Below are 56,240 nucleotides of genomic sequence, written 5' to 3' on the forward strand. Positions count from 1 at the left end.
CCCCTGGGCGGCATGGACGTGCACGGACACGCCATCCCGCTGGCCTACCAGGGCGCCCCGGTGCCCAAGCGGATGAACCAGCTCGGCTCGGCGGGCCACTCGGTGGCCGGCTCGCTGCTCACCCCGGACCCGGTCGAGGAGACCGTGGCCCTGCAGACGGCGTGGACCGAGAACCACCAGACCGAGGTCGACCGGATGAACGAGCGTCGTGGCGAACCGACCCTGGCCGGCCGCCCCGACGCACGCCGTCCCGCCAGCGGAGCCGACGCTTGATGGTCTGACCGTGTTGGTGACGCGGGCAAAGTCGGCGCTGGTCCACGGTGATTGACGCGCAGCTCTCCGGCACGACCAACGCGGTCAGCGTGTCCCTCTCGCGGAGGTTCCTGATCCGGATCAGACTATGACCGGGACTCCAGCGGCAGCATGCGGCCAGGTGAGGATCACGCTGGTGGCCGCGACGATCACCGGTGGCGCGGGCGCGGCGGCGGTGAGGTCATTTCGCCAACGGACGTCACTCTGCGGGCTAGTGCAACGTTGTGCACTTCGAGGCATGATGTAGCAGAACTGTGCACTCATTGACGAAGTTGTACAGAACTGAGCTGTAGTTGTCGGAGAAGGGGGTGACCATGACCGCGGCGGTGCGAGCGCAGATGAAGGTCGCCGAGGCCGCCGAGGAGCTCTTCCACGACGACCAGCTCGTTGATCTGAAGACCCCACACCCTGAGCGCGGCCTGTCCTTCGACGACGCGATGGCCGAGATCGAGAAGCGATACTCGGTCGCCATCGACCTCCTCGGGAAGCTGTGATCCTGGACGACGGCTGGCTCTACCTCGAGCTGGACGACGTCAAGAAGATCATCGCCCAGTGGGGCCTGAAACCGATCCAGAGCACCCACAAGGTCGACTCTGCCCTGAGTCGTCCTCGCACAGCGCCCTTCGGGCACAACCCGTTCCCTGACGCCGCATCGAAGGCTGCTGCGCTCGGCTGGGTGTCGTCCGTAACCATGGCCTCGTCGACGGCAACAAGCGACTGGCCGCGATCGCGACGTTGGCCTTCCTGTACGTCAACGGCTTCGACGCTGCAATCACTCAAGGCGAGTTGGTAGCGCTCTTCATCCAGATGGCGAGGGGCCTGATGGATCAAGAGGAGCTGTGCGCGTTCCTGCGCACTCGCACCGAGCCGCGCCCCTAAGCCAGGCGCGTTTCGGCAGGTCAACGGGGCGACTCCTGCGCTGAATGCCTGCCCTCACATCCCGCGTTCTGACCGTCGAGCTAGGTGGTTCGACACCGTGGGTTCGGCTCAACTCGCACCAGGCTGCGCGGGCTCACCGCGACGAGCAGCCCGCGGCGCGAGTCGACGGTGACCGTGCGAGCCGCGATACCGGACGTTCTCGCACCGGTCGAACAGGAGGTGCGGCGGAAGCTCTGTCGTCACGCGCCCGAGGGTCCGCCGACGCAGGGGGGTCAGGGCGAGAACCGGCCGGCGAGCTGCACCCGCCGGGCGGTGTCGGTCGGGTTGCCGGAGCGGTCCTCGACGGTGATGGGCCGCATGGCACCGGCCGCCGCGGTGTTGCGCTCGAGGAGCGGAGCGAGCGCGCGCAGGTCGGCGCGCATCCCTGCCACTTGCGAGGCCAGGGCGGCGAGCCCCGTCGACGATCCGCCCCCGCCGAGCGGCGTCGCGACCGAGTCGATCCCGCGACCGGCCGCGCCGGCGAGCTCGTCACGAGTGACGCCCGCCCGACCCGAGGGGCCGGCGAAGCCAGCGGCCAGGTACCGGCGGAAGGCCCCGCGGGGGGCGAGGTCGTAGCCGAGCGCGCGAGCGGTCTGGCTGAGGATGTCGCGGGAGCGACGCGACCGGTCGTGCGGGATGAACGACTCCTTGCCCCGCAGCCGGTCTCCGATGACGCGCCAGGTGTTCGGCTCGACGACCTGGGCGATGCCGCCCCGCATCGGGCGCAGGTGGCGGATGGTGGCGCCGTTGGCCATGCCGAGGATGCCGCCCTTGGCCACCGGTGCCATTGGCGATGCTCCCGGCGCCGCCGACGTACTTGACGCCGACCGTGGTGTCCGCGCGCATCCCGGCGATGTTGCGTCGGATGGCGTCGGCGATCGGCGTGGCCGCATCCTTGGCCCCGACGGTGACGTCGGAGCGGCTCTTCGCGATCGTCCCGAGTAGTGCGTTGAGGATGTCCTGCGCGCCGGCGTGCCGTTGGCGGTCGCGTCGAAGATGCTTCGGCACTCACAGGTGGCGATCACCGCCGACCTCTACGGGCACCTGACGCGAGAAGCCTCACACGCCGCCGACGGCCCGCCGCCGTCCCCGACGCTGCCGCGGCCGAGAGGGCCGCGGAGCGTGCGATGAGCGATGCGACCACTGTGCGACCACATCAGCCGCTGCCGCACCTTCTGAGGAGGTGAATGATGACCGTTCCTGCTGGTCACCGTGGTGCGCCCGAAGGGATTCGAACCCCTAACCTTCTGATCCGTAGTCAGATGCTCTATCCGTTGAGCTACGGGCGCGTGCTCTTCAATTGTAGCCGCAGCCGACCCGGGAGTCGGACCACGCCTGCGCGGAGGCTCCGGGATTTGAACCCGGGATGGGGGGTGACCCCAAACCGCATTAGCAGTGCGGCGCCATAGACCAGACTAGGCGAAGCCTCCCGGGGCCTCTCGGCCTCAGCGAGTAGAACCTTACACGCCCCTCCGACGGCCCTCGCACACCCCCCACCCCCCGGACGATCACCCGATGTCGATCATCCGGAGGCGGCCATCTCCAGGAAGGGCGCCAACGAGTCGGGGTTCTGCAGGGCGCCGCGGCTGACGGCCTTGTCGGGGGCGACTCCGGCCAGGATCTTCTTGACCGGGACCTCGCACTTCTTGCCGTTCAGGGTGCGTGGGACGGCGTCGATGACGATGAAGCGGTCGGGCACGTGCCGGGGTGAGAGCTCGGTTCGCAGGGTCTTCCTCAGGCCGGCTTCGACGTCGTCCAGCGACGTGCCGTCGGCGAGGACGAGGAAGCAGAGGAGGGCGCCCTCGCTGCGCGCCCCGAGCTCTGTGGTGTCGATCACGAGGGAGTCGGCGACGCCGTCGACGGCTTCGACGACGGCGTAGAAGTCGGCGGTGCCCATGCGGACGCCGCCGCGGTTGAGGGTGGAGTCGGAACGGCCGTAGATGACGTAGGAGCCGCGCGGGGTGAGGCGGACCCAGTCGCCGTGGCGCCAGACGCCGGGGTAGTCGTCGAAGTAGGCCTCGCGCAGGCGGGTGCCGTCGGGGTCGTTCCAGAACATGACGGGCATGGACGGCATGGGGCGGGTGACGACGAGCTCGCCGACCTCGTCGAGGAGCTCCTGGCCCTTCTCGTCGTAGGCGACGACAGCCGCACCCAGTGCGGCGCAGGAGATCTCGCCGCGCCACACGGGGACGGTGGGCGCCCCGCCGACGAAGGCGGCGCACAGGTCGGTGCCGCCGGAGACGGACGCGATCTGCAGGTCGTCACCGACGGCGTCGCCGACCCATTCGAATCCCTCGGGCGAGAGCGGGGCACCGGTGGAGCCGACGGTGCGCAGGGCGGAGAGGTCGGCCTCGTCGCGGGGGCGCAGGCCGGCCTTGAGGCAGGACTGGATGAAGGGGGCGGACGTCCCGAAGTATTTGACGCGGTGGCGTTCGGCGAGCCGCCAGAGGGCGCCGAGGTCGGGGTGGGCGGGGCTGCCGTCGAACAGGACGATCGTCGCCCCGGCGAGCAGGCCGCCGATGAGGTAGTTCCACATCATCCAGCCGGTGGTGGTGAACCAGAAGAAGCGGTCGCCGGGGCCGAGGTCGGACTGCAGGCGCAGGGCCTTGAGGTGTTCGAGCAGGATGCCGCCGTGGCCGTGGACGATGCCCTTGGGCAGCCCCGTCGTCCCGGACGAGTAGAGGACCCACAGGGGGTGGCCGAACGGGACGGGCTCGAACGCGAGCGGCGCGGCGTCGGCGGTGAACTCGGCCCAGCCGGTGGTGCCGTCGAGGGTCGCGGCGTCGTCGAGGTAGGGGACGAGGACGGTCTCGCGGACGGTCGGCAGCTGGGAGCGCAGGGCGGTGACGGTGGGTCGGATGTCGAACGTCCGGCCGTTGTAGACGTAGCCGTCGACGACGACGAGGACGGCGGGTTCGATCTGGGCGAAGCGGTCGTGGACGGCGCGGGCGCCGAAGTCCGGGGAGCACGACGACCAGATCGCGCCGAGGCTCGCGGTGGCGAGGAAGGCGACGAGCGTTTCGACGCTGTTGGGCGCCAACGCGACGACGCGGTCGCCCTTGCCGACTCCGGCCCGGACGAGGCCCGCCCGGAACCGGCCGACGAGGTCGCGCAGCTCGGCGTGGGTGACGACGCGTTCGATGCCGTCCTCGCGCGCGAACACGAGGGCGTCGTCGGTGTCGGCGCGGCCGGGTCCGTCGGTGAGGGCGTGTTCGGCGTAGTTCAGCGTGGCGCCGGGGAACCAGTCGGCGCCGGGCATGGCGTCGGCCCCGAGGGGCGCGGTGGGGGCGTCGTGGAAGCGGACGCCGAAGAAGTCGGCGGCGGCGGCCCAGAATGCGCCGACGTCGCCCACCGACCAGGCGTGCAGGGCCGCGTAGTCGGTGTCGTCGGGGAGGTCGACGCCGCGTTCGGCACGCAGGAAGCGGGCGAATCTCGCGATCTCGCTCGACGCCGCTGCGTCAGGCGAGGGGGACCACACGACGTCGGGGGCTCCGGTTGCCATGACCCGGAGTTTTCCCTGCCGCAGAGGCGGAAACCAGTTATCGCAGGTGTGAACCGAACCAGTTGAGCATCCGCTGCCAGGCCTCGGCGGCGGCGTCGGGGTCGGCGTCGAAGCGGTGGCCGGTCAGTGGGAACGTCACGAGGTCGGTGGCGACGCGGGCGCTGTCGGTGGCGTCGCGCAGCTGTCCGATCCCGGGGTGTTCGCCGCCCTCGGCCGGGGTGCCGTAGATGCCGAGCCAGGGGCAGGTCAGCGACGACGCGGCGTCGAGCAGCTCGGGCAGGCCGTCGGACGTGGGGGTGGTGACCCCGCCGCCGCCGACGGTGACGGCTGCGCCGAGGGTGCGTCTGGCCGCGACGAGGAGGGCGACGGAACCACCGAGGTCGAACCCGACGACGCCCATGCGGTCGGCCTGGACGTCGTGCTCGGCGAGCCAGCCGAACGCGGTGTCGGTGTCGGCCATGACCTCTTCGCGGTCGAGCTTGTCGACCTGCTCCTGTACGCGCTCGTCGGAGTGCGCGGCGTCGATCTCGTCGGCACCGTCGCGGTGGTACAGATGGGGCGCCACGGCCAGCCACCCGTCACCGGCGATGCCGGAGACGAGGTTGCGGACGCTCTCGGTGACACCCCGCGCTTCGTGGAGCACGACGATCCCCCCGCGCACCGAGCCGTCGGGCTCGGCAACGGTCAGCCGCAGCCGGCTGCCGTCGAGGAGCGGGACGGTCTCCGTCCGGATCTCGGTCATGGGCGCAAGCCTGTCACGTCGATCGACGAGTCACCGGGCCGGTCTACGGTGACTCCCATGACGTTGATCCGCGCGGACCTCGACGCGCTACCGGCCTACGTGCCCGGTCGCGCCGTTCCCGGGGCCGTGAAGCTCGCCAGCAACGAGGTCCCTCTCCCCCCGCCCGCCTCGGTCCTCGCCGCCGTCGCGGAGGCCGCGGCCGGGGGCAACCGCTACCCGGATCTCGCGGTGACGACGTTGACCGAGCGGCTCGCCCGGGAGCTGGACCTGCCTCCGGAGCGGGTCGCGGTGGGGTGCGGCTCGGTGAGCCTGTGCCAGCAGCTCGTCAACATCACCTGTCTCGGGCCGGCCGACGAGGTGGTCTACGCGTGGCGGTCGTTCGAGGCGTACCCGATCGTGACGCAGGTGGGTGGCGCGACGTCGCGGCCGATCCCGTTGACCGACGACTTCCGCCACGACCTCGACGCGATGGCCGCCGCGGTGGGTCCGGCGACGCGGCTGATCATGGTGTGTTCGCCGAACAACCCGACGGGCACGGTCGTCACGCGGGCGGAGCTGGAGCGGTTCCTGGCCGCGGTGGGGCCGGACGTCGTCGTCGCGCTCGACGAGGCCTACTACGAGTACGTGACGGCCGACGACGCCGTCGACGGGCGGGACCTGGTCGACGCGTACCCGAACCTGGTGGTGCTGCGCACGTTCTCGAAGGCGTACCGGCTGGCGGGGCTGCGGGTGGGTTACGCGTTCGGCGCGCCGGAGGTCGTCGCGGCGCTGCGCAAGGTGGGGTCGCCGTTCGCGGTCAGCGTCGTGGCGCAGGCGGGGGCGATGGCGGCGCTCGAGGTGAAGGAGGAGCTGCTGGCGTCGGTGCCGGGGGTGGTGTCGGAGCGCGACCGGGTGCGCGACGCGCTGCTGGGGTTGGGGTACGTGGTGCCGCCGACGCAGTCGAACTTCGTGTGGCTGGCGCTCGGCGAGCGCACGGCGGCCTTTGCGGCGCACCACATGGATCACAAGGTGATCGTGCGGCCGTTCGCCGCGGACGGGGTGCGGGTGACGGTGAGCAGCCCGGAGGAGAACGACCTGCTGCTCGCCGCGGCGGCCTCGTTCGTCGCGAACTGAGCCGCGCAGCGCGCAGACGAACGGCCCGGGGACCGAGGTCCCCGGGCCGTTCTGTTCAGCGAAGCGGCGTTCAGGTGCGCCGCCCGTCGGTCAGCTGCGCAGCGATCAGCTGCGGACGCCGCGCCGCGCCCAGATGCCCGCGACGAGCGCGATGCCGATGATCGCGACGATGAGCTGGATGATGTGCTCGAGCCAGTCGATACCGTTGGTGTCGGCCACACCGAAGGCGCGGGCGATCCAGGTACCGATGTAGGCCGCGACGATGCCGACCACGATCGTCAGCCACACGGGGATGTTCTGCTTGCCCGGGAGGATGACCCGGGCCAGAACTCCGAGGACGATACCGATGATGATTGCGCCGATGATGCTACCGAGCATGTGATCCCCCGATCCGTCGTCGAGGCGCCGCCACCACGGCCGCGCAATTTCTCGTGGCACGAGACTGACAGCGTTCGCGTTTTCTTGCTCGCTGGACGCCACGAACAACACCGAAGTGTTATCTGTCCGTTCGAATGCCGACATACAGGACGGGGGGATCCGTCCGATCGACACGTGGGCGTCCACCGTTCGCCCTGATCATGTGGCTCCGGATGGCCCGTCGGTGTTTCCGGGGGCAACGCGCTCGGACCACTCTGCGCCGAACGTGCACGTCCCACACCGACCCGAACGGGTGGTCAGCCTCCGAGAACGTATCCGGCGCCGCGCACGGTACGAATTCTTTCGGCCCCGATCTTGCGTCTCAGGTAGGAGATGTAGACCTGCACGAGATTCGCCGACGCCGGTTCCGTCCACACGCGTTGGGCGATCCGGTCGTGCGAGACCGTCTCCCCCGCCTCGGACACGAGCGCCATGAGGAGGGAGAACTCGGTCGGCGACAGCGCGACGGGTCGCCCGTCGACCTGGACCTCGCCGAGGTCGGGGTCGACGGCGAGGTCGCCGACACGTACGACCTTCTCCTCGATCAGGCCGCCCTGGCGCAGCCGCAGCCGGATGCGCGCGACGAGCTCGTCGACGGCGAACGGGCGCAGGACGTAGTCGTCGCGGTCGGCACGCAGCAGCCCGAGCAGCGACGATCGCCGCTCGCGTGGGGTCACGCCGACGATCGGCGCGGAGGAGACCTCGGCCTGCAGGGCGCCGACGACGGTCGAGACGTCGGGGCCCGGCAGTTCGACGTCGAGGACGACCAGGGCGGGGACGCCGGCCCGGGCGGCGTCGAGCACGCCGATGCCGTCGTGGGCAGGGGCGACGTCGAGGCCGTCGGCGCGCAGGCTGCGCAGCACCGACGCGGTGGCCGCGGTCGCGGGCAGCGCCAGCAGAACGGTGTCCGGCAGCGGTCCTGGATCCGACGACCGCTGGCTCGGGACGTACGCCGACGCGCCCTCTGGGGGAGCAACAGGGAGCATCGACGAAGACCCTCCCCCGTCAGCGGTAGGTAACGATCGGCTAACGGGCCGAGCGGTCGTCCTGACCTGACCAGCGGTCACTCCTGAGACACCCCTTGCTCCGATCGGAGCAAGGGGTACGGAGGACGTGCGGCGTGGGGGGCTCTCCGGCGCGTCCCGCGGACCTGTCGGCGCGCACGCGCAACCTCGGCTCTCAGGATCGTTCCTCGACGCGGCGCGGCTTCATAGGTTCTCGGTCCATGCGACGGAACAACCGCGCAGGCGACCGGCACGCTCCCCAACCGGCCGGTCGCGAGGATCGACCGCGGCCAACGGCTCCCATCCTCGGCCGCGCGACGTCCGTACGGATCGATGTCCCCGGGTCCGGCGCCCCAAGCGGGGCCCGGGGACTCGTCCCATCCGGCACCCACCGCGGGGTCGGCGCCCCTCCGAAGCTCCCCATCGGACGGTCGTCGGCGAGGCGGTCGCCCCGGGCGGGGACGGGCGGAAACGACCTCGTCCCCGCCCGCCGGCCGGCATCGGCGCCTTTCAGAGTCCTCGGCGGGCCAGCAGCGGCGCGATCTCGGGGTCGCGGCCGCGGAAGGCCCGGTAGGCCTCCATCGGTTCGACGGCCCCGCCGCGCGACAGCAGTGCCGTGCGGAACGCCTCGCCGTTCTCGCGGCGCAGGCCGCCGTTCTCGGTGAACCACTCCACGGTGTCGGCGTCGAGGACCTCCGACCAGATGTAGGAGTAGTAGCCCGCGCTGTAGCCGCCCGCGAAGACGTGGTTGAAGTAGGTGCTGCGGTACCGGGGCGGGACCGTGTCGAGCGTGATGCCGGCGTCGGCCAGGGCGCGCGCCTCGAAGTCCTGCACCTCGTCGGCGGTGGGGACGTCGTCGGTGAGGGTGTGCCACGCCTGGTCGAGGACGGCCGCGGCGAGGTACTCGGTCGTCGCGAAGCCCTCGCCGTAGGCCCGGCCCGCGACCAGCTTCTCGACGAGCTCGGCCGGCATCGGCTCGCCCGTCTCGTGGTGGCGGGCGTACCGGGCGAGGACCTCCGGCCACAGCGACCACATCTCGTTGACCTGCGACGGGAACTCGACGAAGTCGCGCGGCACGCTCGTCCCGGAGAACCGCGGGTGGGTGACGTCGGAGAGCAGCCCGTGCAGGGCGTGGCCGAACTCGTGGAACAGCGTCGTGACCTCGTCGAAGGTCATGAGGGTGGGCTCGCCGTCGGTGGGCCGGGGGATGTTGAGGGTGTTCATCACGACGGGCCGCTGCCCGAGCAGCCGCGACTGCGACACGAGCGCGTTCATCCAGGCGCCGCCACGCTTGGAGTCGCGGGCGTAGGCGTCGAGGCCGTAGAGGCCGAGCGGCCCGGAGTCGTCGGAGACCTCCCAGACGCGGACGTCGTCGTGGTACATCGTGAGATCGTCGCGTTCGGCGAACCGCAGCCCGTAGAGGGCGCCCGCGGCGTGGAACACGCCGTCGTGCAGCACACGGTCGAGCTCCAGGTAGGGGCGCAGGGCGGCGGTGTCGACGGAGAAGCGTTCCCTGCGGACGCGTTCGGCGTGGAACGACCAGTCCCACGGCTGCAGCGGCTCGTCGCCTGCCGCCTCCTGCAGCTCCGCGGCCTCGGCCTTCGCGTTGGCGACGGCTGGTGGGACGAGGTCGGCGAGCAGCCCGCGGACGGCGTCGACGGAGCCGGCGGTGCTGTCGGCGGCGACGTAGGAGGCGTGGTCGCGGAACCCGAGCAGCCGCGCCCGTTCGGCGCGCAGCGCGGCGAGCTCGGCGAGGATCGCGCGGGTGTCGTGGTCGCCGCCGCGGGCCCCGCGCTCGACCGAGGCCCGGAACAGCTCCTCGCGCAGCGGGCGGTCGGTGAGCGATGCCAGCGCGGGCTGGCTGGTCGGCAGGACGAGCGTGAGCAGGTAGCCGTCCCGGCCCCTGGCGGCGGCCGCCCCCGCAGCGGCTGAGACCGCGCCGGACGACAGGCCGTCGAGCCGGGCCGGGTCGTCGACGGCGACGGCCGAGGCGTTCGTGTCGGCGAGCAGGTGGCTGCCGAAGGCCGTCGACAGTGTGGAGATGCGCGCGTTGAGCTCTCGCAGCCGGGACTTGCCGGCCTCGTCGACCTCGGCGCCGTCGCGGACGGCCTCGTCGACGAGCTTCTCCAGCAGCCGGTGCGCCTCCGGGTCCAGCCCCAGCGCGTCGCGGCGTTCGTGCAGGTCACGGAGGCGGGCGAACAGCCGCGGGTCGAGCGCGATGGCGTCGCGGTGCGCGGCGAGCTTCGGCGCGATCTCGGCCTGCAGCGCCTCGATGGCCGCGTTGGTGTGGGCGCTCGCGCGGCTGAAGAACACCGTCGACACCCGGTCGAGGATGCGCCCGGACCGCTCCAGCGCGGCGACGGTGTTCTCGAACGTCGCCGGCTCCGGGTTCGTGACGATGGCCTCGACCTCGGCGCGCTGCTCGGCCATGCCGGCGTCGAACGCGGGGGCGTAGTGCTCGTCGGCGATGCGCCGGTAGTCGGGCAGCTGGTAGGGCAGGTCGCTCGCGCGCAGGAACGGGTTGTCGCTCACACGTCCCAACGTAGCGCCGCGGCGCGTTCCCCCAGCATGATCGCGCTGGCAGCGGGCCCCCTTCGGGGGACGGCGGGGAACACCGAGGTGTCGACGACGCGCAGCCCCTTCGTCCCGCGGACCCGCAGCTCGGGGTCGCACACCGGGCCGATGGCCGCGGTCCCGGACAGGTGCGACGACGACGTGAGGTGGTCGCGGATCCATCCGTCGAGCCGGGTGTCGTTGCCCAGGACGAAACCCTCGGGTTCGACGCGGGTGCCGAGACCCGCCCGCAGCAGGTCGGCGGCGATCCGGACGGCCGCACGCAGCCGTCGCCGGTCGGCCTCGGTGCGCAGGTAGCGGTGTTCGGTGCGGCCGGGGGTGAGCAGCCCGCTGCGTTCGGGGCGTTGCAGCGCGCACATCACGTGCAGTGGCCCGCCGGGGGTGAACGGCCGTGTGAACAGCAGCAGCTCCAGGTCGCCTGCGGGGTCGGCGCCGGAGTCGAGGTGCAGGGCGACCTGCGCGGTGACGGCGTGCGGGTGCGGCTGCGCGGTCTCGTGGGGGCGGAAGGGCAGGAAGACGGCCGGGTGGTCGGAGAACCCGATGCCGACGGGCAGGTCGTGGCGGACGCGGATGCCGGCGTCCCGCAGTGTGTCGCCGGGCCCGATGCCGGCCCGCATCAGCAGCCGCGGCGTCGCGAGGGCCCCGGCGGCGAGGACGACCTCCCCGGCCTCGACCGTGCCGGACGCGGTCCGCACCCCGACCGCCCGCAACCGGTCCAGCTCGATGCTGGTCACCGGCGTGTCGGTGCGGACGGTGAGCCCACCCCCGAGATGCACCCGAGCGTCGTCGGCCGGCCGGAGCACCGCGCTGGTGCGCATCTCGGCGGGCTGCGCGCGCAGGTAGGCGTCGGCGGCGCTCACCCGCGCCCCGTCGACGACGTTCGACGGGACCAGGCCCGCCCCGGGCGGGCCGCCGGCGTTCTTGTCGGGTTCGTCCGGGAAGCCGAGGGCGGCAGCGGCGGCGAGGAAGGGCTCGGTGGTGGGCGCTTCCAGGGCCCCCGACGGTCTGCGGACCGGTATCGGCCCCGCGTCGCCGTGATCCTCGGAGACGAAGTCGAGGTCGCGTTCACTGTGCACGTAGAACGGCAGTGCCTCGTCGTAGGAGAGGCCGGGGACCGCCCAATCGTCGAGGTCGGCTCGGGTGGCACGGACGAAGTAGGCGCCGTTGATCGCGCTCGACCCGCCGAGTACCCGGCCCCGGGGCAGGATCGCGTCGACACCTCGCGCCAGCTCTGCGGGGTAGGCCCAGTTGAGCGGATGGCCCGGCACGGTGGCGGACAGGTCAGAGGCTCGTGAGCGGTAATAGTCGCTATAGCGACTATTACCGCTCACAGGGTCGGGGCCGGCCTCCAGCAGCAGCACACTCCGGGACCGCTTCTCCGCCAGCCGCGCCGCCAGCACACAGCCCGCGCTCCCACCCCCGACGACGACCACGTCGAACCGTTCACCGACCACGAGGGCAGGATGCATGACGTGGCCGACCTCGCGCTGGACCTCGCCGACTTCATCTCCGCGAGCCCGACCCCGTACCACGCGGTGGCCGAGGCCGTGGCCCGGCTGACCGCCGCCGGGTTCACCGAACAGGTGGAGACCGCCGAGTGGGACACCACTCCGGGCGGGCGCTACCTGGTCCGGGACGGGACGGTGCTGGCGTGGTGGCAGCGCGGCGACGTGTCACCGCTGCGGATCTTCGCCGCCCACACCGACTCCCCCACGCTCAAGGTCAAGCCACTGCCCGACACCGGCGCCGGCGGCTGGCGACAGGTCGCCGTCGAGGTCTACGGCGGCGCGCTGTGGAACTCCTGGCTCGACCGCGACCTCGGCCTCGCCGGCCGACTCTCCCTCTACGACGGCACGTCGGTGCTGGTCGACGTGGCACGGCCGCTGCTGCGCGTCCCGCAGCTGGCCATCCACCTCGACCGATCGGTCAACCAGGGCCTGACGCTCGACGCCCAACAGCACCTGCTGCCGATCTGGGGCCTCGGCTCCCACTCCGAGGGTGACCTGCTCGCATTCCTCGCCGACGTCGCGACAGTCGATGCCGGTGAGATCGCCGCGCACGACCTCGTCGTCCACGACCTCACCCCGCCCGCCCGCCTCGGCGAGCACGGCGAGCTGCTGGCCGCGCCCCGGCTCGACAACCTGTCGTCGGTGCACGCCGGGATCACGTCGCTGATCGCGGCCGCCGAGCGCGACCCGTCGACGACACCCGTCTTCGTCGGCTTCGACCACGAGGAGATCGGCAGTGCCACCGCCACCGGCGCCGCCGGCCCACTGCTCGAGACGCTGCTGACCCACCTCGCCGGCGGATTCGACGCCCGCTCCCGCGTCTTCGCCGCCTCCCGGGCGCTGTCGTGCGACGTCACCCACGCCGCCCACCCCAACTATCTGCACCTGCACGACCCCGGCCACCGCGCCCTGCCCAACCAGGGCCCGTCGCTGAAGGTCAACGCCAACCAGCGCTACGCCACCGACGCCCCCGGCGCCGCCGCCTGGCAGCGCGCCTGCCGGACCGCCGGCGTCGGATCGCAGTTCTTCGTCGGGAAGAACACCGTGCCGTGCGGGTCGACCGTCGGCCCGATCATCGCGACACGGCTCGGGATCCGGACCGTCGACGTCGGCATCCCCGTGCTGTCGATGCACTCCGCGCGTGAACTCTGCGGTGTGGACGACCCCGCCCATCTCGTCGCCGCCGCCACCGAATTCCTCACCGACGCGACCTGAGCCGAAATTCATTCACATCGACGAATACCCGGAGAATTACCGGCGACGTCACGGTGGAATCCGCCGACCCGGCGCGCGGCCCGCACGGCGTGCACTCAGGCGTGCACTCAATCGAGCGAATGCACCGTTTCCCCGGCAGGTCCGCGTCGTTGATCCACACGGTGGTGGCGAGACCGGAGGGGAGCCCCTCGCTGCCGCCCCTGAACGTTGCAGCACAGCACACCCGAGCGGCATGATCCCGCCGTGGAATTCCGGACGACGATCGCCACCGCGGGCAAGAACAACACCGGCATCGTCGTGCCCGACGAGGTCGTGGAACAGCTCGGCGCCGGCAAGCGCCCCAAGGTCACCGTCACCGCGGGCGGGCACACCTGGCGCAGCAGCATCGCGTCGATGGGTGGGCGGTTCCTCATCGGCGTCAGCGCCGAGATCCGCACGATCACCGGGATCGCGGGTGGCGACGAGGTCGACGTGACCGTCGAGCTCGACACCGAGCCCCGCGAGGTCACCGTCCCCGACGACCTCGCCGCGGCCCTCGACGCCGCCCCGGCCGCCCGCGCCGCGTTCGACGCGCTGTCCTACAGCCACAAACGTCGCCACGTCATGGCGATCGACGACGCCAAGACCCCCGAGACCCGCGCTCGCCGCATCGACAAGACCGTCGCGACACTGCTCACTCCCTGACGAGCTCCCCGCACGCCCGCCGCCTCCGCCCCGGCCGCGACGACAGCGGTACCCGTGATCGGCCGAGCGGAGCAATTTGAGACACCACGACCACCCGGCGTCGTGCAGGGTGAACTCTCTGATCACCGGGAACGCCGGCGTCGACGAGGAGGTCGCATGATCCGCGAGGCTGAACTCTTCGTGACGGCGGAACAGGTCGCGGTATGGGTCCTGGGCCGGGTCGGCCGCGAACACCGATCAACCACCGTGCCACCGCCCTTCGGCCTCCCGGACGGCACACCCGTCCCCATCTCGTCCGTGATCCGCGAGCACGCCCGGGACGACGCCACCGTCCCCGACCTGCTCGCGGGTGGTGAACCCGGCACCGAGGACCCCCTCGCCGGCGGCGACAACGACCGCGAGGCCGTCCTCACCCGGCTCGCCGAGGAGTCCGTGGCCGCCGCGTCGAAGGCCGCCGACCCCGAGGCGATCGTCCACTCCCGCCACGGCGACGTCACCGTCGCCGACTACCTGCTGCGCCAGACCGTCCTGCGCGCCGTCACCGCACACGAGGTCGCGGTGTTCAGCGGGTCCGTCTGCCCGCTCACCGAGGTCTTCGCCCGCACCATGTGGGAGATCACCGAGCCGCGGGCCGACCACTGGCGCGCCGTCGGCCTCTTCGGGCCCGCTCTCACCCCCGTGCCGTCCGACGTGTCCTGGCGCGACCGCTTCCTGATGTCCGCCGGGCGGGACCCGCATCCGCTGTGGGACCGCTGACCTCCGGTTTCACGAAAGGCACCCGGGCCAGCTCCTCCCACGGCCCGTCGAGGTAGCGACACAACCCCAACCCTGTCGCCGACACGTCCGACGGGACGAACTCGGCACGCAACGCGTCGTGCAGCGCCCGGGCCCGCTCCGGGTCCACCTTGTTCTGGACGGTGACGTGCAGGTCCGCGCCCTTCGCCCGGTCCTGCGCCGACAGCCACGGCTCCCACCGCTGCGCCAGCCCCGACCGCGCCTGCGCGAGCGCCGGCGACCGCAGTACGAACGCGACGCCCCGCCCCATGAACCGCAGACCCGCCACACGCACCGGGACCACGGCGCCCACGCGGCCCGCCACCACGACGAGGTCGTCCTCCACCTCGCGCCGGTGCTCCCCCGGCAACTCGTGGAACAACGTCACGTGCGCGGCCAGGTGGTTGCGCTCGGGCGGGAAGTGCGTGCGCCGCAACGCGTCGAACCGCTCCTGGGCCGCGTCGTCGAGAATCGCCGTGACGATCAGCGCGTCGGCCATGGGCCGAACGGTAGCCCTCGACACCGCTGGTGCGTGCCGAGCCGGCGCCGACGAGCCCAGCTCGTCACGGGGAGACGTCGACGATCGACGCGACGTCCTGGGCCCCTGGGCGATGCAACCGCATCTTCCCGTCGCGTGTCACGCGCACCATGCTGCTGGCGCGGGGGACGCGGCGCGGATCCCGCAGCGCGTCGCCGTCGATCACCGGCACGTCGGTGCCGAGCATGCGCGCGGCGTCGGCCGCACACGCCGCCGGTGGCTGCCCGCTACGGTTGGCGCTGCTGCCGTGCAGGCGCGGGAAGCGGTCCCACAGCGGAGCCGACGGGCCCCACCGTCCGTTGAACATCGCCAGGTGGCCGTCGTGCACCCCGGACCGGACCCACTCCGGCAACGACGCGTCCTCGCGTACCGGGACCAGCAGCGACAGCCGCCGATCCAGCAGGGCGAGGATCCTCGGCAGCAGCTCACGCGGCAGGTCGAGGCCCGGCGTGACCCGGTGCCACTCGGCGTGGTCGTGCAGCGAGACCGCCACCGGCTGCTCCACCGGCCGCCCCTTCGCCGCGTTGACCGCGGCCGGGTCGGTGGCGACGAGCCCGTAGGTCATGGGGCTGGGGTTGGGCACGACGACGGCCTGTCCGCGGGCCAGGGCGCGGCACGCCGCGTCGAGCCCGGGCAGCGGGTGTGGTTCAGCCATCGTCACCATGGATCGCACGCTAGGCAGCGCGACACCCGGCGGGGAAAGACCAGCTGCCCATGGACCCAGAGCCGTAGCCTATGAGTCGTCGTGCTCGTCGTAGCCGTCGTAGCCGTCGTCGTTGTCGTCGTTGTCGTCGGGGGGAGGCGCCCCTGTGGAGCCCGAGGTGCGGCTGCTGCGCTACTTCCTCGCCGTGGCCGACGAGCTCAGCTTCACCCGCGCCGCGCGTCGGCTGCACATCGCCCAGCCCTCGCTCAGCGCCCAGATCCGCAAGCTCGAAGCCCAGCTCGGCGTCACCCTGCTGCAGCGCGACACCCGCAGCGTGTCACTCACCCCCGCCGGGCAGGCGCTGCGCGCGCGGGGACCGGCAGCGCTCGCCGGGCTGACGCACGCGTGGGACGCCGCGCGCCGGGCCGGGGAGGAGCTCACCGGGACGCTGCGGCTGGCGTACACCCTCAGCGCCGGCTACGACACGGCACCGCAGCTCGTGCAGGCGGTGCACGAGCGCCATCCCGGCGTCGAGATCGTCACCGAGGTGCTGCCCACCGCCGCGATCCTCCGCGCGGTCCGGGACCGACGGGCCGACGTCGGCCTGGCCCGGGCCGCGAGGCCTGCGGACGGCGTAGACCTGCAGACCGTGCGACGCGATCCCGTCGGCGCGCTCGTGCGCGTCGACCACCCGCTCGCCGAACTCGACGCGGTCGCGCTCGCCACGGTCGCCCGCTATCCGGTCGCCATCCATCCGCGCGCCGCCAACCCGTCGTACCACGATTTCGTCACCGGCCTGTTCTCCGACCAGGGGCTCCGACCACGCCTCGTGGAACGAGACATCTCGTTCGACGTCAGCCAGCGGACGGTCGGCGACGCCGAGACCGTCGCCCTGGCCGGGCTCTCCTCGACCGGAGGGCTCGCGGCGCACCTTCGCTGGGTTGCGCTGACCGAGCCCGTGACCGTCCCGTTCGTGCTCGTGCTGCCCGCCGCCGAGGTGTCGCCGACGGCCGAGGTCTTCGCGCGCATCGCCGCGGAGCACGCCGTCACCCGGCGGTGGCTCGGCCCCGCCGCGGAATCGTCCTGAAGGTCACGTCCAAGGACCGAGATCATGCTGCGCGACGAGACCTTCGACGGCGCGCCCCCGGCGTTCACGATCCGGCTGCCCGAGCATCCGTCAGGAATCGAGAAGCAGCAGGAGCACCCCCGCTCCTAACGTCTTCCCCATGACGCGCATCGCATCCCTCACCGTCCAGACCACCGACGTCGACCGCTCCCGGACCTTCTGGGCCGCGCTCGGCCTCGACCACCTCGTCGACGTCGCCAACACCGACGAGCCCTCCACCGGGTTCCGCGGCTTCACCGTGTCGCTCGTCGTCGCCGGGCCCGCCACCGCGCTCGCGCTCGTCGACGCCGCGACCGCCGCCGGCGGCACCGTCCTCAAGCCCGCCGCCAAGTCGTTCTGGGGCTTCGGCGGCGTCGTGGCCGCCCCGGACGGCACCATCGTCAAGATCGCGTCGTCGTCCAAGAAGGACACCGGTCCCGCCACCCGCGACATCGACTCCGTCGTCGTCCTCCTCGGCTGCGACGACGTCGCCGCGACCCGCCAGTTCTACGTCGACCACGGCCTCACCGTCGGCAAGAGCTTCGGCCGCAAGTACGTCGACTTCACGATGGACGGCAGCCCGATCACGCTGGGGCTCTACGGCCGCCGCGCCCTCGCCAAGGACGCCGGCGTCCCCGCCGACGGCACCGGCTCCCACCGCATCGTCATCGGCGGAGACGTCGGCGACCTCACCGACCCCGACGGCTTCCGCTGGCACCCCGCGGCCGTCGCCGAGAAGGCGTGACCGCCGTGGACGCCGCCGCCCGGGTCGACGAGCTGATCACCGACCACGCCGACTGGCGCGGCGAGACCCTCGCCGCTGCCCGCCGCGTCATCCTCGGCGTCGACCCCGGCATCGACGAGGCCTGGAAGTACATGGGTGCGCCCTGCTGGGACCTCGACGGGCCCCTGATCGTCGGCGGCATCTTCAAGGCGAAGGTCAAACTGGGCTTCATGTACGGCGCCTCGCTCGACGACCCGTCGGGCCTGTTCAACGGCGAGCTCGGCGGCAAGCAACGCCGCTCCTACGAGCTGTACGAGGGCGACACCCTCGACGAGGCCGGCCTCGCCGCGCTCGTCCGCGCCGCGATCGCCCACAACCGCGCGAGGTAGCGCCGCGCCGCACATCAGCTGTCGACGGCCGGCTGCGCGGCGTCGGGCTCGAGCGCGTCGAGAGCCGCACGCATGGCGGACAGCACGCGCAGCGTGGTGCCGATGTCGGAGTCGCTGAGCCCGCCGGGCGTGCGCCCCATCAGCTCGTACTCCCGGGCGAGGACGGCCCCGATCGCGGCCCTCGTCGGTGAGCACGATCAGCACCGACCGCCGGTGCTGCGGGTTGTCGCGGCGTTCGACCCAGCGAAAGCCCTGGCCGACAGGTCGACTTGCCGGCTCCCGACCCATCATCTATGCATGACTCATGCATGAGAAGCGTCTCGCCAACCTTCTGGGAGCGGCATCGTTGGCACTCTCGGACCTGATGCTGACCCAGGTCCGGGAAGCGGGGCGGGTGAGCGCGAGCGGAGCAGCCGCACTGGTCGTCCTCGCCTACACACCAGGTCTCAGCGTCACCGAACTCGGCCGGAGGATCGGCCTGTCTCAACCGGCGACTGCTCGAATGGTGGACTCGCTGGAGACCTCCGGCCTGGTCCAGCGGGGTCAGAAGGCCGGACGCACGGTCTCGGTCGAGTTGACAACTGCGGGCCGGCGCACGGTTCGAGAGGTCCGCGCCACTCGCGACACGCAGATGGGCTCGCTCCTGGCCGGTCTCGACCCCGACGACCGAGCCCAGCTCGAACGTCTCCTCGAAGTGCTGCTCACCCGGCTCTACAACGACGTGGGCAGCTCAGACCTGCTGTGTCGGCTCTGCGACCGGTCCTGCTGCACGGACGGTGCGATCTGCCCCGTCGGACAGGCCGAACGCGATCAGAGGCGGTGACAGGCCGTGGGCGCACTGCTCGCTCTCGCTTCGGCGTTGAGCTACGGGCTGTCGGACGTCATCGGTGGCGTCGTCGCCCGTCGGATGCGCGCGGTGCACGTGGCTCTACTGGGTCAGCTCGGCGGGCTCGTCGCGGTCGCCATCGCCGCACCGCTCCTCACCCCCGCCCGACCCGACATACCGGACCTCGCCTGGGGCGGGCTCTCCGGTCTCGGAACCGGACTTGCCATGGCATTCCTCTTCCGCGGCATGAGCCGAGGCGCGATGTCGGTCGTGGTCCCGATCAGCGCGGTCGGCGGAATCGCGCTCCCCGTCCTCGTCGGGGTCGCACTGCTCGGCGACCGACCGGCGTGGCTGACCTGGACCGGCGTGGGACTCGCTCTGCCCGGCCTGTGGCTCGTGTCTCGGCACGCATCAACCGCCACGACTGATCCAACACGCGGATCAGTCGGTGATGGACTCGTCGCCGGCGCGGGAATCGCGCTCCAGTACCTCGCACTTGCCAGATGCAGTCCCGATGCCGGCCTCTGGCCTGTTCTCGCCGGCAGACTCACCGCAGTCCTGATCGTCGGCGTGCTCGCAGTCACGATGATGCGGCAAACGTCAGCCGACCCCGACGGGCACAAGAGGACGCGGTCCGTGCTCGCCGCTGCCGGGTCCGGGGTGCTTGCGGCGGTGGCACTGACTGCGTACGCGTTGGCGGCCCAGTCCGAGTTCGTCACGGTCGCGGTGGTGCTGTCTTCGCTCTACCCGGTCGTACCCGCGCTGGTCGGCATCGCATTCCTGGGCGAACGTCTGTCACGACGACAGGTGCTCGGTCTTGCCGTCGCCCTGACAGGCGCGGTCCTGATCGCCGTCTTCTGACGACCCGGCCCGGCACGTTCCTGTCGCCGGGTTTGCTGTCAACGCTCCGACGTGCAACACGCGCAGGTCGGTGATCATGCTGCTGACCTGGCGGAAGCGGAGGGATTCGAACCCCCGGACCCTTGCGGGACTCTCGCTTTCAAGGCGAGTGCATTCGGCCTCTCTGCCACGCTTCCGCGTAGCAGCCTAGCTGGCGGCCGCGACCGCGTCGTCGCCGCTCAGGGCACGCTGGATCCGTTCGAGCGCATCGGCGAAGCTGCTCTGCTCGGTTTTGGTGACCTGCGAGATCACGAGCTCGCGGACGGCGGTGACGTGCGTCGGGGCGGCGCGCTCCAGCAGTTCCATGCCGGCGGGGAGGAGGGCGGCGAGGACGCCGCGGCCGTCGGAGTCGCAGACCTGGCGGGCGACGAGCCCCGCCTTCTCCATTCGCGCGATCTGGTGGGAGAGCCGGGACTTGGAGGAGGCGATGAGCTCGGCCAGCACGCTCATGCGCAGCTGTCGGCCCGGGGCCTCGGAGAGGACCACCAGGATCGTGTAGTCGCTGTGCGTGACGCCGTGCGACTCGCTGAGGTTCTGGTTCAGACGGGACTCGAGCAGCGTGGCCGTGGTGATGAAGGACCGCCAGAACCGCATCTCGTCGTCGTCGAGCCACTGCGTGGTCCCGCCATCCGACATGGACTCAGCCTACTTGTCGGCACCGGCGTCGACCGGACGTCCTGGTTGTGGTGGGATCAGCGCGCTGGGCGGCACACGGTCGCGTGGGAGGCAGCGGGGATGCGGTTCGACGAGAACGCCGATCTCGACACGTCGAGCGTCGACGACCTGCGGGGATCCGGTGGTCGTGGGGGCGGTGGCGTCGGCGGCCGGGTCGCGGTCGGCGGCGGCGGGCTGGGGATCATCGGCCTGATTCTGTACTTCGTGATCTCCGCCCTCGGGGGCGGCGGTACCGGCGGCGGCGGTGGGTTCGCGTTGCCGAGCAGCGGCCTGACCGGTCTGCAGAGCGGGCAGCAGGCCGACGGTTCGGCCATCGCGCAGAGCTGTCAGACCGGCGCCGATGCGAACACCAGGCTCGACTGCGAGGTCGTCGCCGTCGTCAACTCGTTGAACGGCTACTGGTCCGATGTGTTCGCGCGGTCCGGGCAGACGTACTCCGTGCCGCGCATCAACTTCTTCTCCGGCTCGGTCAACACCGGTGGGTGCGGCAGCGCGACGTCGGACGTCGGTCCCTTCTACTGCCCGGCTGACCAGGAGGTCTACATCGACCTCTCGTTCTTCGAGGAGCTGGAGACGCGGTTCGGCGCTCAGGGCGGTCCGTACGCGCGGGCGTACGTCATCGCCCACGAGTACGGGCACCATGTGCAGAACCTGCTCGGGACGAGCCGGCGTGTCCAGGCGGGCGACAGTGGCCCGACGTCGGGCTCGGTGCGCCTCGAGCTGCAGGCCGACTGCTACGCCGGTGCGTGGGGCAACCACGCGACGCAGGTGCCGACGTCGACGGGGCGTCCGCTGATCACCGACGTCACGCAGGCCGACGTGGCGGCCGCGCTCGACACGGCGTCGCGGATCGGTGACGACTACATCCAGTCGAACCTGGGCGGCGGTCGGGTGAACGAGAGCCAGTTCACCCACGGCAGCTCGGCGCAGCGCGAGAAGTGGTACTCGACGGGCTACCAGAGCGGCAACCCGGCGCAGTGCGACACCTTCGCGCGCGGCGTGAGCCTCGGCTGACGCGACGCCACCCGCCCGGGTGAGGATCCGCCCTTCGGGGTGCGTGTGGGTGGAGCAGCCCCCGGGGGCGCCGCGGCCGCCGCTCGACCCGCAGCAGGAGGCGGCGGCTCGGGCGTTCGCCGCGCAGATGGCGCAGCAGGCGCTGGGTTACGCCGGTGCGCTCGCCCCGAGCAGCCCCGCGCAGGCCGGGTAGCTCTCGACGGCGAGGGTCCAGTCGGGCCGGACGAACTCGTCGGGCGTCACCGCGACCTGTACCTCGTCGGCGGGTTCGCCGCGTCGGACGACGGTGGCGGTGCCGGTGCGCCGGTAGCCGAGCGTGTCCGACACCCGCAGCGAGCGGACGTTGTCGGCGAACGCGGCGGAGGTGGCGCGGATGGCGCCGAGGTGGTCGAACGCGAAGGCCAGGACGGCGGCGCGCATCTCGGTGCCGATGCCGCGGCCCTGGACCTCCATCCCGATCCAGGAGCCGGAGTCGACGGTGCAGCGGCCGGGGAAGTCCTTGGCGCGCACCGTCTGCACGCCGACGACGCGGCCTTCGAACCGGACCAGGAAGTGCAGCGCCCAGTTCTCGGGGGCGAGCACGGAGCGTTGCTGCCAGAAGTACTGGAGCATGCCGCGGCCCAGGTAGCGGCGGTCGGCGTCGGTCCAGGGCACGTGGAACGGCATCTGGTCGGGCGGGTGGACGCCGCGGTAGCCGACGGCGACGAGCTCGTCGAGGCCGGCGTCGTCGTCGGGGCGCAGGTCGAGGCGCGGGGTGCGCAGGACGAGATGGCGCAGCGGCCACGGCTCGGGTACCGGATCCACCCCGCAAGCGTGCCCCACGGCCGCGACCGCAATACGGTCGACGGCATGTACGCGATCACGTTGCGGGAGCCGGGCGCGCCGGACGTCATGGAGTGGACCGAGGTCCCGGATCCGCAGGCCGGGCCGGGGGAGGTCCTCGTCGACGTCGTCGCGGCCGGGGTCAACCGCGCCGACGTCATGCAGCGGCAGGGCAACTACCCGCCGCCGCCCGGGGCGTCCGATGTCATCGGTCTGGAGTGTTCGGGGCGGATCTCGGCGGTGGGCGAGGGCGTCGTCGGCCTGGGGGTCGGCGACGAGGTGTGCGCGCTGCTGGCGGGCGGCGGCTACGCCGAGAAGGTGGTCGTGCCGGCGGGGCAGGTGCTGCCGCTGCCCGACGGGGTCGACGTGGTGACGGCCGCGGCGTTGCCGGAGGTGGCGTGCACGGTGTGGTCGAACGTCGTCGACACCGCGGGGTTGACCTCGGGTGAGACGTTCCTCGTGCAGGGCGGCAGCAGCGGGATCGGGACGCACGCGATCCAGGTCGCGAGGGCGCTCGGGGCCCGGGTGGCGGCGACGGCGTCCCCGCAGCGGCTGGACCGTTGCCGCGAGCTGGGTGCCGACATCGTGATCGACTACAACGACGACGTCGCCACGGCCCTGCTCGACGCCACCGACGGGCACGGCGCCGACGTCATCCTCGACAACATGGGTGCCAAGGGCCTGCCCAACAACGTGAAGGCGCTCGCCACGGACGGCCGGCTGATGATCATCGGTTTCCAGGGCGGGGTGAAGGGCGAGCTCAACCTCGCGGCGCTGCTGGCGAAGCGGGCGAGCGTGACGTCGCTGGGGTTGCGGGGCAGGCCGGTCGACGGGCCGAAGGGCAAGGCGCGCATCGTCGACGGGGTGCGCGAGCAGGTGTGGCCCATGGTCGCCGACGGCCGCGTGAAGCCGGTCGTGCACGCCACGCTGCCGATGCGCGACGCCGCCGAGGCGCACCGGGTGCTGGAGGCGGGAGGGGTCGTCGGCAAGCTCCTGCTGACCCGTTGAGGGCCCGGGCTGTCCTGCAGGAACCGGGCACCGACGGCGCTCGGGGCCCGGGCGCGCAATGATGTGCGGCATGAGTCAGCCGTCTGATGCCAACGAGCAGGACAGCCCGGAGCAGCAGGTCGTGGTGGTGGGCCCCGACGGGCGCCCGGTGGGCATGGCACGCGTGCCGCAAAGCGACGAGGAGACCGACGAGCAGGGCCTCTCGTCGATGGTCGAGCAGCCCGCCAAGGTCATGCGCATCGGGACGATGATCAAGCAGCTCCTGGAGGAGGTGCGGGCCGCGCCGCTCGACGAGGCGTCGCGGGCCCGGCTCAAGGGGATCCACGAGAACTCCATCAAGGAGCTCGAGGAGGGCCTCGCCCCGGAGCTGCGGGAGGAGCTGGAGCGGCTCTCGCTGCCGTTCACCGACGACTCCATCCCGTCCGAGGGCGAGCTGCGGATCGCGCAGGCGCAGCTCGTCGGCTGGCTGGAGGGCCTTTTCCACGGCATCCAGACGGCGCTGTTCGCCCAGCAGATGGCAGCGCGCGCGCAGCTGGAGCAGATGCGTCGCGGACTGCCGCCCGGCGCGATGCCGCAGGGCCAGCAGATGCCCGAGGGCATGGGTCGCGGAACCGGCCAGTACCTCTGACCGACGGTGCGGTGAACGGCGTCCCGGCCTGCTCGTCCGCAGGTCGGAGCCGTTCGTCGCGCCCCCGACGGGCCTCGGCCCACCGCGCGTTCGGCCCCGGTCACCCGCAGGTACCCTCGGCGCGTGGCTGTGACCGTGAGCGCTGAGGGGGCCCCTGCCGAGCAGGCACGCCCGCTCGACGACGAGCCCGGTCCCCGCAGCTGGGCCCGCGCCTTCAACGACCTGCGCCAGGGCTGGCGGCAGCGGCCGCTGTGGGGCTATCTCGGCTGGCAGGACATCAAGCAGCGCTACCGGCGCTCGATCCTGGGCCCGTTGTGGATCAGCATCAGCATGGCGGTCATCGCCACGGCGATGGGCATCCTCTACGGGGCGCTGTTCCAGGAGGACATCAAGACGTTCCTGCCCTACGTCGCCACCGGGCTGCTGATCTGGAACTTCGTCCAGGGCTGCATCCTCGAGGGCAGCGAGGTGTTCATCGCCAACGAGGGCCTGATCCGGTTCCTCCCCGCCCCGCTGAGCCTGCACGTCTACCGGCTGGTGTGGCGGCAGACGTTGTTCTTCGCGCACAACGTGATCATCTGGGTGATCCTGATGATCATCTTCCCGCACCCGCTGGGCTGGGCGTCCTTCATGGCGATCCCCGCGTTCGCGCTGCTGGTCCTCAACGGCGGCTGGATCACGATCCTGTCGGGCATCATCGCGACCCGGTTCCGCGACATCCCGCCGATCGTCGCCAGCCTGACCCAGCTCCTGTTCTTCATGACGCCGATCGTCTGGTCGTACGACCGGTTGCGCGACAACCCCGCCGTCGCCGAGCGCGCCCAGATCGCCGAGCTGAACCCGGTGATGCACTTCGTCGAGATCCTGCGCCAGCCCATGCTGGGCGACGCGATCGTGTGGCGGCACTGGCTCGTCGTCGGCGTGATCACCGTCGTCGGCTGGGGTGCCGCGCTGGTCTGCATGCGCAACTACCGATCCCGCGTCGCGTACTGGGTGTGACGGAATGACCGAACCGAGCATCGACATCCGCGGCGCCGCGGTCGACTTCCCGATCTTCGACGCGAAGTCGCGCTCGCTGAAGAAGGCCGTGCTGGGCAAGGCGGGTGGCCGGATCGGCACCGACAGCAAGGTCCCGATCATCGAGGCGTTGCGCGACGTCGACATCTCGCTGCGCAAGGGCGACCGCGTCGCGCTCGTCGGCCACAACGGCGCCGGCAAGTCGACGCTGCTGCGCCTCATGTCGGGCATCTACGAGCCCACCCGGGGCCGCGCCGCCGTCGTCGGCAAGGTCGCCCCGGTGTTCGACCTCGCCGTCGGCATGGACCCCGAGATCTCCGGCCTCGACAACATCCTCATCCGCGGCCTCTTCCTCGGTATGACGAAGAAGCAGATGGAGTCCCGCGTCGACGACATCGCCGAGTTCACCGAGCTCGGCGAGTACCTCGAGATGCCGCTGCGCACCTACTCCACCGGTATGCGGGTGCGGCTCGCGCTGGGCGTCGTCACCAGCATCGACCCCGAGATCCTGCTGCTCGACGAAGGGATCGGCGCCGTCGACGCCGCCTTCCTCGCCAAGGCGCGCGACCGGCTCAACGAGCTCGTCGAACGCTCCGGCATCCTCGTGTTCGCCTCGCACTCCGACGAGTTCCTCGCCGACCTGTGCGACACCGCGATCTGGATGGAACACGGCCAGATCCGCGAGCACGGCCCGCTGCGCGACGTGCTGCACCACTACAAGGGTCACGACGTCCTCGCCGACCTCGGGCGCACGTGACCGAGCCCGCGAGGTCCCAGTCGGACACAGCAACTCCGGTCACGCAGTTGCCGAGCGGCTGCGGGGCTCCTGCGTGAACGCTCTTCCCCGCGGGTCGGTCGTCGCGGTCGTCGTCACCCGGCACCGCGCCGGGATGCTCGTCGACTCCCTGGCCGCCATGGCCACGCAGACGCACCCGATCGCGCACCTCGTCGTCGTCGACAACGGGCCCGACCAGCCCGCCCGCGACGTCGTCGCGGGCTGCGGCATCCCCGCGACCTACCTGCCGTCGCACCGCAACCTCGGCGGGGCCGGCGGGTTCGCCCTCGGCATCCTGCACGCCCTCGCGCTCGGCGCCGAGTGGGTCTGGCTCGGCGACGACGACGGCCTCGCCGCCGACGACAAGGTCCTCGCCACCCTGGTCGACCTCGCGACCCGCCGGGACCTGGCGGCCGTCTCCCCCACCGTCGCCGACCGCGACGACCCCGACCGGCTCGCCTTCCCCGTTCGCCGCGGCCTCACCTGGCACGCCACCCGGTCCGGCCTGCTGTCGGAGGAGTCTGCCGACGCCGAGCTCCTGCCCGGCATCGCCGCCCTGTTCAACGGCGCGCTGTTCCGGGCCACCGCGCTCGAACGGGTCGGCGTGCCCGACCTGCGGCTGTTCGTGCGTGGCGACGAGGTCGACATGCACCGCCGCCTCGTCCGCTCGGGGCTGCCCTTCGGCACCGCCCTGCAGGCCGCGTACCTGCACCCTGCCGCCACCGGCGAGGACAAGCCCATGGTCGGCGGCCGGCTGCACGCCCGCGACCCCGACGACCCCGTCAAGCGCTTCTACACCTACCGCAACCGCGGCTACCTGATCGCGCAGCCCGGCATGCGCCGCGTCGGCATCCTCGACGTGCCGCGCTACGCGTGGTACTTCCTCGTCACCAAACGCGATCCCGCCGGCTTCCGGGAGTGGGTCCGGCTCGTGCGGGCCGGGGCCGCGGAACGCTTCGACCACCCCTCGTAGAGATCAGGCCGCGTTCTTCGGGGCGCGGAACACGACCGTCCGCAGCATGACGAAGTTGATCGCCGTCGCGCAGCCCTGCGCGATCACCCACGCCACCGACGTGCGCAGCGACATCTGCGGCAGGAACGCCAGGGCCAGGGCGTTGACACCGACGTTGATGGCGAACGTCGTCGCGTACAGCAGCAGGAACCCGGCGAACCGGCCCTTGCCGCCGCCCGCCTCGGTGAAGGTGAACCGCTTGTTGAGCAGGTACGCCGTCGTCGTGCCGAGGATGAAGCTGATCCCCTTCGCGACGTGCGGGTCCATGCCGACGGCGAGCAGGAGCAGCTGGTAAACGCCGTAGTCGACCGCGGCCGAGGCGACACCGACGGCGACGAACCGGGTGAGCTGTCCGACCAGGCTCATCCCGGCACGCTCCTGCGTCGCGGTCACGCGGTCAGGCTAGCGACCCGCCCCGGCGCCGCGCCCTCCGGTGCCCGGCGCGCCGCGTGGAACGGCTGCCGCCGGCTCACACCGGCGCCGCGCCCTCCGGTGCCCGGCGCGCCGCGTGGAACGGCTGCCGCCGGCTCGCACGGGCGCAACCTGGCTGCTGCTGCCGGCCCGAAACGCAGCAGTGAGGTTGCGCGTGGGTGTCGGCACCGGGCCCGGTCCGCACCCCTCTTGCATCCGACGACCACTTTGCGCTACAAACTAGGCGTTGCTTCAAACTGATTTGGGGGCGTGATGACGGAACGGCGGACGGACGAGCCACGGGTGCAGGAGGGCGGCGAGGACGCGCCGTCGGCGGCCGACGCGCTGGCGATCATCCAGCAGGCGCAGTCGCACGCCTCGTCACGGCTCTCGCCGAGCATCGGAGTGTTCTACCTGGTCTGGGGTATCTCCTGGGTGGTCATCGGGCTGGCGTGGTTCCTCGCGGGGATCGACGTCGTCAGCGTGGCCGTCTCGAGCTGGGTGACCGGAATCGCCGTCGTGGGGGCCGCGTGCGTGAGCGCGGCGGTCGGCATCCGAACGGGGCGGGGGGTCAGCGGGCCGTCGTCGCGCCAGGGGCTCTGGTACGGGCTGAGCTGGCCGATCTCGATGTCGCTGCTGGGCGTGCTGGTCGGCGTCCTCGGCTCGCGGAACCTGCCGGGCGACACGATGTCGGTGATCGCGCCGGCGCTGTACGTCTTCCTCGCCGGCGCGCTGTACATGCTGTCGGGCGCGGTGTGGTCGAGCCGCGTCGACTACGTCCTCGGCATCTGGATCATGGTCGTCGCCGTGGTGTCGGCGATGGTCGGGCTGCCGGCCAGTCCGTTGATCATCGGTCTCGGTGGCGGTGGCGCCCTGCTGTTCGCCGGTGTCCGGGCGATGGTCCACCGGAGTGCCCGGTGACCACGATGCCCGAGCTCGACCCGGTGATCCACGCGCAGGCCCGACTGCGGGTGACGGCCAGCCTGGCGTCGCTCTGCGACGGCGACAAGATCACGTTCCCGCGGCTGCAGGAGCTGCTCGACATGACTGCGGGCAACCTCTCGACGCACCTGCGCAAGCTCGAGGACGCGGGCTACGTCGAGATCACGAAGGCCCATCAGCGGCGCACACCCGTCACCTACGTGGAGCTGACCCGGCAGGGGCGGCGCGCCTTCGAGGACTACACCGCGGCGCTGCGGGCGCTGCTGAACCCGGTGAACGGGGCCGCGGCACCCACCGACGACTCGGACAGGAGCACGACGCCATGACCGGCGCAGACATCCATGTTCTTCCCGACCGCCACGTCGCCCGCACCCGCGGTGTGACCCGCCGGTTCGGCTCGACCGTCGCGCTCGACGGCGTCGACCTCGACGTCGCCGCCGGCACGATCACGGGCCTGCTGGGCCCGAACGGCGCGGGCAAGTCGACGCTGCTGAGCCTGCTGACGGGTCTGCGCAGGCCGGACTCGGGGGTCGCGGAGCTGTTCGGTGGCGACCCGACCGACCCTGCGCGGCGTCGGCGCCTGGGCGTCACCCCGCAGGAGACGGGCCTGCCCGACACCCTGCGCGTCGGCGAGGTGCTCACGTTCGTGTCCCGGCACTATCCGCAGCCTCTCCCGGCCGGCGAGGTGATGGAGCGGTTCGGGCTGTCGGGGCTGGGGCGGCGCCAGTGCGGCGGGCTGTCGGGCGGGCAGAAGCGTCGACTGGCGGTGGCGTTGGCGTTCGTCGGCGACCCCGCCCTGGTGGTGCTCGACGAGCCCACGACGGGTCTGGACGTCGAGGCGCGTCGCGCGCTGTGGGACGGGGTGCGCGACTTCCACCATCGCGGCGGGACCGTGCTGCTGACCAGTCATTACCTCGACGAGATCGAGGAGTTGGCGCAGCGGGTCGTCGTCATCGGTGGCGGGAAGGTCCTCACCGAGGGCGACACCGCGTCGGTCCGCCGGGTCGTCGGGTTGTCGCTGGTCGAGCTGCGGGCGACAGCGCTGCCGGAGCTGCCGGGCGTGGTGCGCGCCGAGGTCGAGGGTGAGCGCCACCGGCTGCACACCCCGGACGCGGACCAGCTCGTCCGCGACCTGGTCCGCAGCGGCGCCCCGTTCCACGACCTGCAGGTTCGCACGGCCTCGCTCGAAGAAGCGTTCCTCACCCTCACGGAGGTGGCGGCGTGACCACGCTCGCCCTGACCCGGACCCATTTCCGGTTCCTGCTGCTGGAGAACCTGCGGGTGCCGATCGCGGTCGGATCGGCCGCGATCTTCCCGGCATTGTCGCTGCTGTTCTTCGTCGTCCCGTTCGGGTTCGGCGACGACGTGGCCGCGGCGACGTCGGCGGTGATCCAGCTGGCGGTGTTCGGTGTGCTGTCGAGCTTCCTGTTCACGTTCGGCGTCGGGGTCGCCGACGATCGCGAGAAGGCCTGGGACCCGTACGTGCGGACGTTGCCGGCGGCGGCGACACCGCGGATCGTCGGCAGGTTGCTGACCGGGTTCGTGTTCGCGCTCATCGCGATCGTGCCGGTGACGATCGTGGGCGCGGCGCTGACGTCGGCGAGCGTGACGCCGCTGCGGTTCCTGGCCGGGCTGGTCGCGATGCTGGTCGCGGGGCTGCCGTTCCTGCTCGGCGGGCTGGCCGTCGGCTACTCGATGCCGGTCAAGGCCGCGCTGCCGGTCACGCAGCTGATCTTCTTCCCGCTGGCGTTCGGCGGGGGCCTGTTCCTGCCCCCACAACTGTTCCCCGACTGGCTGCAGACGATCTCGGAGCTGCTGCCCTCGCGCGGCGCCCGTGACGTCGTGATCTGGGCGGTGCAGGGCATCACCCCGAGCGTGCTGACGATCGTCTCGTTCGCGGTGTGGATCGTCGCCACGGCGGCGATTGCCGGCTGGGCCTACCGCCGCGACGAAGGCCGCCGATTCCGCTGATGAGAGGTCGTGAGTGGCAATAGTCGCTATAGCGACTATTGCCACTCACAGGTTTTTGAACATCCGGTACCGGCGGCGGACGATCACCGAGCCCATGGTCGTCCGCCCGTAGATGCGGAAGTGCGTCGCACCCCGCGACGGGGCCGACGGGACCTTCGACTTCACGGTGCCCATGCCCGCGACGAGACCGTCGATGTCGGCGGAAGCGTTGTCCGGCACCAGGACCCGCGCGGAACCGGCCCCCAGCTCGAACTCGATCTCGACGACCGGGTGCACGATCTGGGCGTCGCAGAAGTCGAGCACCACCGAGCCCATCCCCGACTGCACCCGCAGCCGGGCGGGAACCTGCCAGTTCCCGCTGCGCCGCAACGACCCCATCCCGGTGCGCAGCACGACGGGCGGCCCGGCGGGCGTCGAGAGCGCGGGCGCGGGGACGGTGACGTCGAGCGGGTTGCCCGGCAGGTCGGCCAGGGGCGGCATCAGCTCGGCGGCGTAGCGCGCCGCGTAGACGACCGCGATCCGCTCCTCCAGCTCCGCCACCGTGATCCGGCCCTCGGACAGCGCCTGGTGCAGACGTTGCGCGGCACGCTCGCGGTCGGCATCGGAGATACGCATCCCCGGGGACTCGCCTGGCGACGGCTGCACGCTCACCGTCGCGAGCCTAGTCGTCGCAGGCCCGCACGTCAGAGGCGGAACGCCCAGACGTCCTCGACCTGCGAGCCCGGGTCGCCGGTGACGGTCGCCGTCCACGACCGGACCGCGTCGGTGTCGACGCCCGTCTCCGGCACCACCACGACCACCGTGACACCGGACGCCCGCAGGGAGGCCGCGGCGTCGGCGGGAGCGACCGTGAGCGGGTTTCCGGCACCCACCTCGACGACGCCCTGCTGGTACGCCGACACTGGCGCCTCGATCAGCACCGGGTGCTGCGGGTCGGAACCGATGAAGTACCCGCCCGGGATCTTGTAGAGCATGTCGGCCTGCGCCTGCCAACGCATCGGCCGGGCGCCGCCGTCCCACACGCTCGTCACCGCCGGCACCGTCTCGACGACGTCCCCCGACCGGAGATGTCGCGCCGCATGGTCGAAGAACGCGGGTGTCGACGCCTCGCGCGCCCCGTACGCGTCGGCCGGCAGCCAGGTCAGCACGGCGAACGCCGTCGCCAGGGTGGCGAGGCCGACGCCCGGCAGCCAGGGGACCGTCGGGATGCGGTCGATCCACACCGCCAGCACGAACGCCACGCACAACGCCGTGACGACCTGCAGCCGCACCGGCTCCGCCTCGCCCAGCAGGTGCACCTCGGTGAACACCGCCCACGGCATCGGGAAGCCGGTCCCGTGGTCGGCCACCACGATCTCGGGTCCCAGCGACAGCACCAGCGACACCAGCCCGACCGCGGCGGCGAGCCGCAGCGGCGTCGACCGCACCGTCACCACGAGCACCACGACCAGCAGCAGGATCGCCGGCCCGAGATAGCCGCCCTGCTCGCCGACGTTGGCGCGCATCGTGTCCGCGAACCCCGTCGGCACCAGGCGGGCCGCGGTGAGCGGCGTCGGCACCACGACGTTGGCCAGGTCGGTGACGCCGTAGAGCGGATCGCGGATCGTCGACATCGGGCGCTGCGGACCCGCCAGGATCAGCCACAACGGGTACGCGCACACCACCGCGAACACGCCGACGCACGCCGCCCCCGCCCGCACGAGCCCCGGCAACCGCTCCCGGACCCGCGACGGGAACCGCACCGCCAGCACCACCGCCGTCACGACCAGCATCAGCACGCACAGCGCCAACGTCTGCGTGTAGAGGAACAACTGCGCCGCGAACAGCAGCCCGACCAGCGCACCCGTCCGGTACGGCGTGTCCGTGCCGCGCACGAACAACACGTGCACCAGGTACAGCAGCACCGGCGGCAGCACCGCCCACACGATGTTCAGATGCCCCGCCGACGCGTGCGCCACCTGGAACGGGCCGAACGCGTAGACCACCGCCGCGACCGTCCGCGCCGACCACCGTTGCACCCACGGCCCCAGCGCCGCCGCCATCGCCACCCCGGACACCACGGGCCCGAGGATCATGCCGACGTTGTAGGCCGCCACCGGGCCCGCCGACAGCGTGACCGGCGACAGCAGGACGCCCAGCAGGGGGACCGTCGTGTTCCACATGGCGTTGACGCCGAGCGGATGGTGCGTGACCAGCGGGTTCTCGCCGTGCAGAATCGCCCAGGGGGTCCAGGTGAGCCACCAGCCGAACAGGTCCGGGTCGCCGGTGACGTCCCCGATCGTCGACGTCGTGAACGCGCCCAGGACCCGGTGCTGCAACCCCAGCGAGATCGCCAGCAGGAGCAGCCCGACCAGCACGATCGCCGGCGGCCTGCGCAGCGGGGGGCGGCGCGTCCGGCCCTCGACCGGCGCGACGACCGCCGGCGCGTCGAGCACGCGCCCACCCTGACACAGGGTGCCGCGGCAGCGTGCCCGGGCGTGTTTGCACGAACGGCACAGTCGCGCAATTGAATGGCGCCACTGTGCCGTTCGTGACTGGGGCGGGCCGCACCCCCGGATTGCACGAACGGCCCTTTCGCGCAATTCAGTGGCGCCACTGTGCCGTTCGTTCGGGAAGGGGCGCAGGGGCGAGGGCCGCGGCAGCGGCAGACGCCGACCCGCGTAGCCTGGCCCGCGATGTCGAGCCAGCCCAGCCCCGCCGACCAGCAGCGCCGCCTGCACGGATGGGGCCGCACCGCGCCCTCGGTCGCGGAGGTCGTCACCCCGCGCGACCCCGAGGAGGTCGCCGCCGCGGTCCTGGGCGCCGGCCCCCGCGGCGTGATCGCCCGCGGCCTCGGCCGCTCCTACGGCGACCCGGCCCAGAACGCGGGCGGGCGCGTCGTCGACATGACGCGGTTGGCGCGAATCCACTCGATCGACGCCGCGTCCGGTCTCGTGGACGTCGACGCCGGGGTCAGCCTCGACACCCTGATGCGGGCGGCGCTGCCGTTCGGGCTGTGGCTGCCCGTCCTCCCCGGCACCCGGCAGGTGACGATCGGCGGCGCGATCGGCGCCGACATCCACGGCAAGGCCCACCACGTCGTCGGGAGCTTCGGCAACCACGTCGAGTCGCTGGTGCTGGTCACGGCAGACGGCGCGGTCCGCGAGCTCACCCCGGACGGCCCGGAGTCGGAGCTGTTCTGGGCGACCGTCGGCGGCATGGGACTCACCGGCATCGTGGTGCGGGCGCGGCTGAAGCTGCATCACGTCGAGACGGCGTACTTCCTCGTCGACACCGACCAGATCGACAACCTCGACGACCTGATGGACCGCCAGACCCGCGACGACGAGAAGTACGCGGAGTCGGTGTCGTGGTTCGACGCGGTGACGACGGGCCCACACTTCGGCCGCGGGATCCTGACCCGCGCGAACCACGCTTCCCTGAGTGAGCTCCCCGAGAAGCTGCGCGACAAGCCGCTCAAGTTCGACGCGCCGCAGCTGCTCACGGTCCCCGACGTCTTCCCGCCGGGGATGCTCAACAAGCTGACGGGCAGGATCTTCAGCGAGCTCTGGTACCGGAAGTCGCCGACGAAGCACGGCGTCGTCCAGAACATCACGCAGTTCCTGCATCCGCTCGACATCATCGGCGAGTGGAACCGCGGCTACGGCCCCCACGGTTTCCTGCAGTACCAGTTCGTGGTCCCGCCGTCGCGCGGCGACGTGGTGCGCACCGTCCTGGAGCGGGTCACGGCGGCGGGCAAGGTGTCGGCGCTCAACGTCCTCAAGCGGTTCGGTGAGGGCAACCGGGCGCCGCTGTCGTTCCCCAGGCCGGGCTGGACGTTGTGCCTCGACATCCCCGTCGGCCGCGGGCTCGGCGAGCTGTGCGACGAGCTCGACGCGATCGTGCTCGACGCCGGCGGGCGGCACTACCTGGCCAAGGAGTCGCGCACCTCGGCCGAGGCGATCCGCCGCGGCTACCCGCGTCTCGACGAGTGGCGCAAGGTCCGCGCTGCCGTCGACCCCGAGGGCGTGTTCGCGTCCGACATGTCACGACGACTGGAGCTCGTGTAACCGATGATCGACGCCGTGGGCAACCCGCAGAGCATCCTGCTGCTCGGTGGCACCTCCGAGATCGGCCTCGCCGTCGTCGAGGCGTTCGCCTCCGACCGGCCGATGCGCGTGGTGCTCGCCGCGCGCCCCTCCCCCCGCCTCGACGCCGCGCGCGCCCGGCTGGAGGGCCGCGGCTGCACCGTCGAGACGGTGGAGTTCGACGCCACCGACCTCGCCTCCCACACCGACGTGGTGCAGAAGTCGTTCGCGGGCGGTGACGTCGACGTCGCGGTGGTGGCGTTCGGGCTGCTGGGCGACAACGAGCAGGCCTGGACCGACGCCGCGCACGCCGTCGAGCTGGCGCAGGTCAACTACACCGCGGCCGTGTCGGTCGGGGTGCTGGTCGCGGACCGGATGAAGGAGCAGGGCCACGGCTCGTTGGTGGCCCTGTCTTCGGTCGCCGGGGAGCGGGCGCGGCGCTCGAACTTCGTCTACGGCTCGACGAAGGCGGGTCTCGACGCGTTCTACTCCGGCCTGACCGAGGCCCTGCGCCCCCACGGTGTGGTGGTCACCGTCGTCCGGCCCGGGTTCGTGCACACGAAGATGACCGAGGGCATGAAGGCGGCCCCGCTGTCGACGACGCCCGAGGCCGTCGCGGAGGTCGTCGCCGACGCGGTGCGCACCCGCAAGGAGCTGGTGTGGGCGCCGGCGCCGCTGCGGTTCGTGATGAGCGCGCTGCGCCACGTCCCGCGCCCGATCTTCCGCCGCCTGCCGATCTGACCGGTCAGAGGTTCACGACGCGGTTCGCCAGCCGGCCGGGCAGCATCTCTCGCAGCTGGGCGGCCTCCTGCGTGCGGACCGCCAGGTAGACGTCGTCGCCGGTGCGCAGCAGGCGTTCGGCGACGCCGGCCCAGGCCTCGGGTGAGCGGCCGCGGAGCTGGATGTCACCGGCGATCGTGTTGCCCTCGGTCGTCCAGGTGTCGGTCAGGGAGAAGAACCACTGGGCGGCCATGACCGGGTCGATCGGGTAGCCGTCGGTCACGTCAAGGAAGACGAGCGTGCCGGGGACCTCAGGCACCCCGGCCGGTACGAGGGTCGCGAGGTCGGCGGTGCTCGGTGGGGCGGCGATGAGCCGGATCTCCTGCTCGCGGCTGACGAGGCCGGCGGGTGCCGAGGTCTCGAGTCCGGCGGTGGGCCCCTGCGGGATCGTTGCGAACGTCCATCCGAATGCCTGTGTGGACGCGGCGGCGAGGGTGAGCGAGAGCGCTGCTCCGGGGACGATGAGCCAGCGCCTGCGGGTGATGCGCCGTCCGAAGTGGGCCAGCGGGATCGCGACCAGGCAGACGGCCACGATCGACACGGCCGTCATGAACTTGAAGCCGTAGTACGTGATCGAACCGCTGGCGTCGAGCTGCATGACGATCAGGACGACGCTGCAGGCGACCCCGGCGAGCGGTGTCCCGACGAGCGCGACGAGCCGGGGGCGCTCGGCCCGCCGGGTCGCCCGGTGCGCCACGATCGCCAGGAGGATCGCCGCAGCGGTGACACCGATCGTGAGCGGATAGTCGGGTTCGCTCGCTCCGCCGGCGAGGACGAGGGGGTTCTCGACGGCGACGGCGGAGAGGACGACGAGGGTCCTCACCAGGCAGCCGACGGCCGCGGCGAGGATCAGCAGGCACGCGAGGAGCGGGAGCGGGCGGGCACGGAACCTGCTGCGCCGCAACGGGAGCAGCGCCGCCAGGGCCGCGGGTGCGGCGAGCACCCCGAGCAGTGCCCAGCCCTGCGCGACGCCGACGACCGCACCGGCCAGCCCGAGGACGTGCACGGGCATGAAGGCACGCGGCATCGGGATCGCGACGAGCGCGACGGCGACGACCATCGCGCAGGCGAGGACGAAGTTGCCGAACCCGTCGTAGAAGGAGAGCGCGCCCGGGCCGAGGAGGAACACGGCGGCGACGAGGGTGGCGAGGGGAAGCGTGACCAGCGGCCTGCGCCGCAGCACCGGGAGCGCGCAGAGGCCCGCGACCAGCAGTGCCGTGGCCGCGATGACCAGCAGCGCGACGCCGCGCGTGTAGCTGAGCAGTTCCCCGCCCACCGAGGCGACCTGCGGCCCGTCGATGATCTCGACGATCGCGGCGACGAGGGTGTGGAAGCCCTGCGGGTAGCTCGCGAACTGCCACGTCCCGCCACCCGCGGGCGGGGGCAGCATGTCGACCGTGACGCCGGTCGAGCGGATCATGTGGAACATGCTGAAGTGCGCGGAGTTGTCCCAGCTCAGCATCAGCATGCCGAGCGTCTGCGTCGGCGTCTTGACCTGCAGCCACGGCGCGAGGACGACGCAGCCGAGGCCGACGGCGAGTGCCGGGTAGACGTCGACGATCCGGAACCGCGGCAGCAGCGCGCGGGCGCGCGCCCGGCTGTCCTCGCCGGCCGCGACCCACGCGCCGAGGACCGCGACGGTCGCGGCGAGGGCGACGGTCATCCGGCCGAGTCCGTCGAACCGCAGGTCGATCCACCACAGGGCGGGCAGCCAGCCGACGAGCACGCAGCCGGTCAGCAGGACGCGCCGGGAGAACTCCCGCGACGTCGGGATCAGCAGCAGGACCACCATGGTGACGAGCAGGCCGGGTCCGCCGTCGAGCAGCCCGGTGACCCGTCCGAGGAGCACGAGTCCACCCGCTGCCAGGCCGACGAGCGCGCCGCGGACCCGGCGACGCCACCGCGACCGGTTCCCCTCCGGTACGACGGCGCCCGGCCCGACGGCCACGCCCGCCCCGGTTACCGTCGCCACGGCGGGAACTCCATCCGATCAAGGCCCACGAGGTCCCCACCCGGGCCTCGACGTCATGCTATTGGCGTCGCAGTCCACGGATGAGCCATTGGGACAGCGTGTCACCAGCCGTTGACGTGGAGGACCGACTCGAGCGGTTCGCGGCGCGCGGGCTTGAAGTCGGTCCCCTTCGTCCAGGCGACGGGGAGCAGGACGCCCTGCCGCACGTTCGGCGGAATGCCCAGGACCTCGGCGACCTCCTTCTCGTAGGTCAGGTGCAGCGTCGTCCAGGCGCTGCCCAGACCGCGGGCGCGCAGCGCGAGCTGCAGGTTCCAGGCCGCGGGCAGCAGTGAGCCCCACAGACCGGCCTGGTTGCTCGCGGGGAGGTCGGCGCCGGCGTGGATCGCGCCGATGACCAGGACCGGGACCTCGGCCATGTGGTCGGCGAGGTAGTCGGCGCTGGTGCCGACGCGGGCCTGCTGGGCCTGCCGCTGCGCGCTGTGCGAGGGGTCGTCGGCGCCGGCGTAGGTGGGGCTGTCGCGGTAGGCGCGGTAGGAGCGAGCGTAGAGGTCCGCGACCGATTTCCGCAGCGCCGGGTCGGTGACGACGATCCAGTGCCAGCCCTGCTTGTTGCTGCCCGTCGGCGCCTGGAGCGCCACCTCCAGGCATTCCTCGACGATCTCGAGCGGCACGGGCCGCTCGAGGTCGAGGCGCTTGCGCACCGAACGTGTCGTGGTGAGGAGCTGGTCGGGGTCGAGCGGGAGCAGTTCCGTCATGCCCCGATCATCACCCCACGAACGTCGCGACGAACACCGAGGACTCGCCGGCGCCCGCCACGAGGTAGAGCCGCCCCGACGCGTACTGCATCGCCGACGGCACGGCGCGAAGCTCCAGACCTGCGGGAACACGGCCGTAGGGCGGTCGGCTGAGGCCGTCGGTGCCGTCGTGGTCGACGCGCAGCCCACCCTTGTCCAGGAGCGCGGTCCACGCGGCGTGATCACGATCGCCGGGGGTGCGGCGCTGTTCGCGCAGGGTGGCGCCGCGGCCGCCGGCGTCGGGCACCTGGAGCAGGACGCGGCCGTCGGGGCGCAGCACCCGCCGCCACACGGCGATCGCGTCGAGGACGGCGCGGTCGTCGAGGGTGCCCATGTCGTCGACGGCGACGATGCCGTGGAAGGCGTCGTCGGCGAGGTCGGTGGCATCGGTGACGACGGGGCAGCCGGGTGCCTCCTCGCGCGCGCGGTGGGCCACGGCGTCGTCGGGGGTGAACCCGGTGGCCGGTCCGTGCTGGGCGAGCCGCCGCAGCCTGCGCCCGCCGGCGCACCGGAAGTCGAGGTACGGCCCGGCGCCGAGGTAGCGGCGCACGAGCTTGAGGTGCCACGCCAGTTCGGGGTCGTCGGACTGGACGGGCAGGTCGGGGGCGGGGGCGTCGTCGGTCATGGTTGCGCCCATCATCCCCGCGGCGAGGCGTGTCACGGAACCTGCCTCAGGACAGGGCGGCGCGGGGGTCGCGGCGGGCGTGCCGTGCGACGCCGGACGACACGAGCGCGGGGCGGCCGACGGTGCCGGCGGCGTGCCGGGGCGGCCGCTGCTTCGGCGGGCCGTAGGTGACGGTCCGGGCGAGGGGGACGGCGCCGAGCAGCGGCCCGCGGCCGCGCGACGGTCCGCTGCTCGTCGGCCGTACCTGTGCTGTCTTCTCGGAGTGCCGGGGCTCCTGCAGGAACGTCGGCATGTGGGCGCGCACGACGCGGCTGCCGGGCGCCTCGACGAAGCGGTGGAGCAGGGCGGCGGCGGGGAACGTCGCCAGCAGGACCAGGCCGCCGATGACGTGCGCGGTGACGGTCGGCCCGACGAGCACCGGGACGTGGGCCATGGACAGCCAGTACACCTCGAAGATCGGGATGTGGACGAGGTAGAGGCTGTAGGAGGCGCGGCCGCCGTAGCAGAACGCGCGCGTCGACAGCAGGCGGGCGAGGCCCCCGTCGGCGATCGCGAGCGCGCCCACCAGGACCGGGAACAGCACGATCACGGCGCCGCCGCGACCTTCTCCGGCGAACTCGCCGAGGCACAGCCCGACGACGACGAGGACGGCTGTCGCGTCGGCGATCCGGGAGGCGACCCAGCGGCCGCGGGCGGTGGCGCGGGTGCGCCGGACCACGAGGAACGCGAGGATACCGGCGCCGAACCCGCAGAGGATGCGGACGAGCCAGCTCCACGGGAAGTACGGGCTGCCGATGACGAGGTAGGACGCCGCGATGGGCGCCATCAGCAGCAGCGCGCCGAGCGCGAGCAGCGGGCGCGGGAGGCGCCGCATCCGGTACAGCACGACGGCGGCGACGGGGAACAGCAGGTAGGCGAGCCATTCGGCGCTGATCGACCAGGTGGGGCCGACCCAGGACGCGCCGTCGAAGTACGGCCGGTCCCACAGCTGGACGAGCAGCAGCTGGCGCACGACGGCGCCGACGGTGACGTCGGGCTGCTCGGCCTGGAACACGACGGGTCCGCCCCCGCCGACGACGTGCCGGGCGACGACCCACGCGCCGAACAGGACGAGCACGACGACGTAGGCCGGCCACAGCCGCGCGGCGCGGGCCCAGACGAAGCGGCCGGCGGTGCGGGCGCGGAGCCGCGGGCCGAGGACGTCGAGGTAGGTGTAGGCGATCACGAAGCCGCTGAGCACGAAGAACATGTCGACGCCGAGCGCGCCGGCGGTGAGGAGCGGGCCGGTCGCGGCCACGACGTCGGCGACGCCGCCGAGCGCGGTGAAGTGGAAGTGGAACACGACGACCCAGACGGCGGCGACGATCCGCAGTCCGGTGAGCGCCCGCACCTCGGGCTGTCGGGTCTCACGCGCCGCGGTGGTCGTCACACCCGACTGAACGATCAACGGGATTGCCCGTAACGGGCGTCCCCCGAGAGCGCCCGAACAGCCCAACCGACTACTCACTGTCGGTGACCATCGGTGCGATACCCGAGTGATCGTCACTGTCCGTCGCCCATTTCAGACGTCGCACACGGAAAGTGATCGGCCGCATCACCGGCCGCGTCACCCGGACCCGGCAGGTGTCGGCGCTAGCCTGACGCCGTGCTCTCGCCGGCCCACGCCCCCGAGACCGACGGGACCACAACGGACCCGGAACCGCCGGGCGGGCCCCGCCGGATCGGCCCCGCGCACTGGGCCCTCGTCCTCGGCCTCCTCACGATCCTCTGCGCCGTCGCGTTCCCCCTCGCGCCGGTCACCCAGCCGCAGACCACGTACACATGGGACGCGGTCGACGGCCCCGCAGCCATCCCGCTCATGCCCTACCAACCGACGTCGCTGCAGGTCACCGTCGGTTGCGGCGCGGTCCGCACCGCCGCACCGGGCACCACGCTGCTGCGGACGGTCCCGCCGCGCACCGACCCGGGCGCCGAACCTCTCGCCGGCCTGGAGCTGACGGCCGGCCCCGCGCTGACGGTGCGCTCGGCGGGGGTGGACGTCGGCACCGTCGACGTGCCCGCGGCCGACTGCACCGTCACCGTCACCTCCGGCGTCACAGCGACACAGGTGCTGGTCGACGGCCGGCCCGTACTGACCGCCGAGGGCGACCTCCGGCCGGCCGTGGCCGGTGCGTTCGCCGATGTCGACGCCGGGCAGTCGCTGAGCCTCGTCGCCGACACCCGGTGGGAGACGACGATCTCCCCGCTCAAGGCCGCGATCGGCGTCGTCTGCCTGGCCGCGCTCGTCGGGACGCTGATCGCGCTGGCCCGGTGCGACCGCGCCGCCCGGCCCCCGGTGCGGCTCGTCGCGACGCCCCGGCGACCGCGTGTCGTCGACGCCGCCGTGACCCTCGTGCTGCTCGGCTGGTGGTGGATCGGGCCCGTCACCGTCGACGACGGCTACATCGCCGGGATCGTCCGGGGCCGCGCAGCCGACGGGTTCATCGGCAACGGCTACCGCTGGCTCAACGCCCCCGAGGCGCCGTTCAGCTGGTTCTACGAGCTCTACGCGCCGTGGTCGGAGGTGTCGGCGTCGACCCTGTGGATGCGGCTGCCGTCGACACTGCTCGGCCTGGGTTGCTGGCTGCTGCTGTCGCGGGCCGTGCTGCCCCGCCTCGGCGTCGCGTTCCGGCGGCGCGGCGTGCCGTGGATCGCCGCGGCAGCCTTCGCGTCGTGGTGGCTGCCGTTCAACCTGGGGATGCGGCCCGAGCCGTGGGTGGCCGTCGGCGCCCTGGCGGTGCTCGTCGCCGTCGAGCGGGCGGTCGCCGGGCGCGCCGTGCTGCCGCTGGCCGTCGCGCTCCTGTTCGCGGGCGCCACGACAGCCGTCACCCCCGGCGGGATCATCGCCTACGCCCCGATCCTCGCCGCGGTGCTGCCGCTGGTCAGGCTGCTGCGCGCCCGTCGCGACCTGCACGTCCTGCCGCTCGTCGCCGGGCTGCTCGGGGCCACCGCCGCGCCGGTGCTGCTGATGTTCGCCGACCAGAGCCTCGCCGCGGTGCTCGAGTCGGTGCGGGTGCGGCGCGAGATCGGCGGCGACGTCCCGTGGTCACAGGAGTACGAGCGCTACGCGCTGCTGCTGACCGTCGACAACTTCCAGGGCGCCATCGGCAGACGCGCCCCCGTCCTGCTGACGCTGCTCGCCGCGGCGGCCGCGGTGTGGTCGGTGGCGGGCCGCAACCGGGCCGGGCTCGCGGCGGGCCCCGTGCGGCGCCTCGTCGTCGCGTTCGTGCTCAGCCTCGTGTGCCTGACGGCGACACCGACGAAATGGACCCAGCAGTTCGGGGTCCTCGCCGGGCTCGGGGCAGCGGTGCTGACCGTGGCCGTCGTCGGCTGGACGACGTCGGCGCTGCGGGTGCGCACCCGCGGCCGGTCGCTGCTGCCGGTGCTCGCCGCGACCGCGGCGCTGGCCGCGGCGGGCTCCCTGATCCTGGCCGGCCGCGACCTGTGGCCGTACGTCTCCGGCTGGTACCCGACCGAATGGGGACTGCACCCGCCCGGGCTCGTAGGCCGCAGCCTGTCATCGTTGTGGCTGGTCGCCGGCGTGCTGACGATCGTGGTCGTCGGCGGGACCGCGGTCTGGCGGGCCGCCGCGCCGTCGGGACCACCGGTCACCCGGGCCGGCGCGCCCCGCCGCGTCCCCGCACCCGGCTGGATCGCCCTCGGGCTGGCCGTCGCGGTGCTGCTCCTGCAGGTCGCCGGGTTCACCCGGTCCGCCCTCGAGCACCCCGGCGCCTACACCCTGGCCGCCGACGCCGCCGCCACCGTCGCCGGCGACCCCTGCGGACTGCAGTCACACCTGCTCGTCGAGACCGACCCCGGCGCCGGGCAGCTCACCACGGTCGGACCGCTCACCACGACCGCACCCACCGCGGCCGCCGACGTCGGCGGGCGGCTCGTGCCCGGCATCGCCGTCGCCGGCGGCGGCGTCACCCCCTGGTTCGCCCTCGACCCCGCGCAGCGCTCCGGCGACCTCCCCGTCGTCACCACCCTCAGCGGCACCCCCGGCGACGCCACACTCGTCGCCGAGTTCGCCGCCGGCCCCGGCCAGCCCCCACTCGCCCGCCAGGACGTCACCACCGACGCCGCCCGCCCCGCCGACGTCCGGCTCGTCGCCCCTGCGGGCGCCGCCGTCGTGCGGCTCGTCGTCGAGACCGGCGACGGCCCACCGGGCACCGAGGTCGCCTCGCTCCCCCGCGTCCCGCGCCTGACCCCGATGGCGACGCTGCTGCCCCGGGGCACGTCGGCGATCCTCGACTGGCCCGTCGCCTTCACCTTCGGCTGCCTGCAGCCCGCACTGCTGCGTGACGGCTCCGCCGGCCTCCCCGAGTGGCGCGTCGCCCCGGCCGCCACCGACCCGTCGGCCGGCATCACCTACTCGCCCACCTACGGTGGCCCGTTCGCCGCGCCCCGGCTGCTGGTCACCGAGCAACGGCTCCCCGTCTACCTCGCCGGTGAACCCGTCTCCGAGCCCGTCCGGCTCTACCGATGGGTTGCGGCACAGGACTTCACGACACTCGCACCCGTGGTCACCGACCGTGATGCCTGGGGATGGCATTCTGACGGGAGAGTTCGGACGGCGTCGGCCCGGACGACCGGTTGACCCCGGCGTCGACGACGTCCGACAGCCGCGTGACACAGACGAAGCAAAGGACGTTCTGCCGCATGCCCGCTTCCGCCGGCACCACCGAGATCCCGCGCACGGCAGCGACCGGCACGACCGCCGACCCCGCCGCCGACCCCTCGGCGACCGACGAACCGGGGGGCGCCCGCCGGCTGCTGATCCAGCGCGGCCTCTTCGACGGGCCGTCGCCGCTCGTCCCCGAGGACCTCTACTCGGTCGTCGAGCGCGGCAACGCACGACGTGAGCGCGGCCGCGTGGTCCTCACCCCCGACAGCCTGCTCACCACCAACGCCTACTTCGGCCGCGTCCACGCCACCTACTGGCAGCGCTGGACCGACGTCACCGAGCTGCAGGTCTCGCTCGTCGTCAGCGGGTCCGGCCGGATCCGGGTCATGGCGTCGGACACCAACCGCATCCCGCGCATCGCCGCGGCCCAGGACGTCTCCGAGGCGAACGCCGTCACGCTGCGCTTCGACGTGAAGCTGGACCGTTTCATGGACGGCGGTGGCCTCTGGCTCGAGCTGAGCACCGGTGGCGACGAGCTCACCGTCTCCGACGTCCGCTGGTCGGTCGCCGAGGTGGCGGCGCCGCGGCCCGCGTCGATGGTGATCTGCACGTTCAACCGCGTCGACGACTGCCTCAACACCCTCGAGGCGCTGGCCGACGACCCCGGGGCACTCGCGGCGATCCGCACGGTCTACGTCGTCGACCAGGGCAGCGACCCCGTCGAGTCCCGGCCGCGTTTCGAAACGGTCGCGGCCCGCTTCGGCGACCAGCTCGTCTACATCCGCCAGCCCAACCTCGGCGGCGCGGGCGGGTTCACCCGCGGCCTGTTCGAGGTGGCCGGCGGCGCGGACGCGAACGCCGACACCGTCTTCATGGACGACGACGTCCTGCTCGAGCCGGAGATCCTCATCCGGCTCACGGCGTTCGCGAACCGCACGCGCAACCCGATGATCGTCGGCGGCCAGATGCTCAATTTGCTGCACCCCAGCAGGCTGCACATCAGCGCGGAGTACGCGGTCCCCGAGAAGCTGCTCGCCGGCCAGCCCGTCGAGGACGGCATGCACGACGCGATGCTGCTGGGCGTCGACGAGGAGGGCCTGCCGCACGTCGTCGAACGACGCGTCGACACCGAGTACAACGGCTGGTGGTCCTGCCTGATCCCGGCCGAGGTGGTCCGGCAGATCGGCTACCCGCTGCCGATGTTCTTCCAGTGGGACGACGTCGAGTACGGCTACCGTGCCCGCGCCCACAACATCCCCACGGTCTCCCTCCCGGGTGCGGCGGTCTGGCACGCCGACTTCGGATGGAAGGACTGGGACGAGTGGCACCGGTACTTCAACATCCGCAACGCGATGGTCACGGCCGCGTTGCACACCGGATTCTCCACGCGCACGGTCGGCCGACAGCTCACGCAGATGCTGGGCCAGTACCTCGTCGGGATGCAGTACGGGCTGGCCGCGACGCTGCTGCAGGCCGTCGAGGACTTCCTGCGTGGTCCGGAGATCATGGCCGACGGCTCCGCCGCCGCCGCGGCGGAGATCCGGCGCATCCGCGCCCAGTACCCCGAGACGAAGATGCACCCGGTCGGTGACGTCGAGCAGGACTTCCGCGACCTACAGGTCGTCCGTCCCGTCGGCCCGCCCGGACTGCCCCGCGCGACGTGGCTCAAGCGTGCCGCGTACCTGGCACTCGACCGTGCGAAGGGCCGTACCGGCTACGTCACCGCGGGCGACGCGCACTGGTGGCACACGTCGACCTTCTCGAAGGCGTACGTCACCGACATGTCCGAGGGCGGCGTGCGTATCCGCACCCGCGACCGGGCGCTGGCGGCCGAGCTGGCCAAGCGGGGTGCCCGCACGCTGCGCCGGCTGCAGAAGGAGGCACCGTCGGTGGTGGAGAGCTACCGGGCGGCGATGCCGGAGCTGACGAGCCGGGAGAACTGGGCCCGGCTGTACGGGGTCGACGAGCAGGCCTGACGCCCGAGGTTCACGAACGAACGGCACAGTGGCGCAACTGAGTTGCGCGACTGTGCCGTTCGTTCGTTCGGGTAGGCGCGATCAGTCCTCGAAGATCTGCTTCCAGCCCTCGCGGCTGGTCAGCGTCGGCTGCGCCTCCCGATAGCGACGCTGCAGCTCCGGCCAGCGCTTGCCGATCTCGCGCAGCTGCTGCCCCGACTTCTTCAGCTGCGCGGCGAACAGCGCGCGGTCACGGCGGCGGAAGGTGACGCCGCGGCCGTCGGGCGTCGAGACCGTGGCCGAGTCGAGGTGCGCCAGGACGTACCAGTGCGCCTTGCGCGACGGCACGTTGCGCTGCGGCACGTCGTGGTGCGCCGGGTTGGGCGGGCGCAGGTTGGCCACCACGGCCCGGCCCAGCATCTTCACGGCCGACTTCGCGTCGCGCGGCGCGGCCGGGAACACCTGCGCGGCCAGCTCGTCGAGCTCCGCGAGCGGGACCTGCGAGGCCGAGTCGAGCGGGCGGCCGTCGTCGAACTCGGCGCGCTTGGCCCGGATCTCCGGCAGCACCGTCGGCAGCGTCGGGAACAGCGCCTCCGGGCCCGCGAGGAAGTCGCGCAACGCCATGTCCTGCAACGCCATCGCCGAGTACTCCATCAGGAGCAGGTGGCGCAGGCTGCGCTTGAACGTGTCGATCAGCAGGGCCCGCGGGTTGGCCGGGCCGTGCAGCGCCGCCGCGACGAAACGGTTGCGGTAGTGGAAGTACGCCTGCCAGTCACTGGTGTCGTCCTTCTCCAGGAACGACATGTGCCAGATCGCGATACCCGGCACCGTCGCGGTGCGGTAGCCGCGGGAGCGGGCCCGCAGGCCGTACTCGGCGTCGTCCCACTTGATGAACAGCGGCAGCGGCAGGCCCAGGTCCTCCGCGACCGAACGCGGGATCAGGCACATCCACCACGCGTTGTAGTCGACGTCGGTGCGCGAGTGCAGCCACGGGGTGCTCCGCAGCGGCTGGTCGGCGAGGTCGTGGTGCGGCTCGGTGTCGGGGGCGTTGCGCCACAGGAAGGCGTTGCGGTCGACGACCTCGCCCATCGTCGACAGCTGCGACCGCGACTGCAGCGACAGCATCTGCCCGCCGACGAGCATCGGGCTGCGCGCGAACCGCGAGAACGCGACCGCGCGGAGCACCGAGTCGGGCTCCAGCAGGATGTCGTCGTCCATGAACAGGATCTGCTCGCAGTCGGTCGACCCGAGCGCCTCGTACATGACGCGCGCGTAGCCGCCGGAACCGCCGAGGTTGGGCTGGTCGATGATCCGCAGCCGACCGCCGAGGCGCGCGGCGGCCGTCTCGAAGCCGTCGGCGTCGCGGACCTTCCGGGTGCCCTGGTCGGGCAGGATCACGGCCGTGACCTCGGCGAGCACCGCCGGGTCCTCACCGATCGCGGTCAACGTGGCGACGCAGTCGGCGGGCCGGTTGAACGTCGGCATCCCGATGGTGACAGCGGCGCGACCCGGTGCGGGGCGGTCGGCGAACCAGCCGCCCTCCAGCAGCGTCAGCTCGGCGTCGTCGGTGACCAGGTCGAACCAGTACCAGCCGCCGTCCTCGAACGGCGTGAGGTCGAGCGCCAGGTCCACCTCGCGGCGCCCCTCGACCACCTCGCCCCCGACGTAGATGTGCGTGCCGTCGGCCTTCGTCCGGTAGACCTCGACGCGGCCCGCGCCCTCCAGCGTCAGCCGCAGGTGCACCTCGGTGAGGATGGACCAGCGTCGCCAGTAGCCGGCCGCGAACGCGTTGAAGTACGCGCCGAACGAGACCTCGGAGCGGGCCGGCACCGCCGCCGACGTCCGCGACAGCACCCGCAACCGGCGGCGCCCACGCTGACCGAGCGTGAGCGTCACGGGCTGCGACGTGTCGCCCGGCCCTGGCTCCTCCGTGGCGATCTTCGCGCCGGAGCCCTCGTCGACGTACAGCGCGCGCACCCGCACCGGGTCGCCCGCCCGCGGCAGGATCACCCTCTGGAGCAGGCCGGGCGCGCTGTCGGCGGCCTCGTCGGAGACGGGGCGCGTGGTCGGGTCGGTGGCGAGCTCGGTCATCAGGGGTGAGCCTCGGTCCTCTGCTGCTCGACGTCGGGCGTGCGCGTCCACCGGTGGTGGTCGCGGCACCGAGGGTAGCGACGGACCCCGCTCACCCCGGGTCGGGGCGCGCCGTCGGGGTCACGTCGTCGTTGTCAGGTAGCCGAGGTCTCGCCCCGCACGATGCGGTCGCCGCACGACGCCCGAGGCGTCGCGCGCTGCGCCGCGTCGGCCGCCTCGGCACGCACCGCCCACTCCCGCAGCCGCGCCATCGTCGCCTCGTCAGGCACCAGATCGCGCCGGACCCAGTTCCCGCCGCCGTTGGGCGACGGCCCGATCAGCAGATAGTCGGCCTGGAACCGCGGATCGGCGTCGAACGCCATCTGCGTGCGGAACTCGCCGTGGGAGCGGATGAACGACGGCTTCACCTCGTCGAAGACGTAGTCGCGCACCGCCGCCCAGTTCTTCTCCGCCCAGAACGCGGCGATCGTCGGCTCGGCCAGCCCGGCGCCGTCGATCAGCAGCGACCGGCCCGCCAGCGCGCCGCCGCCGATCTCGGGCGCGAAGAACGTCGACTTCTGCAGTCCGAGGATGTCGGCGTAGCCGTTGAACTCCCAGCCCGTGTTCACGACGATCAGGCACATCGGCGCCGTCGGCGCGTCACGGAACGTCTGCGCGGAACCGACCCACCCGACACCGGAGAACACCGCGGCGACGACCGCGACCAGCGCGACGGTCAGCCGGCCACGCACCCGCAGCCCACCCAGGACGTCGACGGCCGCCAGGGCCACGACGAACGCGCCCAGCGCCCACACGGGCGTCGCGAACCGGTACTGCTCCATCCAGTCCGGGACGAGCACGCCGAAGGCGACGAGCCCCAGCCCGAGCGGCACCAGCAGCGCGACGATCGCCGTTCGCACCGGCGCCGGGCGCATCAGCGCGGCACCGACCAGCACCGCGCCGACCAGCACCCCCGACCAGCCCGCGTACGCCACCAGCTCGGTGACCTTGCCGAACCCCGCGACCGTGGGCAGCCCCTGCGACTTCGCGACGGCCGTCGTCGGCAGCAGCTGGTGGAACGTCGACCAGCGCCACAGCAGGTAGAGACCGAACGGGACCACGAACGCGACCACCGACAGCGACACCGTGAGCAGCGACCGCACGAACCCGCCGCGACGCAGCAGCAGGAGCGCGACCAGCGGGAACGCCCCCGCGTAGATCATCCCCTCGGGCCGGGTCAGCGCCGCCAGCGCGGCGAGCAGCCCGCAGCCGACCGCCGTACCGACCGAGGTGACCCGCTCCCGCGCCGACGCCCGGACCAGGAGCGCCCCGATCCAGGCCACCGCGAGGGCGAGCAGCGCGTTCTCCAGGCCCGAGACGCACCAGATGACGAACGACGGGACCGCCGACGCGAGCGCCCCCGCCAGGACCGTGACGACGACCGGGCGGCGCGACACCGCCGACGCCGCCGCGTAGAACGCCGAGAACACCCCGGCGACGCACAGCACGGCCAGCGCCTTCGGGAACGCGACGTAGTCCGGGACGCCGAACCAGGCACCGTGGTCGAACAGCCCCAACCAGTGCCCGACGACGAGCAGCCCCAGCCATGCCGGGTTCGACCAGCCCTCGACGGGCGGCAGCCCCGCCTGCAGCACGGGGCCGGCGCCGGTGGCGACCGAGCGGGCGTAGGCGAACGTGATGCCGGCGTCGTCGACCTCCCAGCGTCCGTAGACGAGGGCGTGCAGAACGAACAGGGCCGTCGGGACCAGGACGGCGGGGACACCCCACAGCAGGCGACCGCGGCGACGGGGCGGCTCGGCCTCGGGTCCGGGGGCGTCGAGCGGCCGAGCGACGACCTCGGCGGTGTCCGTCATGCGCGGAAGTCTGGCAGGTACCGCGGCGCCGAGGTGGGACCCCCGCGCCGGTCCCGGCGCGCAACCTCACCGTCGTCGCGGCGGCCTCGAAGAGCAGTCCGGTTGCGGCCGGAACCTCCGCGCGCAACCCCACCGTCGTCGCGGCGGGCCCCGGAGAGCAGTGGGGTTGCGGCCGAAACCCCGCGCGCAACCTCACCGTCGTCCGGCGTCGCCCCGGCAGCGGTCAGGTTGCGCGCGGGCGGGACAGTCAGTCCTCGGACTCGGTGCCGGACAGCGGCTTGCCGTCGACCAGGAAGGGGCGCAGCCGGTTGTCGAACATCGTCAGCGCCGAGCCGATCGCCATGTGCATGTCGAGGTACTTGTAGGTGCCGAGGCGACCGCCGAACAGCACGTTGTTCTCGGCGGTCTCCTTGCGCGCCCGCTCCCGGTAGCGCTCGAGCTTCGCCCGGTCGTCGGGGGTGTTGATCGGGTAGTAGGGCTCGTCGCCCTCTTCCGCGAACCGCGAGAACTCCCGGACGATGACGGTCTTGTCGGTCGGGTAGTCGCGCTCCGGGTGGAAGTGCCGGAACTCGTGGATGCGGGTGTACGGGACCTCGGCATCGTTGTAGTTCATGACCGACGTGCCCTGGAAGTCGCCCGTGTCGTGCAGGACCTCCTGCTCGAAGTCGAGCGTCCGCCAGCCCAGGTCGCCCTCGGCGGAGTCGAAGTAGCGGTCGATCGGCCCGGTGTAGACGATCGGCACGCCCGCGGGAAGCTCGTCGCGGACCGCGAAGAAGTCGGTGTCGAGGCGGACCGTGATGTTCGGGTGGTCCGCCATCTTCTCGAGCCACGCCGTGTACCCGTCGACGGGCAGGCCCTCGTAGGTGTCGTTGAAGTAGCGGTTCTCGAACGTGTACCGGACCGGGAGCCGCGTGATGATCGCCGCGGACAGCTCGGTGGGGTCGGTCTGCCACTGCTTTGCGGTGTAGCCCTTGACGAACGCCTCGTAGAGCGGGCGACCGATGAGCGAGATCGCCTTGTCCTCGAGGTTCTGCACGTCGGCGGAGTCGACCTCCGACGACTGTTCCTTGATGAGCGCGCGGGCCTCGTCGGGGGTGTGGGACTTCCCGAAGAACTGGTTGATCAGCGCCAGGTTCAGCGGGAACGCGTAGACCTGGCCCTGGTACTTGGCGAAGACGCGGTGCCGGTAGCCGGTGAAGTCGGTGAACCGGTTGCAGTAGTCCCAGACCCGTTTGTTCGAGGTGTGGAACAGGTGCGCGCCGTAACGGTGGATCTCGATCCCTGTCTCGGGTTCAGCCTCCGAGTAGGCGTTGCCGCCGATGTGGGAACGCCGCTCGAGCACCAGGACCTTCTTGTCCAGCTCGGCGGCCGCTCGTTCGGCGATGGTCAGCCCGAAGAACCCGGAACCGACGACGACCAGATCGAAGCCCGTGTCATCCACGGCGACCGAGGGTAGCGGTGTCGGCTGTGCCCACCCGGTCCGGTGTCCCGACGCCCCCTCCACCGGGCGGCGCCGCGGGCCGCGGGGCCGACCTGGCTAGCATGCGGCAGCAGGAAGCACCACCTCCCGAGGCGAAGAAGAGGCTCGTGATCATCCCGCAGTTCGGTGTGGCCGACGGCGTGGTCGTGATCGCGTACGTGGCGGCGCTGCTGCTCCCGGGCGGACTCCTCGGGTTCGTCGGTGGCCTCCGCGGCTGGACGCTCGTGGCGTCGGCTCCGCTGTTCACCTATGCCGTGTCCGGGATCGCCGGTCCGCTGTACTCGGCGATGGGGATCCGCTGGTCGCCGGTGTCGTGGGCGCTGGCGTTCGTCGTCGTGATCGTGGTCGTGGGCGGGGTCCGGCTGCTGGTGCGCCGGTTGCGCGGGGCACCCGAGCGCGGTCCGGGGCTCCCGCCGTGGAGCCTGGCCGCGCAGCTCGCCGTCGTGGTGGCGGTGGTCGTCGCCGTGGGGACGGGCCTCGTCGTCATCCTGGGCGGGATCAGGACGCTGGGGGCGATCCCGCAGGACTGGGACGCGGTCTTCCATGCGAACGGCATCCGGTACATCGCCGAGACCGGCGACGGCTCGCTGTACGGGATGGGCCTCACCAACTGGTACGAGCCCGGCGCCCCGCCGATCTTCTACCCGAACGCATATCACCTGGTCGGGACCGTCGTGTACCAGCTGACGGGCGCGACCGTCCCGACCGTCCTGAACGCCCACACGGTGCTGGTCCCGGGCATGATCGGGTTGTCGCTGGTGGCGCTGGTGCGTCGCTTCGGGGGCCGCCCGATCGTCGCCGCGGCCGCCGCGCTCGCCATCGTCGCCGTGTCGTCGGTCTACGACCTGCTCTGGCGTGGGCCGCTCCTCCCCTTCGCCACGGGCGTCGCGCTCACCCCGGTGCTGGTGGTGCTCGTCATCGACATGCTCGACGCCCGGTCGCTGCGGTCGGCTGTCCGCCCGGCGCTGCTGTTCGCGCTCGGCATGGCGGGTCTGCTGTGCCTGCACCCGGCGATCCTCATCGGTGCCGTCCTGTTCACGGTGCCCGCGCTGCTGCAGCGCTGGTGGACGGCACCGGCCCGGGCTCCGCGGGAGATCGGGCTGCTGGTCGTCGCGGGTGTCCTGGCCGCTCTCGGCTGCGCCGCGCAGCTCGCGGGCACGCTGAGCAGTGCCGGCAACCTCGCGGCCATCAGCTGGCCCGCCGACCTCACGGCGTCGACGGCCGTCGGCCAGATCGTGACGTTCGGTCACGGCAGCGACACCATCCAGCTGTGGCTGACCGCGTTCCTGGTGGTCGGGCTGCTCACCTACCGACGGCTGGGCGCGCTGCGTTGGGTCGGGTTCACCGCCGCGATCTTCGGTGTCCTGTTCGTCGTCGCCGCCTCCGTCAGCGCGCCGTGGGCCAAGACGATCACCAGCCTGTGGTGGAACGACCGTTGGCGGCTCATCGCGCTGACCGCCGTGCCGCTGTGCATCGTCATCGGGCACGGCGTCGGTGAGCTGCAGCGGCTCGTCGTCACCGCGTTGTCCCGGATCGCCGACGCGGCCCGGCACCGACCGCCGGAGGCCCTGCCGTCGCAGAGCCCGACCACCCGGCGGGTCCTCGCCGTGGCCACCTCGGTCGTCGTCCTGCTCGCGTTCGTGGTGCTCACCCGCGGCCTCTACGTGGCCCGAGACCAGGCCCGGATGATGCAGAACAGCGGTGAGGGGCCCGCGGTGTCGAGCCTCGAGATCACGGGCATGGTGGCGATCGCTGCGATCGTCCCGCCCGGCGAACGCGTCCTCAACGACCGCGGCGACGGCTCGACGTGGCTCTACGCCCTCACCGGCGTCGAGTCGGTCGCGGGCCACTACGACGGGTTCCGGACCGGGCCGGACGCCCAGCTGCTCGCGCAGAGCTTCAACCGCTACCCCGACGACCCGGCCGTCCGCGCCGCGGTACAGCAGCTCGGCATCCGGTACGTGCAGCTCGACGCCGGGTTCCTGCGCTCCGACGCGGTCCGCTCCCCCGGCCTGACCGGGCTGGAGAACGCGGACTGGCTCACCGTCGTCTACCGCAACCCCGATGTCGTGCTCTACCGGATCGACCCGCCCGGGACCGCGCAGGAGACGTCGGCCGGATCGAGGGCAGGCGTCCCCGCAGGTCCGCTGCTCTCCGACGGCTCGGGCTGACCGGGCGTCACCGTGTGCGCAGGGGCGCCCACGCCGACGACTAGCCTGGCGCGGTGACCAGCCGCGCCGAGTCGGGCAGCCGCGTCCGCCGGACCGGCGCCGCGGCGCAGGTCGCGGGCAGCCAGATCGGGCTGGCACTGTCGAACTACCTGGTCCTCGCCATCGCAGCGCGCCACCTCGACACGGCCGGTTTCGCCGCGCTGAGCTCGTACTACCTGCTGATCAACACGGTTGGTCGCGGCCTGTTCGCGGCCGTCGAGCTGGAGGCGACGCGCGCGGTCGCCGACGCCGTCGCCCGTGGTCACGACACGGCTCCCGCCGTCCGCGCGGCCCGCAACGACACGCTGCGGCTGCTCGTCGTCGCGCTCGCCCTGTCGGCCGTGGCCGGCCCCTTGCTGCTGGGCCAGGCGCTCGGCAGCGCCACGCTCGCGATCGGGATGCTCGCCGCCGGTGCGGTGACGATGGCCGCGTCCTACCTGCTGCGCGGCCCGCTCGCGGGTCGGCGACGGTACGGGCTGTACGCGGCGACGTTCTGGATCGAGGCCCTGGTCGGGCTCGCGGTGGCGGCCGTGTTCGTGATCGTCGACGTGCAGGGCATCGCCTGGTGGGTGGCCATCCTGGCGCTCGCACCGATCGTGTCCGCGCTGGTCCTGGCCCGCCCAGCCACCCGGATGCCCGCAGCGCCCGCCGACGGCGCCGCCGTCGTGCCCGCCGCCGCCCGCGGTGGCGTCTTCTGGTCGGCCGCGCTGCTGCTCGCGGGCCAGGGCGTCTGGAACCTCGCCGCGGTCTTCGTGACGTCCCGGCTCGCCGACACCCCGGCCATCGCCGCGGGCTTCGTGACGGTCGCCGTCATCCTGCGTGCGCCCGTCCTGCTGTTCCCCGCGGTACAGGCGCTCCTGCTGCCGTCGTTCACCGCGATGCTCGGCGACGGCGACCACTCCGGGGTGCGGACGATCGTGCGCCGCCTCGGCCTCGTCCTCGCCGGCGGCGGTGTCGTGTGGCTGGCCCTGTCGGTGTTCGTCGTGCCCTGGGCGGCGCGACTGCTGTTCGGGGCCACCGTCGTCCCGCCGGCGTGGGTGCTGCTGGTGCTCGCGCTCTCGACCGTGGTGGGTGCCGCCGCACAGATCGGCCAGACCCGGCTCGTCGCCGAACGCCGGCCCGCCGCGGTGGCCGTGGCGTGGATCGTCGGTCTCGCGCTGCTCGTCGTCGTCGCGTACCTGCTCGCCCCGCCCGTCGCCGCAGCCGCGATCGGTCAGCTGGCCGCCGCCGTCGCCGTCTTCGTCCTGCTCGCCGTCGCCGCGCGACGGACCCCCGACCCCGGAGCCACCTCATGAGCCTGCCCTCGGTCGGAGTCGTCGTCCTCGCCTGGCGTGCCGAGCCCTATCTCGCCGAGTGCATCTCCTCGGTGCTGACATCGAGCGACGTCGACGTCCGGATCGTGCTGGTGGACAACGGTTGCGAGCCCGACGACCTCGCCGCCGTCGCGCCCGACGACCGGGTCGAGCTGCTCACCCCCGGCGTCAACACCGGGTTCGCGGGCGGCTGCAACCTGGGTGTGGAGAAGCTCGACACCGACTTCGTGACGCTCGTGAACTCCGACTGCGTCCTGCGCCCCGACACGCTCGCGCTGCTCGTCGCCGAGGCATCGCGGCCCGACGTCGGCCCGGTCATGGCCTCGATCCGGCTCGCCGAGCCGGCCGGGTTGATCAACAGCGCCGGCAACCCGGTGCACCTCGTCGGCCTGTCCTGGGCGGGCGACATGAACCGGCCCGAGACCCGCACCGAGCCGTTCGACGTCACCGGCGCCAGCGGTGCCTGCGTGATGCTGCGCCGCGGGCTGTGGGACCGGCTCGGCGGTTTCGACGACGCCTACTTCGCCTACCTCGAGGACACCGAGCTGAGCCTGCGGTCCTGGCGGCTGGGCCTGCCCGCGCGCTGCGTGCCGCAGGCGGTCGCGACGCACTACTACGAGTTCTCCCGCAACAGCCACAAGATGCACCTGCTGGAGCGCAACCGGCTGATGCTCGTCACGACGATGTGGAGCGGCCGCGCGCTCGCGGTCCTCGCGCCGCTGCTGCTGGTCACGGAGCTGCTCCTCACCGGGTACGCGTTCGCGTCGGGCTGGGGCAGGCAGAAGCTCACGGGCTGGGTGTGGCTGTGGCGCCACCGCGGCCACCTGGCGGAGCGTCGTCGGCTGCTGCAGGCCGAGCGGGTCCGTCCCGACTCGGAGTGGATGCGTCGGCTGACCCCGAACCTCGACCCGCAGGCGTTCGGCGCGGCACCGGCCAAGGTCGCGAACGTGTTCTTCCGGGCCTACTGGGCGGTCGCGCGCCGGGTCCTCTGAGGCTCCGGCTGCTCCCGAGGGGCGTCAGCTGCGCTGCTCGACCTCGGCCGGCGTCACGACCGGCTCGGCCACGGGCTTCGCGTCGGAGGCGTTCTTCTTCTCCAGCGCGTCGACGCGCAGCCGCAGCGCGCCGACCTCCTCGGCGAGGCGTCGTGACTGCTCCTCGAGCAGCCCGACCTCGCGCGAGAGCTGCAGCGACACCGCGAACAGGACGAGCAGCGACCCGAAGAACAGCAGGTTGCTGGGGGTCTGGATGCCGATCGCACCGGCGATGCCGCGCAGCAGCGACGGGAAGATCGCGACGACCAGCGTCCCGATCGAGATGACGACCCAGATGACCGCGTACTTCTCCCGCAGCCGGCGACGTCGCAGCAGTTCGACGACGAGCACCAGCGCCGCCACCGCGACGACGACGGAGAAGATCGTGAGGCGCAGGTCGGGCACTAGCGGTGCTCGCTCTCGGGACGGCGGCGGACCAGGGCCAGACCGACGGCGACGACGACCCGCACCAGGTAGACCGCGGACCGGATGGGGTTGGTGCTGGCAACGCCGGTCTCCCGGGCCCGCATGACCACCGGGACCTGCGCGACCGACAGCCCGGCGCGGTGAGCGATGACGAGGGACTCGACGGTGTCGCCGAGGTACTCCTCCGGGTAATGCTCGGCGAACAGCGCCAGTGCGCGTTCGTGCACGAGCCGGAACCCGGAGGTGGGGTCGGCGAGCGCGACGCCGAGGATCCGGCTGAGCACGAACGACAGCAGCCGCATCGCCCAGCGGCGCGGCCCCTTCACGACGTAGCTGCCGCGGCCGGCGAACCGGGCCCCGATGACGACGTCGGTGTCGCGGACGGCGAGGAGGTGCTCGATCTCGCGTGGGTCGTGCTGGCCGTCGGCGTCGACCTGCACGACGGAGGTGAACCCGGCCTCGTGGGCGTAGCGGTACGCGGCGCGCATGGCGCCACCGACGCCGAGGTTGAACGGCAGCCGCATCACCAGGGCGCCGGCGGCGTCGGCACGCTCGGCGGTGCGGTCGGTCGAGCCGTCATCGACGACGAGGATGTGCGCGTCGGGCCGCCCGGCCCGGATCTCACCGATGACCTTGGCGACGGACTCCTGCTCGTTGAGCGCGGGCAGGACGACGAGCAGCCGCTGAGCGGGTGCCGGTGTCGACCCGTTCACCGAGATCTCGACGCGCTCGAGGCCTTCGGTGGTCACCACGGGCCCGCTGTCGCGGCGACGGTCACGAACTCGTTGTAGGTGAAGGCCTTGCCGGTGAACCG

At 72.3% G+C, this 56,240-nt stretch carries 53 protein-coding genes, 3 tRNA genes and 1 pseudogene (1 of these 57 running past the window's edge); 29 read left to right on the forward strand and 28 right to left on the reverse strand.

Annotated features, from left to right (window positions below):
- Both PSU4_RS15015 and PSU4_RS15020 read left to right on the forward strand, forming a co-directional pair.
- A pseudogene (locus tag PSU4_RS15015) lies at window positions 1–273 on the forward strand (cytochrome bc1 complex cytochrome b subunit); the annotation flags it as partial.
- A 353-nt stretch (window positions 274–626) separates the two neighbouring features.
- Window positions 627–806: a hypothetical protein gene (locus tag PSU4_RS15020; protein ID WP_186816960.1), complete on the forward strand. Its 180-nt coding sequence runs from the start codon at window positions 627–629 to the stop codon at window positions 804–806.
- Window positions 807–1,463: 657 nt separating this feature from the next.
- On the opposite strand, the gene PSU4_RS15025 is transcribed toward PSU4_RS15020, so the two are convergent.
- The 5 genes from PSU4_RS15025 to PSU4_RS15045 form a co-directional block, all read right to left on the reverse strand.
- Entirely contained in the window at window positions 1,464–2,018 is a 555-nt protein-coding gene (locus PSU4_RS15025) for a hypothetical protein (protein WP_147108298.1), read from the reverse strand.
- 425 nt (window positions 2,019–2,443) lie between these two features.
- Window positions 2,444–2,519, reverse strand: a tRNA-Arg gene (locus tag PSU4_RS15030).
- A 51-nt stretch (window positions 2,520–2,570) separates the two neighbouring features.
- A tRNA-Ser gene (locus PSU4_RS15035) sits at window positions 2,571–2,660 on the reverse strand.
- 92 nt (window positions 2,661–2,752) lie between these two features.
- Window positions 2,753–4,732 (reverse strand): acetoacetate--CoA ligase, encoded by a 1,980-nt coding sequence (locus PSU4_RS15040; protein ID WP_147108301.1) that lies wholly within the window; start codon window positions 4,730–4,732, stop codon window positions 2,753–2,755.
- Window positions 4,733–4,769: 37 nt separating this feature from the next.
- Window positions 4,770–5,474, reverse strand: coding sequence for a dienelactone hydrolase family protein (locus PSU4_RS15045; RefSeq protein WP_147108304.1), 705 nt, complete (start codon window positions 5,472–5,474; stop codon window positions 4,770–4,772).
- 57 nt (window positions 5,475–5,531) lie between these two features.
- Between PSU4_RS15045 and PSU4_RS15050 the strand changes: the two genes are divergently transcribed.
- Window positions 5,532–6,587, forward strand: a complete 1,056-nt coding sequence (locus tag PSU4_RS15050; protein WP_147108307.1) for a histidinol-phosphate transaminase — start codon at window positions 5,532–5,534, stop codon at window positions 6,585–6,587.
- 105 nt (window positions 6,588–6,692) lie between these two features.
- On the opposite strand, the gene PSU4_RS15055 is transcribed toward PSU4_RS15050, so the two are convergent.
- From PSU4_RS15055 to PSU4_RS15070, 4 genes are all read right to left on the reverse strand, one after another.
- A complete protein-coding gene (locus PSU4_RS15055) occupies window positions 6,693–6,965 on the reverse strand; it encodes a GlsB/YeaQ/YmgE family stress response membrane protein (RefSeq protein ID WP_147108465.1) in 273 nt (90 codons plus the stop codon).
- Window positions 6,966–7,261: 296 nt separating this feature from the next.
- Window positions 7,262–7,990, reverse strand: coding sequence for a response regulator transcription factor (locus PSU4_RS15060; protein WP_147108309.1), 729 nt, complete (start codon window positions 7,988–7,990; stop codon window positions 7,262–7,264).
- 528 nt (window positions 7,991–8,518) lie between these two features.
- Window positions 8,519–10,540, reverse strand: coding sequence for a M3 family metallopeptidase (locus tag PSU4_RS15065; protein WP_147108312.1), 2,022 nt, complete (start codon window positions 10,538–10,540; stop codon window positions 8,519–8,521).
- Complete coding sequence (locus tag PSU4_RS15070) at window positions 10,537–12,051, reverse strand: FAD-dependent oxidoreductase (RefSeq protein WP_147108316.1); 1,515 nt, start codon at window positions 12,049–12,051, stop codon at window positions 10,537–10,539. Before PSU4_RS15070 ends, PSU4_RS15065 begins: the two co-directional genes overlap by 4 nt.
- Between PSU4_RS15070 and PSU4_RS15075 the strand changes: the two genes are divergently transcribed.
- The 3 genes from PSU4_RS15075 to PSU4_RS15085 all read left to right on the forward strand — a co-directional run bounded on the left by PSU4_RS15075 (window position 12,046) and on the right by PSU4_RS15085 (window position 14,745).
- On the forward strand, window positions 12,046–13,305 hold the full coding sequence (locus PSU4_RS15075) for a M18 family aminopeptidase (RefSeq protein WP_147108319.1): 1,260 nt from the start codon (window positions 12,046–12,048) through the stop codon (window positions 13,303–13,305). The two genes, PSU4_RS15070 and PSU4_RS15075, sit on opposite strands and share 6 nt — an antisense overlap.
- 243 nt (window positions 13,306–13,548) lie before the next feature.
- Window positions 13,549–13,989, forward strand: coding sequence for a YdeI/OmpD-associated family protein (locus tag PSU4_RS15080; RefSeq protein ID WP_147108322.1), 441 nt, complete (start codon window positions 13,549–13,551; stop codon window positions 13,987–13,989).
- Window positions 13,990–14,145: 156 nt separating this feature from the next.
- A complete protein-coding gene (locus PSU4_RS15085; RefSeq protein WP_147108325.1) occupies window positions 14,146–14,745 on the forward strand; it encodes a hypothetical protein in 600 nt (199 codons plus the stop codon).
- On the opposite strand, the gene PSU4_RS15090 is transcribed toward PSU4_RS15085, so the two are convergent.
- Both PSU4_RS15090 and PSU4_RS15095 read right to left on the reverse strand, forming a co-directional pair.
- Window positions 14,660–15,262 (reverse strand): 2'-5' RNA ligase family protein, encoded by a 603-nt coding sequence (locus PSU4_RS15090; RefSeq protein ID WP_147108328.1) that lies wholly within the window; start codon window positions 15,260–15,262, stop codon window positions 14,660–14,662. The genes PSU4_RS15085 and PSU4_RS15090 overlap by 86 nt on opposite strands.
- 64 nt (window positions 15,263–15,326) lie before the next feature.
- Complete coding sequence (locus PSU4_RS15095) at window positions 15,327–15,965, reverse strand: L-threonylcarbamoyladenylate synthase (RefSeq protein WP_147108331.1); 639 nt, start codon at window positions 15,963–15,965, stop codon at window positions 15,327–15,329.
- Window positions 15,966–16,110: 145 nt separating this feature from the next.
- Here PSU4_RS15095 and PSU4_RS15100 point away from each other — a divergent pair, with 145 nt between their 5' ends.
- From PSU4_RS15100 to PSU4_RS15110, 3 genes are all read left to right on the forward strand, one after another.
- A complete protein-coding gene (locus PSU4_RS15100; RefSeq protein ID WP_186816961.1) occupies window positions 16,111–17,031 on the forward strand; it encodes a LysR family transcriptional regulator in 921 nt (306 codons plus the stop codon).
- Window positions 17,032–17,170: 139 nt separating this feature from the next.
- Complete coding sequence (locus tag PSU4_RS15105) at window positions 17,171–17,794, forward strand: VOC family protein (RefSeq protein WP_147108337.1); 624 nt, start codon at window positions 17,171–17,173, stop codon at window positions 17,792–17,794.
- Complete coding sequence (locus tag PSU4_RS15110) at window positions 17,791–18,162, forward strand: DUF1801 domain-containing protein (RefSeq protein ID WP_147108342.1); 372 nt, start codon at window positions 17,791–17,793, stop codon at window positions 18,160–18,162. The genes PSU4_RS15105 and PSU4_RS15110 overlap by 4 nt, the downstream gene beginning before the upstream one ends.
- Window positions 18,163–18,176: 14 nt before the next feature.
- Here the strand turns inward: PSU4_RS15110 and PSU4_RS32775 are convergent, their stop codons facing one another.
- Complete coding sequence (locus tag PSU4_RS32775) at window positions 18,177–18,302, reverse strand: hypothetical protein (RefSeq protein ID WP_281290684.1); 126 nt, start codon at window positions 18,300–18,302, stop codon at window positions 18,177–18,179.
- 164 nt (window positions 18,303–18,466) lie between these two features.
- Between PSU4_RS32775 and PSU4_RS15115 the strand changes: the two genes are divergently transcribed.
- Both PSU4_RS15115 and PSU4_RS15120 read left to right on the forward strand, forming a co-directional pair.
- Window positions 18,467–18,985 carry a MarR family winged helix-turn-helix transcriptional regulator gene (locus tag PSU4_RS15115; RefSeq protein ID WP_147108346.1) on the forward strand — a complete coding sequence of 173 codons (519 nt, stop codon included), beginning with the start codon at window positions 18,467–18,469 and terminating at the stop codon, window positions 18,983–18,985.
- Between the two features lie 6 nt (window positions 18,986–18,991).
- Window positions 18,992–19,849 (forward strand): GRP family sugar transporter, encoded by an 858-nt coding sequence (locus PSU4_RS15120; protein WP_147108349.1) that lies wholly within the window; start codon window positions 18,992–18,994, stop codon window positions 19,847–19,849.
- Between the two features lie 88 nt (window positions 19,850–19,937).
- On the opposite strand, the gene PSU4_RS15125 is transcribed toward PSU4_RS15120, so the two are convergent.
- Window positions 19,938–20,025, reverse strand: a tRNA-Ser gene (locus PSU4_RS15125).
- A 10-nt stretch (window positions 20,026–20,035) separates the two neighbouring features.
- Window positions 20,036–20,524 carry a MarR family winged helix-turn-helix transcriptional regulator gene (locus PSU4_RS15130; RefSeq protein WP_147108352.1) on the reverse strand — a complete coding sequence of 163 codons (489 nt, stop codon included), beginning with the start codon at window positions 20,522–20,524 and terminating at the stop codon, window positions 20,036–20,038.
- 99 nt (window positions 20,525–20,623) lie between these two features.
- Between PSU4_RS15130 and ypfJ the strand changes: the two genes are divergently transcribed.
- Together ypfJ and PSU4_RS31300 are read left to right on the forward strand one after the other, a co-directional pair.
- The gene (gene ypfJ, locus PSU4_RS15135) at window positions 20,624–21,577 is read left to right on the forward strand and encodes a KPN_02809 family neutral zinc metallopeptidase (protein ID WP_147108355.1); all 954 of its coding nucleotides are present in this window, start codon (window positions 20,624–20,626) and stop codon (window positions 21,575–21,577) included.
- Between the two features lie 49 nt (window positions 21,578–21,626).
- Window positions 21,627–21,770: a hypothetical protein gene (locus PSU4_RS31300; protein WP_186816962.1), complete on the forward strand. Its 144-nt coding sequence runs from the start codon at window positions 21,627–21,629 to the stop codon at window positions 21,768–21,770.
- Here PSU4_RS31300 and PSU4_RS15140 read toward each other — a convergent pair.
- On the reverse strand, window positions 21,725–22,381 hold the full coding sequence (locus tag PSU4_RS15140) for a GNAT family N-acetyltransferase (RefSeq protein WP_147108358.1): 657 nt from the start codon (window positions 22,379–22,381) through the stop codon (window positions 21,725–21,727). The genes PSU4_RS31300 and PSU4_RS15140 overlap by 46 nt on opposite strands.
- A 45-nt stretch (window positions 22,382–22,426) precedes the next feature.
- Between PSU4_RS15140 and PSU4_RS15145 the strand changes: the two genes are divergently transcribed.
- The 5 genes from PSU4_RS15145 (at window position 22,427) to glfT1 (ending at window position 26,800) form a co-directional block, all read left to right on the forward strand.
- Window positions 22,427–23,407: an NAD(P)H-quinone oxidoreductase gene (locus PSU4_RS15145; RefSeq protein WP_147108361.1), complete on the forward strand. Its 981-nt coding sequence runs from the start codon at window positions 22,427–22,429 to the stop codon at window positions 23,405–23,407.
- Window positions 23,408–23,477: 70 nt separating this feature from the next.
- The gene (locus PSU4_RS15150) at window positions 23,478–24,035 is read left to right on the forward strand and encodes a bacterial proteasome activator family protein (protein ID WP_281290685.1); all 558 of its coding nucleotides are present in this window, start codon (window positions 23,478–23,480) and stop codon (window positions 24,033–24,035) included.
- Between the two features lie 129 nt (window positions 24,036–24,164).
- Window positions 24,165–25,034, forward strand: a complete 870-nt coding sequence (gene wzm / locus PSU4_RS15155) for a galactan export ABC transporter permease subunit Wzm/RfbD (RefSeq protein WP_373866057.1) — start codon at window positions 24,165–24,167, stop codon at window positions 25,032–25,034.
- A gap of 4 nt (window positions 25,035–25,038) precedes the next feature.
- Window positions 25,039–25,809, forward strand: a complete 771-nt coding sequence (gene wzt, locus PSU4_RS15160) for a galactan export ABC transporter ATP-binding subunit Wzt/RfbE (RefSeq protein ID WP_147108367.1) — start codon at window positions 25,039–25,041, stop codon at window positions 25,807–25,809.
- Window positions 25,810–25,882: 73 nt separating this feature from the next.
- A complete protein-coding gene (gene glfT1, locus PSU4_RS15165; RefSeq protein ID WP_147108370.1) occupies window positions 25,883–26,800 on the forward strand; it encodes a galactofuranosyltransferase GlfT1 in 918 nt (305 codons plus the stop codon).
- 3 nt (window positions 26,801–26,803) lie between these two features.
- On the opposite strand, the gene PSU4_RS15170 is transcribed toward glfT1, so the two are convergent.
- The gene (locus PSU4_RS15170; RefSeq protein ID WP_147108471.1) at window positions 26,804–27,205 is read right to left on the reverse strand and encodes a GtrA family protein; all 402 of its coding nucleotides are present in this window, start codon (window positions 27,203–27,205) and stop codon (window positions 26,804–26,806) included.
- Window positions 27,206–27,553: 348 nt separating this feature from the next.
- Here PSU4_RS15170 and PSU4_RS15175 point away from each other — a divergent pair, with 348 nt between their 5' ends.
- From PSU4_RS15175 to PSU4_RS15190, 4 genes are read left to right on the forward strand one after another with little or no spacing between them, the layout of a single operon-like run.
- Window positions 27,554–28,171, forward strand: coding sequence for a hypothetical protein (locus tag PSU4_RS15175; RefSeq protein WP_147108373.1), 618 nt, complete (start codon window positions 27,554–27,556; stop codon window positions 28,169–28,171).
- A gap of 5 nt (window positions 28,172–28,176) precedes the next feature.
- On the forward strand, window positions 28,177–28,518 hold the full coding sequence (locus PSU4_RS15180) for a winged helix-turn-helix domain-containing protein (protein WP_147108474.1): 342 nt from the start codon (window positions 28,177–28,179) through the stop codon (window positions 28,516–28,518).
- Window positions 28,515–29,417 carry an ABC transporter ATP-binding protein gene (locus PSU4_RS15185; RefSeq protein WP_147108376.1) on the forward strand — a complete coding sequence of 301 codons (903 nt, stop codon included), beginning with the start codon at window positions 28,515–28,517 and terminating at the stop codon, window positions 29,415–29,417. Before PSU4_RS15180 ends, PSU4_RS15185 begins: the two co-directional genes overlap by 4 nt.
- Window positions 29,414–30,163: an ABC transporter permease gene (locus tag PSU4_RS15190; RefSeq protein ID WP_147108379.1), complete on the forward strand. Its 750-nt coding sequence runs from the start codon at window positions 29,414–29,416 to the stop codon at window positions 30,161–30,163. The genes PSU4_RS15185 and PSU4_RS15190 overlap by 4 nt, the downstream gene beginning before the upstream one ends.
- Window positions 30,164–30,208: 45 nt before the next feature.
- On the opposite strand, the gene PSU4_RS15195 is transcribed toward PSU4_RS15190, so the two are convergent.
- A complete protein-coding gene (locus tag PSU4_RS15195; RefSeq protein WP_147108382.1) occupies window positions 30,209–30,814 on the reverse strand; it encodes a DUF1707 SHOCT-like domain-containing protein in 606 nt (201 codons plus the stop codon).
- Between the two features lie 32 nt (window positions 30,815–30,846).
- Window positions 30,847–32,598 carry a hypothetical protein gene (locus tag PSU4_RS15200; RefSeq protein WP_147108384.1) on the reverse strand — a complete coding sequence of 584 codons (1,752 nt, stop codon included), beginning with the start codon at window positions 32,596–32,598 and terminating at the stop codon, window positions 30,847–30,849.
- Between the two features lie 240 nt (window positions 32,599–32,838).
- Here PSU4_RS15200 and dprE1 point away from each other — a divergent pair, with 240 nt between their 5' ends.
- A complete protein-coding gene (gene dprE1 / locus PSU4_RS15205) occupies window positions 32,839–34,212 on the forward strand; it encodes a decaprenylphosphoryl-beta-D-ribose oxidase (RefSeq protein WP_147108387.1) in 1,374 nt (457 codons plus the stop codon).
- 3 nt (window positions 34,213–34,215) lie between these two features.
- On the forward strand, window positions 34,216–34,971 hold the full coding sequence (gene dprE2, locus PSU4_RS15210) for a decaprenylphospho-beta-D-erythro-pentofuranosid-2-ulose 2-reductase (RefSeq protein WP_147108390.1): 756 nt from the start codon (window positions 34,216–34,218) through the stop codon (window positions 34,969–34,971).
- Between the two features lie 4 nt (window positions 34,972–34,975).
- Here dprE2 and PSU4_RS15215 read toward each other — a convergent pair whose 3' ends face one another.
- From PSU4_RS15215 to PSU4_RS15230, 4 genes are all read right to left on the reverse strand, one after another.
- Entirely contained in the window at window positions 34,976–36,982 is a 2,007-nt protein-coding gene (locus tag PSU4_RS15215) for a hypothetical protein (protein WP_147108393.1), read from the reverse strand.
- Between the two features lie 101 nt (window positions 36,983–37,083).
- Entirely contained in the window at window positions 37,084–37,737 is a 654-nt protein-coding gene (locus PSU4_RS15220; RefSeq protein WP_147108396.1) for a nitroreductase family protein, read from the reverse strand.
- 10 nt (window positions 37,738–37,747) lie between these two features.
- Complete coding sequence (locus PSU4_RS15225; protein ID WP_147108399.1) at window positions 37,748–38,437, reverse strand: class I SAM-dependent methyltransferase; 690 nt, start codon at window positions 38,435–38,437, stop codon at window positions 37,748–37,750.
- A gap of 10 nt (window positions 38,438–38,447) precedes the next feature.
- Complete coding sequence (locus tag PSU4_RS15230) at window positions 38,448–39,830, reverse strand: acyltransferase family protein (RefSeq protein WP_186816965.1); 1,383 nt, start codon at window positions 39,828–39,830, stop codon at window positions 38,448–38,450.
- A gap of 216 nt (window positions 39,831–40,046) precedes the next feature.
- On the opposite strand from PSU4_RS15230, the gene PSU4_RS32780 reads away from it, so the two are divergent.
- Together PSU4_RS32780 and PSU4_RS15240 are read left to right on the forward strand one after the other, a co-directional pair.
- The gene (locus PSU4_RS32780) at window positions 40,047–43,040 is read left to right on the forward strand and encodes an arabinosyltransferase domain-containing protein (protein ID WP_147108404.1); all 2,994 of its coding nucleotides are present in this window, start codon (window positions 40,047–40,049) and stop codon (window positions 43,038–43,040) included.
- Window positions 43,041–43,102: 62 nt separating this feature from the next.
- Window positions 43,103–45,043 (forward strand): glycosyltransferase, encoded by a 1,941-nt coding sequence (locus PSU4_RS15240; protein WP_147108407.1) that lies wholly within the window; start codon window positions 43,103–43,105, stop codon window positions 45,041–45,043.
- Window positions 45,044–45,124: 81 nt separating this feature from the next.
- Here the strand turns inward: PSU4_RS15240 and PSU4_RS15245 are convergent, their stop codons facing one another.
- The 3 genes from PSU4_RS15245 to glf form a co-directional block, all read right to left on the reverse strand.
- Complete coding sequence (locus PSU4_RS15245) at window positions 45,125–47,113, reverse strand: glycosyltransferase (RefSeq protein ID WP_147108409.1); 1,989 nt, start codon at window positions 47,111–47,113, stop codon at window positions 45,125–45,127.
- A gap of 134 nt (window positions 47,114–47,247) precedes the next feature.
- Window positions 47,248–48,966, reverse strand: coding sequence for a hypothetical protein (locus PSU4_RS15250; RefSeq protein WP_147108412.1), 1,719 nt, complete (start codon window positions 48,964–48,966; stop codon window positions 47,248–47,250).
- Between the two features lie 247 nt (window positions 48,967–49,213).
- Window positions 49,214–50,407, reverse strand: a complete 1,194-nt coding sequence (glf, locus tag PSU4_RS15255; protein WP_147108414.1) for a UDP-galactopyranose mutase — start codon at window positions 50,405–50,407, stop codon at window positions 49,214–49,216.
- Window positions 50,408–50,553: 146 nt separating this feature from the next.
- Here glf and PSU4_RS15260 point away from each other — a divergent pair, with 146 nt between their 5' ends.
- From PSU4_RS15260 to PSU4_RS15270, 3 genes are read left to right on the forward strand one after another with little or no spacing between them, the layout of a single operon-like run.
- Window positions 50,554–52,617 (forward strand): DUF6541 family protein, encoded by a 2,064-nt coding sequence (locus PSU4_RS15260; RefSeq protein WP_147108416.1) that lies wholly within the window; start codon window positions 50,554–50,556, stop codon window positions 52,615–52,617.
- Window positions 52,618–52,670: 53 nt separating this feature from the next.
- Window positions 52,671–53,951 carry a polysaccharide biosynthesis protein gene (locus PSU4_RS15265; protein ID WP_147108419.1) on the forward strand — a complete coding sequence of 427 codons (1,281 nt, stop codon included), beginning with the start codon at window positions 52,671–52,673 and terminating at the stop codon, window positions 53,949–53,951.
- A complete protein-coding gene (locus tag PSU4_RS15270) occupies window positions 53,948–54,961 on the forward strand; it encodes a glycosyltransferase family 2 protein (protein WP_147108422.1) in 1,014 nt (337 codons plus the stop codon). Before PSU4_RS15265 ends, PSU4_RS15270 begins: the two co-directional genes overlap by 4 nt.
- A gap of 24 nt (window positions 54,962–54,985) precedes the next feature.
- Here PSU4_RS15270 and PSU4_RS15275 read toward each other — a convergent pair whose 3' ends face one another.
- The 3 genes in view from PSU4_RS15275 to PSU4_RS15285 are tightly spaced (each overlapping or abutting the next) and all read right to left on the reverse strand, a layout consistent with a single transcriptional unit that may run on beyond the window.
- On the reverse strand, window positions 54,986–55,405 hold the full coding sequence (locus tag PSU4_RS15275) for a DUF2304 domain-containing protein (protein ID WP_246115130.1): 420 nt from the start codon (window positions 55,403–55,405) through the stop codon (window positions 54,986–54,988).
- Entirely contained in the window at window positions 55,405–56,175 is a 771-nt protein-coding gene (locus PSU4_RS15280; RefSeq protein ID WP_147108477.1) for a glycosyltransferase family 2 protein, read from the reverse strand. Before PSU4_RS15280 ends, PSU4_RS15275 begins: the two co-directional genes overlap by 1 nt.
- On the reverse strand, window positions 56,172–56,240 hold the 3' end of the coding sequence (locus PSU4_RS15285; protein WP_246115131.1) for a class I SAM-dependent methyltransferase. It continues 543 nt past the right edge of the window; the window shows 69 of its 612 coding nt (coding positions 544–612); the start codon falls outside the window, past its right edge — the gene reads right to left on this strand; the stop codon is at window positions 56,172–56,174. The genes PSU4_RS15280 and PSU4_RS15285 overlap by 4 nt, the downstream gene beginning before the upstream one ends.

The organism is Pseudonocardia sulfidoxydans NBRC 16205, assembly GCF_007989085.1.
Classification (GTDB): domain Bacteria; phylum Actinomycetota; class Actinomycetes; order Mycobacteriales; family Pseudonocardiaceae; genus Pseudonocardia; species Pseudonocardia sulfidoxydans.

Bases quoted from the DNA above. Each gene is read 5' to 3' on its own strand.
- PSU4_RS15020 (WP_186816960.1), top strand. From the start codon at position 627: ATGACCGCGGCGGTGCGAGCGCAGATGAAGGTCGCCGAGGCCGCCGAG.
- PSU4_RS15025 (WP_147108298.1), bottom strand. From the start codon at position 2,018: ATGGCACCGGTGGCCAAGGGCGGCATCCTCGGCATGGCCAACGGCGCC.
- PSU4_RS15040 (WP_147108301.1), bottom strand. From the start codon at position 4,732: ATGGCAACCGGAGCCCCCGACGTCGTGTGGTCCCCCTCGCCTGACGCA.
- PSU4_RS15045 (WP_147108304.1), bottom strand. From the start codon at position 5,474: ATGACCGAGATCCGGACGGAGACCGTCCCGCTCCTCGACGGCAGCCGG.
- PSU4_RS15050 (WP_147108307.1), top strand. From the start codon at position 5,532: ATGACGTTGATCCGCGCGGACCTCGACGCGCTACCGGCCTACGTGCCC.
- PSU4_RS15055 (WP_147108465.1), bottom strand. From the start codon at position 6,965: ATGCTCGGTAGCATCATCGGCGCAATCATCATCGGTATCGTCCTCGGA.
- PSU4_RS15060 (WP_147108309.1), bottom strand. From the start codon at position 7,990: ATGCTCCCTGTTGCTCCCCCAGAGGGCGCGTCGGCGTACGTCCCGAGC.
- PSU4_RS15075 (WP_147108319.1), top strand. From the start codon at position 12,046: ATGCATGACGTGGCCGACCTCGCGCTGGACCTCGCCGACTTCATCTCC.
- PSU4_RS15070 (WP_147108316.1), bottom strand. From the start codon at position 12,051: ATGCATCCTGCCCTCGTGGTCGGTGAACGGTTCGACGTGGTCGTCGTC.
- PSU4_RS15085 (WP_147108325.1), top strand. From the start codon at position 14,146: ATGATCCGCGAGGCTGAACTCTTCGTGACGGCGGAACAGGTCGCGGTA.
- PSU4_RS15090 (WP_147108328.1), bottom strand. From the start codon at position 15,262: ATGGCCGACGCGCTGATCGTCACGGCGATTCTCGACGACGCGGCCCAG.
- PSU4_RS15095 (WP_147108331.1), bottom strand. From the start codon at position 15,965: ATGGTGACGATGGCTGAACCACACCCGCTGCCCGGGCTCGACGCGGCG.
- PSU4_RS15105 (WP_147108337.1), top strand. From the start codon at position 17,171: ATGACGCGCATCGCATCCCTCACCGTCCAGACCACCGACGTCGACCGC.
- PSU4_RS32775 (WP_281290684.1), bottom strand. From the start codon at position 18,302: ATGGGGCGCACGCCCGGCGGGCTCAGCGACTCCGACATCGGCACCACG.
- PSU4_RS15115 (WP_147108346.1), top strand. From the start codon at position 18,467: ATGCATGAGAAGCGTCTCGCCAACCTTCTGGGAGCGGCATCGTTGGCA.
- PSU4_RS15130 (WP_147108352.1), bottom strand. From the start codon at position 20,524: ATGTCGGATGGCGGGACCACGCAGTGGCTCGACGACGACGAGATGCGG.
- ypfJ (WP_147108355.1), top strand. From the start codon at position 20,624: ATGCGGTTCGACGAGAACGCCGATCTCGACACGTCGAGCGTCGACGAC.
- PSU4_RS15145 (WP_147108361.1), top strand. From the start codon at position 22,427: ATGTACGCGATCACGTTGCGGGAGCCGGGCGCGCCGGACGTCATGGAG.
- PSU4_RS15150 (WP_281290685.1), top strand. From the start codon at position 23,478: ATGAGTCAGCCGTCTGATGCCAACGAGCAGGACAGCCCGGAGCAGCAG.
- wzt (WP_147108367.1), top strand. From the start codon at position 25,039: ATGACCGAACCGAGCATCGACATCCGCGGCGCCGCGGTCGACTTCCCG.
- PSU4_RS15170 (WP_147108471.1), bottom strand. From the start codon at position 27,205: ATGAGCCTGGTCGGACAGCTCACCCGGTTCGTCGCCGTCGGTGTCGCC.
- PSU4_RS15180 (WP_147108474.1), top strand. From the start codon at position 28,177: ATGCCCGAGCTCGACCCGGTGATCCACGCGCAGGCCCGACTGCGGGTG.
- PSU4_RS15185 (WP_147108376.1), top strand. From the start codon at position 28,515: ATGACCGGCGCAGACATCCATGTTCTTCCCGACCGCCACGTCGCCCGC.
- dprE1 (WP_147108387.1), top strand. From the start codon at position 32,839: ATGTCGAGCCAGCCCAGCCCCGCCGACCAGCAGCGCCGCCTGCACGGA.
- dprE2 (WP_147108390.1), top strand. From the start codon at position 34,216: ATGATCGACGCCGTGGGCAACCCGCAGAGCATCCTGCTGCTCGGTGGC.
- PSU4_RS15220 (WP_147108396.1), bottom strand. From the start codon at position 37,737: ATGACGGAACTGCTCCCGCTCGACCCCGACCAGCTCCTCACCACGACA.
- PSU4_RS15240 (WP_147108407.1), top strand. From the start codon at position 43,103: ATGCCCGCTTCCGCCGGCACCACCGAGATCCCGCGCACGGCAGCGACC.
- PSU4_RS15245 (WP_147108409.1), bottom strand. From the start codon at position 47,113: ATGACCGAGCTCGCCACCGACCCGACCACGCGCCCCGTCTCCGACGAG.
- PSU4_RS15250 (WP_147108412.1), bottom strand. From the start codon at position 48,966: ATGACGGACACCGCCGAGGTCGTCGCTCGGCCGCTCGACGCCCCCGGA.
- PSU4_RS15270 (WP_147108422.1), top strand. From the start codon at position 53,948: ATGAGCCTGCCCTCGGTCGGAGTCGTCGTCCTCGCCTGGCGTGCCGAG.